The sequence below is a fragment of the Psychrobacter sp. 1044 genome (assembly GCF_904846525.1).
In the GTDB taxonomy this organism is placed as follows: Bacteria; Pseudomonadota; Gammaproteobacteria; order Pseudomonadales; family Moraxellaceae; genus Psychrobacter.
The window spans coordinates 1-57,671 of the sequence record NZ_CAJHAZ010000011.1 but is presented as its reverse complement, the minus strand read 5'-3'; the positions used below and the strand labels follow the sequence as shown (position 1 = coordinate 57,671).

Below are 57,671 nucleotides of genomic sequence, written 5' to 3'. Positions count from 1 at the left end.
TGCAAAGGTGCAAAATTATACGGGTTATAAAGATTAGTATCGGTCATTGGGGACGGCCTTTTTATTTGGGTATGCTGTGTTAAATGTTAACGCTACCAATTGATGAGTGATGTATCACATCCTACTCACACTACGGCAGATCATATTCGATGCTACCAACCACCTCATGACGCTGTCCAATGATAAGTTGATAACCGTTAATCACGCCATTATACGGCAAGTGACCGTTATATTCTGCATAATGCGCAGCCAGACATTGTTGAATCACCAACTCACGCTTTGCAACATTCATTTTGGCAATATTTCGCGGTAAATACGCAACAGCTTTACTGCTAGCCACGCCGCGCGACATCCAGTTAGCGCCCTCACTCCATGTAAAGTCGATGACAGCTCGCAAGTGATATTGCGGTAGCGGATAAGGATAATGCGCCAAGTCATATTGGATTTGCGCAATATCCTCTGCAAAGGTGTCATACTTTATATCGAGCACGGATAATAGTGCTTTTAAGAATTCATGAGCAGTAAAGTAACTATCAATATCTGTCGCATTAAGTCCTAGTATGTCGCTAGACAATACATGACGCAGACGATTACAGGCAGATATGATGTGTTTTGGCGGATAACCCATGGCTTGGACAATATCTTGCGAACGTCGTTCACATTTCTCTATTTGGCTAACCGCCTCTTTTGCCAAAGGATGCCGCGGCGTATAACGATGAGTATATTTGAAAGGCGTGAGATTTTGGCTATTGATATTAGACATCAGTGACTCCTGAACTCCGACAACAATAAATAAAATAAGCCCAAATAGGCAAGTCAAATCAGGCATGGGTAGCCTTGTCGGAGTACAGGCTCATGCGCTTTACCAGAATGGTTTTATATCGTGCTGGAAGTTGCAATGTTTGCTAAGTGATTATTGAAAAACTTGGCAAACCGTTAAACCCACGATAGTTTTTTAGTTCTTTATAATAGTAATTAATAAGGCCTTACTGCAAGGCTGATGGTATTTAATCTTCACCATGATATGTCGCGTCATCCATCCAGACAATGGGGTCTTCGCACAGATGAACCAAGTGATACCAAATATCTTCGCTACGGGCGATACGGTGATGACCACGCTCAAAATACTCTACTTCCCAGCTCTCAGGTAAGTTGACCAACGTACGTCTGGCGACGGCGACATCTAAGCATTCATCATCAACCTCAACCATGACTCTTACCATCTCAGTATTCGAGGTCGGAAATGACAGTTTCATATCAGCCACGTCTGGTATGCGATCGGCTAAAACCTCACTGGGATAAATGCTAGGTGCTATTAATAGCGCACGCAAATTGTATTTGTGGGCAAAATGATTGGCAAACCAGCCACCCAGTGAATGCCCTGCCAAGACCACTCGCGGATACTGCTTCATTTTTTCTAAAATTAACGCCTCATAAATATCGAAAATCTCGTTGAAATTATCTCGATAATTGACGGTTTGGCAGGTTTTGGGCTCACGGCTAATACAGGTATATTTAGTGGTTTCATTGCTTGAATCAAGACCGTGAAAGAATAGTAAAAACGTGTCGTTATTTTCAATAGGAAACATCATGGCTTTTTCCTTTTATCATTGTGTCTTTTATTTATTAGCATTACTTTTATAATTCAACCATAGACCATAAATGCGCTCAGCGACATCCATAGGAATCCTCGTATATCCAGCACCAAATGACACGTCATAGACAGCTGTCATCATCGCGAGAACCTCATCTACGCTATCGGCATCACCTTGAATCAGACGATTAGCGATTTGCTCTGCCTCACTGCTGTACTCATCCCAAGTATCATTGTAATAACATCCCACAATACCAAAGTCATAGCGATAGATCATATCGGTGATAGACCTCATCAAGCTTGCACGCGCCTTATCATAATGATTGATCCACTCTTGGTATAACTGCTGACGTATGGGCAATACGCAAGGTAAAATAGGACGATCTTTGGGATCATTCAATTTATCGGCACTCACAACAGATAAGGGTTTGGCGCCACCTTCCCATAGCAAGGGACAAGACGAAAACATACCTTTTTCGCACACATTCAAGCGCCATATTCCCCACATCTCCTTGCTAGCACGACTCATGGTATACACAATAATCTGATTGAGATAATCACTATCATAGATGATATGTTGACGATCAATTCTCACGCCTTGCTTGGGCAATACATCAGTATAAGTGAGGGATATGTCACGTTCACTTGGTTCGGCAGCAACCACTACCTCAGGATAATCTAAATCTCTCTTCATCAGCTCATAGGGAGCAACAAAGCTCAATGTCTCATCGCTATTATTCACAAAGTAGATATCATCTTCATAGTTATCGATAGACTCGTTATGCAGATAAAACAACGGTATCTTTGGTTTAGTTTGTACCTTATCTTGAATGGATTTAGGCAGTTTTGATCCACTTGACCAATTTAAATTATCGATACGTTTTTGCTCAAAAGTGTTAGTTGTGTTTGTCATAATATTGTCCTTATTTTTTAATTTATTTTAAATATCAGTAGCTTGTAGTATTTTTAATTTTGGGTGATTCTCAGAGCAAATTTAAGTCAGCCGAGCTTGTCCGCCGCTTTTAGAGCAACGTTAAAAAGTAAAATGAGTGTTTCAATGATGATTTTAGAAGTTATTTAAACTTATTTTTAACAATATGAAATCTGTGCCATCATCGATATGACAGCTATAATTTATGAGTAGATTGGGTTTAGTTGATTAGAAAAATAATGATTAATGCCAGCCAGAGTATTGATAGTTAACAGCAATAGCGAAGTTATAGGGTGAAGCGTTGCGCCTCGAGGGTTAACTCTATGTTGCTGTTTTCCTGACTGAATAACGTCCTAACTCAGTAACTATAATATAAAAATTGAGAAAGATAAAGCGTCTAATTAAAGCGGGCGACAACTGCTGTCGCTCAGCGGTATCGAATACTTAAGTTAAAAACATAATTTGGATTGAAGCAGAGTATAACTTGACCACTAAAGCACTTATATTAAAAACCGTTTAAATTTATAACCTACTCAAACTTATAGGCGAGATTATAAATCTTATAGATAGTACACCCGCAATAAATGGACGACCATTTGAAACTTGCTATTATTGACCGCTTAATATCACTTATTTAGCGCAATCGCAGCCGACTTCAACCAAGCAGCCGCTTTACCTAGAGGACGCTGCTTGTGCCATACAATTTCTAAAGCCACTGGCCAATCATGATCGTTAAAGTCCAATATTGGCTCGACTAAAAAACCATTATCCAATGCACTGGCTACCACATGTTCAGGCACGAATGCCCAGCCTAAATTGCGCTGTACCAGCTCAACGATAACCCACTGGCTCTCGACCCACCAGACATCAGATGCTATTCGCAACCGTGCTTTTTCTTCGCTATGATTGCGTGTTGCCACCATCAATTGCCGATAGCGTTTCAACTCCTCCCACCCTACTGGCTGACGAGCTAGCTCATGGTTGGGCGCGCACACCATTTTCATCGACACCCAACCAAGCCCATGAAAATTCAGCGCTGAAGGTAGTATCTCTTGACGCCACATAATGCCTAAATCGGCGCGATCTTCTAGCACCAAGCGGCTGACATCTTCCATCAACGGAAACAATAGCTCCAGCTCCACACTAGGAAATCGGCGCGAGAACTCTTCCATCAAGCCGCCTAGCGTTGCTTCGGGATACAGCTCATCAACCGCCAGTACCAATCGACTCTCTACTCCTTCGCCCAGACTTTTGGCCACCCCGCGAAAATGCTCACAACGCTCTAATATCACTCGCGCCTCTACCAGTAAGCGCTCTCCAGCTGGCGTTAGGACTGGATAGCGTCCACTGCGGACAAATAAGCTGTTGTCCAAATCAATTTCTAAATTTGATACCGCCGTGCTAATAGCAGACTGCGCCTTGCCTAGATAACGGGCGGCGGCTGAGAAAGAACCGGTCTCTACCGTGGCGACAAAGGCTTGCAGTTGCTCTAATGAAAGGCTCATCTATCTAAAAATCCTATAGGTTCTAACTTGGTTATAATAGTTTAACAGATACAATAGGCGCGAAAATAACTGATTCAACTAGGAAGCTTCATGCGCACCGTGAAAGATCGTATTCGTCATACCTTGGGTTTTGAGATAATAGGTTTAATTATATTTGTACCGTTGGCAAGCTGGTTATTTGGCTTTGATATTCAGTCGATAGGTCTTATCGCCCTGGCTGCTTCGATTATCGCGACGTTGTGGAACTATTTTTACAACCTGTTATTTGACCACAGCATGCTGAAGCTACGCGGCAATGTACATAAGACGGTTCCACTACGGATGTTGCATGCGTTTTTATTTGAAGGTGGTCTACTGTTATTATTCCTACCAATAATTGCGTGGCACTTAGGCATCAGCCTTTGGCAAGCCTTTCTCATGGATATTACAATGGCTACTTTCTACTTGGTACATGCTTTTGTTTATAACTGGATTTATGACAATGTGTTTCCTATTCCAGCAAACCATCTGCTATCTCAACGTAATGATGTGATCGCCTAATAGCAATGAGCCGTGCTAAAGATTTATAGTCAATCCTATATAAATCAGATACGGTGTCAGGCTCGCTTAGTCTACTATTTGTAGTACTTTCGCTTGCCTTCCTTGTATCCAAATTATATTGAACCGACTATATCAACATAAAAACAACTTGGTATTTGAATGGTTACTGGCGCTTGTATCGCTATCATTGCTTTGTAATAATGCCTGCATCTGCTAGTGTCTCATGTCAGTTATTGGGGCAGCGAGCACAATAATTTTGAGATAAATGTCTCTATATAATAATTGAAGCAATAAAGGACTTTATATGAAAAATATGACCAAGGTAATGATGGTAAGCGTTTTAGCAGTGGGAACATTGGCAGCAGGTTGTCAAACCACATCTACGCCAAGTGCACCCGTTACCCAGCCTATTACCTCGGATGCCTTGCAAGCCTATCATTGGCAACTCGTGGATGCCAAAAACACCAAGGGCGAGACCATTACTCCATTATTCTTTAATCCAACCGAACCATTAACCCTCGATTTTGTGACGGCGAATGGGAGCAATATCGTTACTTTGATGAATACTTGTAACAATATGAGTGCTGAATATAAGGTAGCAAATGGCGAGGTAACCTTGGGTCCCGTCAGAAGCACAAGAATGGCTTGCCCTGCCCCACAAGCCAGCTTTGATAGTGCCGCACTAGCAACCGTAAATGGTAAATATAGCATGAGCAAAAATGCCAATAACGTGCCTGTCTTGACCATTACCAATGCGAACCAAGTAGCGAATTTTAAAGCGGTTGCTAAATAGTTATTGCCGTATAGAGTGCTAAACTAGCCACTCAATAAAAAAGCCTCACTATTAATAAGTGAGGCTTTTTTTGTCTATATTTATTGTCTGAATACTGAATTTAGGCTTAGCGCAGAACTAAATCCTCAGTAAATAATCCGATTCTTTAGAAAATATAGTGTGCCCATAATAAATACGGAATTAATGAGCATGCGATGAAAAGTCAAAAATACTACTTAAACCTATTTGCTAGCCATATGACCAGCTCACGAGCTGGCGCATTATCCAACGCTTGGGGGATTTGGGCATACGTCATAACACAGTCATTCAGATCCGTCAGCATATGCAACAGTAAGCCCAAACCTATGACTCTGTATGGCTTAGGCAGCACTAACATAGCCGCATATACTGCCATTGCATAATAACTGTGCAGCGGGTGAAAGTTAATACTACAGCGATTGGGCGAGAAAATAGGCGTTGCTAGCAGATGATCCAAATCAACCAGCATAGTGGCGAGCAGTATCAGATAAACTTTTTTATAATCATTGCGGAAAAACACATAAGCCACAATTAAAGGCATGCCGAAGTGAAAAAAATAGTGAATTAAGGTTTGCGTCATTGACCTTTTGCCTGTCTCATCGTGACCGTTCGTTTTTTGAGTTTATTCTATTTGAAAAACAGTGCATTAGATTCAACCGTGTTCGAACAGACCTCATGTGCCAACGCAACAAATGCCTTGGTAGCAGCGCTCTGATACGCACCTTTTCGTTGTAGTAATACCGCTGTACGCTGGAGCAAAGACGGCGCTAAGGTAATCGCCACCAGCTCATCATAATTATGAGCGATGTTGGAAGGTAATAAGGTGGTCAGTTGGGTATGGCGAACCATTTCGATCACTGCGCTTAGCGAGTTTGCCTCCATCAGTACGTTTGGCGCAATGTCATGCTGGCGACAATAATGCTCAATCTGTTCGCGCGTGGCAAATTCGCGGCTCAGCAATACAAGTGACTGCGCGTGTAGCGTTGGCAAGTCAATCGCCATTTGCTTAGCAAGAGGGTTATGTTTACTAACAACCAGTGCGAGCGTCTCTATCAGCAAGGTTTGTGTATCGATATCGGCAGACTGCACATCTTCAAAAGCAATACCCACATCAAACTCATCATCGAGTATTTGCTTTTCCATCTGCTCCTGTGACATCTCCTGCACGCTTAGCGTGAGACTCGGATAACGAGTATGAAACGCTTTGATTAAAGGTCCAAGCAAATACGTGGTAAAAGTAGGCGTAATCGCAATCCGCAACGCACCGCGACTGAGATCCTGCACATCGTGAATGGCGCGCCGTCCTTCCTCCAAATCCTGCAAGGCTCTATGGGCATAGCACGCATAGACGTCACCGGCATCGGTCAATGTGACACGGCGACCAGAGCGATCAAATAAAGTCGCACCTAGACCTTCTTCCAACTGCTTAATCTGCTGCGATAACGCTGGCTGTGAGACGTACAAAGACGCTGCTGCTTGGGTAAAGCTTTGGTACTCTGCCACTGCCAAAAAATACTTAATGTGCCGAAGAATCATGGGTCATCTCGTGTGGATTAGGGATTGATCAAGGTTTGGTCATAAGTAATTATTATCGACATCATAATATACGAGTATTTTACCTTATAACGATAGCGGCGTATCATTCCTTTCATCAACTACACAGAGACCAACGCGATGAAAGATATTATTGAAGGTTTTCTAAAATTTCACAGTGACGCCTATCCTAAGCGCGCCGATTTATTCAAAAATTTGGCGACCAAACAAAACCCGCGCACACTGTTTATTTCTTGTTCAGACAGCCGCTTAGTGCCTGAGCTCGTTACTCAACACGAACCCGGTGGTCTATTCGTAATTCGCAATGCTGGCAACATTGTGCCTTCTTATGGTCCTGAGCCTGGTGGTGTATCGGCGTCAGTTGAGTACGCCGTTACCGCCTTAAAAGTCACGGATGTGGTGATTTGCGGGCACTCAGACTGCGGCGCGATGACTGCAATTGCCAACTGCACCTGCATGGATCATATGCCAGCGGTAGGCAGCTGGCTACGCTACGCTGACTCAGCACGGGTGGTCAATGAAGCCCGTGAACATGACAGTGATAGCGAGCGGGTCGCCTCTATGGTTCGTGAAAATGTCATCGCTCAAATCGAAAATATCAAAACCCATCCTTCGATACGTTTGGCGCTAAGAGAAAATCGTTTGGCACTACATGGCTGGGTTTACGATATCGAGTCCGGTGATATCGATGCCTTAGATGGCGTGACCAATGAATTTGTCTCATTGGCCACGCACACTGAGGTTCGCGCTTATCCGATATCGCCACTGGCAGTCGCCGTTTAGCGTTACATAACTGTCATTATCAATGACTATGCATAATCAGAAAATCAATTAACCCAAATGATTCATAAGCATCATTAACCCAATAACCACCACCAACCTCAAAAGGTATTATTATGATTCAGTCTCAAGTAAGCAACACCGCACGTCAAACATTAACGGACACCATCATTGCTGCCAAAGCGGCAAAGAACCTGTCATTTGAGCAAATCGCTTCAGGAACAGGCTTGAGTGATGTCTTTGTCACTGCCGCTTTGCTAGGTCAGCATCCGCTACCTGCTGATGCCGCCCAAAAAGTTGGTGAAACTTTAGGACTTGATGAGGACGCCATCGCGTTACTACAATGTATTCCATCACGAGGCAGCGTTGGTAGTGAGATTCCTACTGATCCGACAATCTACCGTTTTTATGAGATGATGCAGGTATATGGCACCACGCTAAAAGCCTTGGTTCATGAGCAATTTGGTGATGGTATCATCAGTGCCATTAATTTCAAAATGGATATCAAAAAAGTGGCTGATCCTGAAGGTGGTGACCGCGCAGTGATTACTCTAGATGGTAAGTTCCTACCGTTCAAACCTTTTTAAATGATGCATTAAATAGCAGTTTAATCAGCGGTTTGTAAAAATAGTACTTATTGAAAAAGTCGACGTTCGGCATATAGTGACGTCGGCTTTTTTGGCGACTCAGGCAGTGATTTTTTGGTACTGCCTTTCTTAATACGGATTTTATATTATTCATGAGTACCGATCATATCTCTTCCACGGTGCGTTCGTCGATACTGACCTTGTTATTTCCTATGATGGTGATTGCTGGGTTGGCGATGACGCTGCGCCCAACGATCACTTCTACTGGTCCGTTGCTGACAGAAATTCGCCTAAGCACAGCGATGGGTTTGCAGGCCGCCTCTTTATTGGTGGTGCTGCCGATGCTGTGTATGGGTATATTTCCGCTACTGTTGCCTTGGATTGGGCGACGATTTAGTGAAAGCGCGTGGATCACAGGCGGTCTGTTTGCGATTGCCTTCGCGGGTGTATGGCGCTTGTGGTTAGATACTGGAGGGACGCTGATAGCCAGTGCCTTAGTAGGCGGCACAGGTATCGCCATCGTGCAAGCAATGGCACCTGGTGTGGTCAAGCGTTGGTATCCTGCACGCGTACCACTTGCTATGGGCGTTTACTCTGCTGCACTGATGACTGGTGGCGGGGTTGCCGCTATCTTGAGTCCGGTGGTCGCTCAACATTACGACAGTTGGCAATCCGGTTTGGGTATTTGGCTGGTAGTGCCAGTTTTTGCCCTCGTACTGTGGTGGCGGCGCCCCTCTGAGCAGATGGAAAATCGAGACGACGGGGTAAAAATCAACTTTTTTGGCAATCGCCGTGCTTGGCTGCTAGCAAGTTATTTTGGTCTGGCAAACGCTGGATACGCTTGTATGATTGCATGGTTGCCAAGCTATGCGCAGACTTTGGGCTGGAGCGCGCAAAATAGTGGCGAGCTGATCGGTATCATGACGATTTTTCAGGTCATTGGTGCGCTGGTTATTCCAATGTTGTCCGCCCATCGCCCCGACCGCCGACCTTGGTTGTTTTTTGCCGTAGGTATACAAATCGCTGGATTTATAGGTTTGATTACCATGCCGACAGCTTTGCTCATCTTGTGGATTGCCTTGATTGGCTGTGGTCTTGGTGCCTGCTTTTCATTGACACTGACCGTCGCGTTAGATCATTTGTCCAAACCTAAACTCGCTGGGGCACTGGCAGCATTTGTCCAAGGCATCGGCTTTATTATTACCGCCATCGCGCCTTATATGGCAGGTGTGCTACGCGAGTCGACTGGCAGTTTTCAAGCGGTTTGGTGGATGCTATTGATCAGCCTTATCGGTATGCTGTTTGTCACCATCAAGTTTGCTCCAGCAAGTTATCATCAGGCAATTAACTTGTCTAAGCTTTGATTCAGGCGTATTGAATCACGTCATGCGATATTCAAAACAACCTCAAGGATTAACTATGAAAGGACTGATTATGAAAAAACTCGTTATCTATGCCGCGCTTACAAATTCACTGTTGTCCATCTCCGCGTGTGCCAACACCTCACACTCACAGTATCAAGTACAAGTGATCAAACCAAACGTAATAACCCAAGGAGCAGAGATGGCAACCATTCCATTATTGACTGGCGAGATGGCACAAAACATAGTGAATGCTGCCGCATTAGAAGCCAAAAGCAATAATTTGATGGTGTCTGTCACCGTCGTTGACGCCTCCGGACAAACCTTAGCAGTGCTCAGAGATCACCGCGCAGGCGTGCATACCGTGCGTGCCAGTTATAAAAAAGCCTATACCGCAAACTCACAAAAAAGAGAAACGGCGGTCATCGCCAAAGGCATCAAAGACGGCACGATTCCTGAAGACCTACGCTATCTGGATGAAAACATCCTTATCTTAGATGGCGGCGTACCCATTTATATCGATGGTATCGTAGTTGGTGGTATCGGGGTGGGCGGCGCACATGGCAGCGAAGATGTACACATCGCCAAAGCAGGTCTAAAAGCATTAGAGCAGCATTAGAGTGGGCTAAAATTTCAAGACAAATATTCCACACATTATGCTGTTCGAAAATTGATAAGCCTGTCTGTCCTTATATTTATCGTTACTTCTATGAAAGAAGAAGGAGAGAAATCATGTAATGATTCCTCTCCTTCTAAAATGTGCCATTAAAGTAGCCCATGTCTTAATCTAGCCATTTTTAACCCATATAGATGCCTCAATTAAATTGAGGACATACTCTAGATTAATGACGCCAGATCCGTAAGCTTCTCAAGCACGATATCTGGTGAATATTTCTCCAGTTGCACATGGGTTTGAGCACCAGTGAGCACCCCAATACATAGACCACAATGGGCATTTTTGCCTTCTTCGATATCGATGCCGCTGTCCCCTGCTTTCAATACCTGTTGCGAATGCTCAATCCCAAACTTGTCCATAGCAAGGGTAATCATATCTGGCGCAGGACGACCATTGTGCACATCATCTGCTGTAATCAAAGCATCAATATCACGACCCACTGACCATCCTAAAATGGTTAATATTTTATTGGCAGTCTGAATATCGTAGCCCGTATTTAGCACGACTTTTCTACCTGACTGCTTTAACTGAGTGAAAAAATCTAGCATGCCATCGAAGGTTGCTACCGTGTCCTTGGTATAGGCTGATGCCAACGCTGATTTAAACGTATTAAAGGCAGCATCCGTCCATTTTTCCCTATCAGCGGTCGCGGTATTGTCATTTTTGCATACTTCATTGAGTATATCGCTAATGGCTTGTCGCTTTTCTTTGCCAGCCCCAAACTCTAAACACACCTCTAGATTGACCTGAATGTCTGTTCGACCAACCTGTTGTAAGGTGTGATTGATCGCATCACATACGGTTTTATAAACCAAATTGTTTTCATTGACGGTCGTGCCTGCCATATCAAAGACACACAGTTTGATCGCGTCGAATGGCGCTTTGATACGATGAATATCTGTATTCATTATTTTGACTCCAATACTAAATTAATTAACTCTTCACCAAAGGCAAATCCCGTTGATGCGCCTGTGCCGCTTGTGATGGTACCGATGGCAACGCCTGCTTCTGGTGATGCTTTAAACACGACATTGTCGGCACTTGGGTAGACCCCTAACCAGTGCTGAGTGATGTCTACCTCACCGATATCCATGACCTTTTTGAACTCGTTGATGATTAAGTTATCTTGATAAGTGTCTCTAAAGGGCAGCTCTTTATCACAGTAATTATGACTGTCACCAATGATAAGTGAGCCATCCGCTGATTGAACAACGATTAAATGTACGCCAGCCTTGCGCTCAGCAGCTTGGGTGTCATCTAGTAAGCTGATAAGCGCACGAGCTTCTGGTAGCTGCGCAAACCCATCATAACGAGCAAAACTCAGATCTGACATGACAGCAGCATTTAGTTTGAACGCTTGCCTTGGCATCACGCGCATCATATTGAGGGTACAGAGTTTGGCATCAGACTGCGCTAAAGTATCAGGATATAAGCCATGTAAATCTGCCCCAGGACAGATCACACAATGCGCCGTATGTAATGTCCCTCGACTGGTATGAACAGTGGGCAAGTCAACCACCTGAACCGTGGTTTTGTTATAAAAATCCACGCCATGCACTTGTGCTAACCAGTCCGCCAATTTGCCAATCGCGGTATTTGACTCGACTCTCAGCTCATGCGGGCTATATAAAACGCCCAACCCTGTTCTAAGATAAGGCGTCTGCTCCTGTATTTCTGATTGGCTCAATAAGCGACAGGACTCGCCCATGTCAGTCTTCAAAAACGCATCGGCAACGCTCATCGCTTCAGGGCGCTGAACCAGCATGTGCAGACCGGTATGCTCAACCTTGATACCGGCTTTTGGCGCGATATCCGCCCAGATATTGCGTGAGTGCATGGCACGTTGCCAATGTTCACCGCTACGCTGACCACTAACCGTCACAAAGCCAAAGTTACGAATCGAGGCATCTTTATTCTGTGCTTCACGCTCTACCAGCGCCACTTTCAGCCCTTTTTTTACGGCAGCATAAGCGCTGGCAAGACCAACGATACCGCCCCCGACGACGACCACATCATACTGTTTACCTGATAATTTACTTGTCCCTGTCATAGCTTTTTTCTTCTTTATGATTGATTACAAATGATACTCAATTTATGTTTTAGCGGCTCAATCCATGTTTTAAGGATTTCACTAGCCAATGAAATAGTGCATTTGAACAATGACTACTCATCACGGTTTTTATGGATTCATTTACGATTCAGTTTGTCCATGGAAAAACGCTCTGTGCTTGTCTAGCAGCTCAGCCGTCAATGGCTCGCCGTACGTTTTACTGTTTTTGATTTGATTGTCAGGAGCGACTGTTTCACCGTCATAAATCACATTTGGGTATATCGTCAATAATTTTGGACGTGCATTTTTAACAATGATTTCAGCCATTTTTATCGCATTTGGATTGGTGTTCTCGCCTTTATCAATAACGGCTACCGATTCCGTTAGCGTATAATTTCCTTCACTTGGGTCAACATAATCAATGGGCAAGCCTTGTGCTTTGTTTGCGATTGCTTGATGACGCAAGCCAAAACCAATCGGCACCTCACCTGCCATCACTTTTTTGATCGGACCTGAGCCTGACAACTCTAGATTGGGACCCGCATTGGTGCGGATATCGTTCATAATTTTCTGCCCTTCAGCGCCCATTCCATAAGTAGCGGTGACGTCTTGAATAAAGAGCCAACCTGTCGATGAGCCATTAGGATCCACCATCGCGATTTTATTTTTGTAGATCGGGTTTGCCAAATCCTTGGCACTGGTTGGTCTGGGCAGATTTTGCGCCGCCATCTCTTTTGTGTTTAAAATAATAGCGCCCGTAAAGCCCAGTATTGGTGCATAGTAATTTGGGACCGCCACTTGTGGGTCAACGTCAAAGGTCAATTCTTTAAACATAGGATGCTTGGCTTGGGCACTTTCTAGGTAGAACGAGCTCATCGTCACCATATCAGCCTCGGTATTATCGCCTTCTGCCAGCAAACGCCCACCCAACTCCCCTGTCCCAAAAGACTGAAAGACATACTGACCCTCATAGCCTGCTTCGTCTAAAACCTCTTGGATGACCTCGACCGCTTCTTCGTCGGCATTGCTATAAATGACGACTTCTTCGATATTGCTAGAAGCACCTCCTTCCGACTCAGGTGAACTACAACCTACCAAGACAATCCCGCACGCGAAACTTGCCACTAACGTTTTGAATAAAAACATTATTTGTCCTATTATTTGTTGATGTTTTAATAATGAAAAAATTGTTGCTTAAAATATAAAAAGAAAATAAGTCTTATCAGTGCACTTGACCGATGGGTAAGACTAAGAAGACGTTGGTACCACCATTGACTTAGGTTTTTTCTTGGTTTTTATTGCCGTTGTACCAGAGAGCCTTTTGCTATAAATATGACGGACAATAGCAAACAACATCAGTGCGCCAATATTGGTCAGCAATATCATCAGCGACAAGATAAAAATCTCATCGAAGCGCGCAAAGTGCTGTAGCTCGACTATCTTGGTGGTGAGTACCATGGTTTTGGCACCTGAAATAAAGATAACCGCGCTAATCGTCACCATAGCGCTGATAAAATAGAATGAAGCGACTTCAATTAGCGTAAAAAACGAATTGGGCACGACGATGCGGCGTAACGATGCAAACCATGAGTCACCCAACAGACCAGCCGTCGTCTCCCAGCCCAAATTCATTTTGGACAGTGCGTTTTTACTCATCAAATAAGGCGTGGCAAAGTAATGAATGATGTTGCTAATCACGATGATAAAAATAGTATTGGCGACCGCCGACCCCGAAAACACCATCAAATAGGCAATACCGACGACCATTCCAGGCACCGTATTGGTCACTAATGCCGAGCTTTCAATACTGAATTTTCCCAGTTTAAAAAGGCTTGAGCGCTCGTATAACAGGGCTGAAAAATACGTAATCAAGGTGCCAAACACCGCCGTTAATACCGCCACAAGTAATGAGTTTTTATAGACCCGCATCAGATTGGCAGACTCTAAAGCCTCGCTGACAATCTCGGTGGTGAAGACCATCTGATAAGGCCATGATTTAATCCATGGGATGATGAATATCACGGCGAATACCAGTAACAGTGAGGCTAAAATCACACTCGATAACACCGCCAAAACACGCTCTTTGATTTTTGAGGTGGGCAGATCAATCATTTCAACTGAGTCATAGCGCACATTGAAGCGTGCCACGTACCATAGTATGGCGATGCTTAGGATGGATGGCACCAGCATAAATAACGCAACCACTGCCCCCTTTTCGAATGACGGTGACGCGCCTAAGATTTGGGTATAAAGCTCAGTGGCGATGACGCTATATTGCCCCCCAATCGACGCTGGAATACCAAAGTCTGTAAAGGCTAAAAAGAAACATTGAATCATCGCTGCTGCAAAGGTGCCGATTAGAGGGCGCACCACAGTCATGTCAAACTGGCGATAAGGAGAGTCTCCCATCAACTCTGATACAACGACAAACTTTTTGTCCAAATATTGGAACGTATTGTTCAATAATAAAAAAGCAATGGGCAAGGTATAAATGGTATAACCAAGCCACATGCCATAAAAGCCATATATGTCCTCAAACAGTTGAAAGCCAAGAATCTGAGTCAGCAAGCCTTGTTTGCCAAAGGTATAAATAATGGCAAAGCCATAGGTGACGGTTGGCAACAACATAGGAAATAATGCCGCCAGCTTAATAAATTGTTTAAAACCTTTGGGCAAATTGCTCCAATGCACCGTATAAGCCAAAATAAAGCCCAAAAACGTCGCGCTAAGCGCACTCATCGTCGCCACAAAAAAGCTGTTCTGCATGGTCTGCAAAAAGCCATCACTGCTCAAAATACTGGTGTAGTTTTCTAGCCCTAATGCATCACCGACATTCAAAGACAGTGCCAGCAGCTTGACTAATGGCACAAACATAAACATGACGAATAAAACAGCAACGAATAGCCAAATTGCTTTTACGAGGGGTGAATTGCTCAATTTCATAAATATCCAAGACGATCAAATGGTCAAATAAGTTCATTCACAACATTTTTATTGTTAATCAATATTAGTTGATGGTGGCATCTTTTCGTTTTTGCTGATGACTGTCTTTAATAACATTAAGATCGTCAGTATTGTCGATAGTGTCAATACCATCGATATCGTCATAACGATGAGTCACCACACTGTCATCCTGACCGTAATGTTGGCGCTGGGTATATTTGCTTAAGGGGTCGATGTTTGCGCCATCATCTGCAAATAAACTTAAGATATTGCGACGCTTGATATTGAGCTGATTGAGAATGAAGTTTTTGACAAAATCATTGGCTGGGTTGCGAATGATTTCCGTTGGTGTCGCGAACTGTGCCACTTTGCCGTCTGAGAGCAGTAAAATACGATCAGATAACGTCATGGCTTCTTCTGGATCATGAGTGACTATTAACGTCGTCAACTGATAGCGAACGGAAATCTCACGGATACGCGCTTTGATGGTTTCTTTGATGACACCATCTAGCGCAGATAAAGGCTCATCTAATAGCAGTATTTTAGGCTTCATCACCAAAGTGCGTGCGAGTGCCACGCGTTGCTTTTGACCACCAGACAGTTGGCTGATGCGTTTATTTAGGTGGGCTTCGATATCGAGTAAGTCGACCAGTTCATCGACTTCTGCTTGCGTGCTAATATGGGGATTATTGCGTAAACCGTATTCGATATTTTGTTTGACATTTAGATTGGGAAACAATGCATAGTCTTGAAAGACAATATTGAAGCCTCTTTTTTTCATCGGCACTCGTGTAATGTCTTCGCCATTATAAGCAAGACGACCGCCATTGATACCCGTCAAACCCAAGATAATATGCAATAAAGTCGTTTTACCACATCCAGAAGGCCCTAAGATTGAGACAATTTCGCCCTTATTAATTTTGAGGGAAATATCTTCAAAGATGACTTTATTCTCATACTTTTTCGTCACACCTCTAAGCTCTAACATATCAACCAACCTGATCATTTATTATTTGTGTTGCCTAGGTCAGCAGTGTAGCCAGTAGTTGTGACATTTTGGTTAAAGAGCCATGACAATACGATGACATCAAACAACATTAGGGCGTGTCCTCAATTCAATCAATTACTCTCTAAATGGGCTAAAACTGGCTAAATTTTGTTAAACATCGTCAAACAGCTTATCAATATCTCGATATTAACGGCGCTATCTTCCTTGTTTGACGGCAATTTATCTCATTTTTATCACCATTTTTAAAATGAGGACACGCCCTAGATAAAGTATCGAAAACAATCCCATGAGCATTTTCCAAAATAGAAGACCTCATTTAATACCATTAAATGAGGCCTTCTAAAAACAGAAAGCCTGCCAATAGATGACAGACAAAATGCGTTAAACGTAGATGTTATTGATGAGAGTCTGTTGAGTAGTCGTTAGGCTTCATGAGCCAATTTTCTCAGCTTGTGACGCAGTATTTTACCAACAGTTGATTTGGGTAATTCGTCTATAAATTCTATATGACGCGGACATTTATAGGCGGCCAAATTTGCTTGGCACAGCGCTTTAATATCATCCTCATTTAAGCTGTCATCAGATTTTACAACGTAGGCTTTGACCGACTGACCCTGCAACTTATCATCGATACCAACCACTGAACATTCGGCAACCTTAGGGTGCTCCTCAATGATGTTTTCTACTTCGTTAGGATAAACGTTGAAGCCACTGACGATAATCATGTCTTTTTTACGGTCATATATCTTAATAGCACCCTGCTCGTTCATAGACGCAATATCACCTGTTTTTAAGTAACCATCAGCGGTAAAAAACGTCGTATTGTCAATATTATGATAATGAGTAATGACGTTGTCACCTTTGATGCACATCTCACCAACTTCATTTATGGCGAGAATATTTCCATCGTCATCACGGATATTGATATCGACACTAGGCAGTGGAAACCCTACATTGCCACTATATTCAGTGCCATTAAATGGATTGGCGGTACCCACGCCTAGCGTCTCAGACATACCCCAGCCTTCGAGGATAGGCAGACCTGTGACTTCACGCCAGCGCTTAGCGGTTTCAGGAGTCGCTGCCATACCACCGACTACAGTTAACTTGCATGCAGAAAAATCTAGCTCCTTAAATTTGGGATTCATCAGCAGGGCTTGGAACAAAGTATTGACACCAGGCAATAGATGAAAAGGACGCTTGCGCAATATCCTGATAAACCCTTCAATATCACGTGGATTGGTAACCAGTGTGAGATGCTGACCCACACTCAACCCAACTATTGAGCAGATAAACGCATAAATATGATACAGCGGTAAAGCGACAATGGTATTTATTTGAATACTATCAGACATGGCGTCATAGACTGGCTTGAACCATTCAACAAACTGATAAGTGGCGGTCACAACATTTTGATTGGTAATCAAAATACCTTTGGCAACGCCTGTAGTGCCGCCAGTATATTGCAGCATTAATAAGTCGTCCGCTTGAATGGTAGGACGAGAATAACTTAATTTTTTGGCGCGTTTTAAAACCGCTTTATAGCGAGTCACGGTATAATGAGAATTGGATTTCAACTGATAACGGGGAATGGCTTTTTTGACATATTTGGCAGCGATATTAACAAGCGCACCTTTCACTACTCCTAACATATCGCCAATCTTGCTGATGACCACGGTTTTGACAGGCGTGTCTTTGATAATTTTCTCTAACGTTTTGCAAAATGGTTCTAATATAAATAATACAGCAGTATCTGAGTCAGCCAATTGATGTCTCAATTCACGAGGACTATACAGCGGATTGATGAGCGTTGTGACCATACCAGCGCGAATTACCCCTATGACAATAGGCAGGTACTGGTTGACATTGGGCATCATGATGCCTATGACCGAACCCTTTGCTAGACCCAGACTTTGAACCCAAGCCGCAATAGCCAATGACATGCTATCCACTTGCCCATAAGAATAAGTAATACCCATGTTGGTGATAAATTCATGGCTGGCATATTCTGTTAATTTGTCATCAAACATGTCAATCAATGTATTATGTGGCGGCGCTATCTGTGCATTTATCCCTTTAGGATAATGCTGCGTCCAAAACTGATCCATAACTTACCTTCCTTGGTAATCAACTTATGAAAAACTCAATGGCTTTGAAGCGTTTCTTATAAAAAACCTAACTACTGAACCTGCTGCCATCCTGACGTTGCATCATACGCATCTTGATGGGCAAATAAGGGATGTGCTTTTGCTTCACTGAGGCTAAGCACAGGGGTGACGCAGACATCAGCGAGCGCAAAAACTTGCTGCCAATGCTCAAGTGTTTGACTGGAAAATTTATCGCTTATCGCCTTAGCCACCGCTTGGCTTTCAGAGGTATTTGGCATAACCCCATGTTGCCAATGGCTATTTTTAAGCGCAGACAAATCCAATACTTCACACAAGCCCTGCCAAAATTTCAGCTCTAGCGAACCAACGGCCATATAGCGTGCATCTGAGGTTTTGTATAGGCGATAACAAGGTAATAATCCACCCAAAAAATCATAATGCGGTGCTGGTTGTTGTCCTGAGAAACTTTTTACTAGCGCTCCCGTTGCCTTTGGCATGACCATATGCTGGTACAAGCTGTGCGTCATACTAACCGCAACATGACGACCTTTGCCCGTACGCTGAGCCGCGAATACAGCAGCAAGCAGTGCAATCACAGCGGTATCACTGCCGCCTGCCAAATCTGCAAACTGAACGTTAGGCATCGCCTGCTCGCCATCTGCCGTTTTTAGTTGGTCTAAAACACCGCTCATCGCCATAAAGTTAATATCATGACCGGCTTTAGCAGCCCAGTCATGATTAACATCAATTTTCGAATCGCTATTTGCCAAACCGTAACCAGTAATCGATACCATAACCAGCTTTGGATTAATCGCATGCAATGTTTTGGCATCTAGTCCCATACCTTCTAGGACGCCAGGGCGAAAGCTGTCTAACATCACATCAGCATCTTTGAGGTGCGCTTTGATAGCAGCAATACCTTGAGGATCACGAAAGTCGTGTTTTTCGGTGGTTTTACCATGATTCAATGCTTTAAACAATTCGCCAAAGGCTCTGGCAGGATCACCATTTTTAGGTTCAATCTTAATGATTTCTGCGCCCAAATCTGCAAGCAAACGCGTCGCAAATGGTCCCGGTAAATTACGAGTCAAATCAACGACGCGCAGCCCTTGTAAGCAATCTCCCATTAAATCTATCATTGAACCAGTGCTCGTATTGATTGCAGAATGAATCGTAGAATTAACCATCAGCTCAGTCATCAGAAAACACCTCACCTTTATCTGCCATGTCTAGCACAATCTGTGCTGGCTCAAAACGCTCACCGTATTGAGCCGCGAGTTCACGGCTACGGGTGATGAACGCCTCTAATCCCATCGAATTGATAAACTGTAGCGTACCACCTTGATGTGGCGCAAAACCCCAACCAAAAATGGAGCCTATATTGGTATCAGCGACAGAGCGGACGACGTTTTCTTGATAACATTTAGCAGATTCGTTGGCTTGGATAAACATCAAACGATCGATTAAATCTTGCTGAGCAAGCTGCTCTGATTTTGCTGGGTATAAATTCATCAGCTCAGGCCACAAGTATTTGTCGCCCTTATCGGTATACTCATAAAAGCCTTTACCATTCTTTTTGCCCTCGCGATTGTATTCTTTGACCAGTGTTTTTAGTATCTTGTACGAGGGACGCACAGCAGCCGTTTTCCCTTCGGCATCCATATCTAGCTGCTGCTGTTCACTCACGTGCAGCGCCAGACTTAATGATACCTCATCTTGCAATGCTAGCGGCGGCATAGGCATGCCCGTTTTCATGCCAGCAACTTCGATGCTGCGCGGATGGACGCCTTCACCTAACATTGCCACGCCTTCTGATACGTAAGTGCTAAATACCCGTGAGGTATAAAAACCGCGACTGTCATTGACGACGATAGGTGTTTTACCGATTTGTAGCACATAATCAAAGGCTTTTGCTAAAGTAGTGTCATCTGTTTGCTCGCCCATGATAATCTCAACCAACGGCATTTTGTCAACTGGGGAGAAAAAATGTAATCCAATAAATTGATTGGGACGCGTACTGGCTTTAGCCAATCCAGTAATGGGCAGTGTTGAGGTATTAGATGCATAGACAGCAGTATTAGGAATCACTGCTTCACTCTGCTTAGTACATTTAGCTTTAACGTCGCGATTTTCAAACACCGCTTCGATAATCAGGTCACAGTCTGCCAAATCCTCATAAGACACGGTTGGCTTAATGCGATCTAATAACCCTTGTTTTTTATCTTCCGTGGAGCGCCTACGGCTAATATCTTTATCTAAAATAGTGGCAGAATATGCTTTGCCTTTTTCAGCATCTGCTATTTCAGTGTCAATGAGTACAACATCGATTCCCGCCTTTGCAGTGACATAAGCAATGCCCGCGCCCATCATGCCAGCACCGAGAATACCAACCTTTTTAGTTTGATAATGCTCAAAACCATTCGGACGAGATTGACCTTTTTTAATACTATTTAACTGCGTCCAAAGTGTATTAATCATATTTCTAGATTCAGCAGACAGCACACAAGCCGCAAAATAACGCGACTCAAGCTCAAGTCCCGTATCAATATCCACTAAGCAGCCCTCGAACACGCAAGACATGATGTGAGTAATGGCTGGATAATTGCCGTGTGACTTTTGATTGGCCATGGCAGGCGCGACAGAAAATATTGGCACGACATTGGGATGTTGACTATCACCGCCCGGGATTTTAAAGCCTTTTTTGTCCCATGGTTGCTGCGCCTCAGGATTGGCGTTAATCCAGTCTGTCGCCTGCTTGAGCATATCTGCTTTATCAGTGGCAACGGCATCAATTAAACCCATATATTTAGCAGCCGTTGGACGCAGCTCTTTACCTTGCGTCATAAGCTCTAAAGCTGATTGAATACCAACCAATCGCGGTAAACGCTGAGTACCTCCGCCGCCCGGCAGCAAGCCCAATTTGACCTCAGGTAGACCCAATTTAGTTTTAGGAGCATCAATCGCGATACGATAATGACAAGCCAATGCCAACTCCAAACCACCGCCAAGCGCCGTTCCAGTCATGGCAGCGACGACAGGTTTACCTGATTTCTCTAGTTTGCGTAAACTAGCTTTCAGGTCTTCGACCAGCTCAAACGCTTGTTCAGCAGTTTTAATATTAGCCAACTGATCAATATCAGCACCGACCACAAAGGTTTCTTTGCCAGAGGTTAAAATCAAACCTTTGGCGGATGCGTCGTTAATAAAGCTGTCAGTCATCACTGCAAAACTATCGGTGAAGCCATCGCCGATGACATTCATCTTACGATCTGCTTGATCAATAGTAACTGTAATAATTCCATTATCAGATTCGGCAGAAAAGTGGTTCAATGCATTGATGGCGTCTACGCTGTTTGTGCTCATATTAAGTCCTTTTTATATTATTCTATGTCGATATCAGTCACTAGAAACTAATGACAATCACTAAAATCTATTAGCGCTATCAGCACTATACGCGCTCAATGATAGTAGCGATGCCCATACCACCACCGACACAGAGCGTAATCATCGCGGTTTTTAGATCGCGACGTTCTAATTCATCAAGAACAGTCGTCATGAGCATCGCGCCCGTTGCGCCAAGTGGATGACCCATAGCGATAGCGCCGCCATTGACATTGACGATATCAAGCGAGAGTCCGAAGTCATCGGCAGTATTCAGCGGAACGGCAGCAAAGGCTTCATTGATTTCCCATAAGTCTATATCTGAAGCTTGCATACCTGCTTTTTTGAGCGCTTTTTGGCAGGCAGGCGTTGGCCCTGTCAGCATAATGGCGGGTTCTGAGCCAATGACTGCAGCCATCGTAATTTTGGCACGTGGTTTTAAACCCGCCTTTTGACCTGCAGCAGCACTACCCACTAAGCAAATAGCAGCACCATCGACGATGCCTGACGAATTGCCCGCATGATGCACGTGATTTACTTTTTCAATGGTGGTATATCTGTCCAAGATAACGCTATCAAAGCCCATCTTACCCGGCATAATAAAAGAAGGGTTAAGACCTGCTAAGGTTTCGATATTGGTATTAGGACGAATGGTTTCGTCTTTATCCAATAACGTCATGCCATTGATATCCGTGACGGGAACGACCGATTTATCATAATAGCCCTGCTCCCAAGCATGCGCGGCGCGGCGATGTGACTCGGTAGCAAACGCATCAACATCGGTGCGGCTAAAGCCTTTTAACGTCGCTATGGTATCCGCGCCAACGCCTTGCGGGACAAAATGCGTCGCTTCATTAACCCGTGGATCCATATACCATGCCCCGCCGTCAGAGCCCATCGGCACGCGGCTCATCGATTCTACGCCGCCTGCAACCACCATGTCCTCCATACCTGACATAATTTTGGCAGCGGCCAGATTGATAGACTCCAGACCTGAGGCACAGAACCGAGATAAAGTGACACCTGCCACACTTTGCGCCCAGCCAGCATCAATAACGGCTATACGGGCGATATCAGAACCCTGCTCGCCAATGGGCGTCACGCAACCAAACACCACATCATCAACCAAACTGGTATCCAAATGGTGGCGCTGTTGCATTTCCTTTAACAAGGTACGGGCAAGCCAAATCGGTGATGCCTGATACAAAGAGCCATCCTTTTTGCCTTTGCCGCGCGGGGTACGGATGGCGTCATAAATGTAAGCAGTCTCAGTCATAAAAATTCCCTTTTTATTTTTTAAATAAATAACCATGATGGATGATGGCAAAATAATCTATTTCTTAGAATCAGAAGTAGAACCAAAAAGCAAATCAGCCGCTTACATAAAGCGTGACGCCAGCTCTTTCATGATTTCATTGGTGCCGCCGTAGATTTTTTGTACTCGTGCATCAGCATATAGGCGAGCGATTGGGTATTCCGTCATATAACCATAACCGCCAAACAGCTGGACGCATTCGTCTATCACATCACATTGCTTTTGCGTCACCCAATATTTAATCAAAGACGCCTGCGGTACGGTTAATTTGCCCTCTAACATGGCATCGACAGCGGCATCACACATCGTGCTAGCAGCGAGATAATCAGCGTAGCATTCTGCCATTTTAAAGCGTGTATTTTGAAACTTCCAAATAGGCTTACCAAAGGCTTCACGACCTTTGACATACTCTAGGGTCAAATTAATCGCCAGCTTCATCGCACCAACGCCCGTTAAAGCAATAATTAGACGCTCGCGTGGCAGCTCTTGCATCATTTGAATAAAACCCATGCCTTCGACAGTGCCCAATAGATTTGTTTGCGGCACACGTACATTGCTGAAAAATAACTCCGAAGTATCTTGTGAGGTCAGACCAATTTTATCGAGATTACGACCACGCTCAAACCCTTCTACTTTGTCCGTTTCTACCACGATAAGGGAGACACCTTGCGCACCTTTTTCACGATCGGTTTTGCAGGCGAGCAAAATTAGGTTGGCATGCTGACCATTGGTAATAAAGGTTTTTGAGCCATTGATAACGTAATCATCACCGTCTTTTACGGCGTAGGTTTTGATGTTCTGCAAATCTGAGCCAGTACCCGGTTCGGTCATAGCAATCGCAGCCACATACTCACCGGTCGCCATCTTAGGTAGCCATTCTTTTTTCTGCGCTTCCGTACCATGACTCAAGATATAAGGCGCGACAATACCTGAATGCACCATGCCGCCGAATCCGGATTGATTAGCCTCAGCCTGCGCATAAAGAAGCGCCGCTTCATGACCAAAGTCACCACCGCCGCCGCCATATTCCTCTGGAATCGATGCACATAAGAAACCCATCGCGCCCGCCTCTTCCCACGCGGCACGGTCAATCATGCCGTTTTTGCGCCACTGCTCGTCCTTTGGCTCCCACGATTGAAACATTTTAAGCGCGCTATCATGCACCATCTGGTGCTCTTCAGTCATCCAGTTCGGGGTGAATTTTTCAATACTCATATTGTCTGTCCTTGACGAGGGGAAGTTGATAATGGCTAGGGCGTGTCCTCAATTCAAACGAGGACACGCCCTAATATAAAATACTATTGAGTGTAAACATATTACTTATGGTAATTTTAATTACCGTTATATACAATCTAAGCATTCTTTATCTTTAATATCATACAAAACTTATACTAGGACAGTAAAAGACAATGCGCAACCAATTAAATAATAATAGTAATTAAAATTACCCAACTTACTTTTATCTTATTAATCCTTAAATGATGTACTATTTCAAGCATGAGCTATCTAAAAATACCTACCGTAAAGGAGCTACGAAACCAACGATGAAAACCACGAGCCAGATACCTAGCACGATTGAAACCCGCGCCTTGGCACCCTTATCCGATATGCGCCCTGCTACTTTAGAAAAAATTGAAAAAGCCGTTCGTAAAGTGTTTGCAGGTTTTGACTCTAATGAGGTGACCATGGCGCAGATTGCAAAGTCTGCCAATGTCTCACTACAGACGCTGTATAAATATTTTGGTGATAAGCAAACACTGTTTTATACCATCATGGATATTGTATTAGGCAGGTTGGCGGCGCGCATCATGGATCATTTGCAAGGCATTGATAGCGTGCAAGATCGGCTGCGCAAGACATTATGGGTCTGTTTTGACTTTGTAGATTCGCATCCTGATGCCGTGATGGTGCTGTCTTCGGTATCGGCATCGCGTATACGTAATATTGCAATTTATGAAAATAAGGAGCTGATTGGCGCATTTTTGAATGTATTAGAAGATGGTCAAAACCGCGGAGTACTAAATGACACCGTGCCCCTTTATATACTTTTTGATGTGTTTATGGGTTTTATCAGTCGTCTTGGCTTGATGCATATCATCCGCCAGACCGATACACCCATTAATGCAGAGTTTGATGCGTTATTCGTGATTTTATGGCGAGCCATATCCAAGCCTGATGTATAGTCAGTTCGATATACAATAACTTGTACGATATTATGAAGTATTCATACCAGCCAATTTTTCAATTTCACCATAAAAGATCACAACGAAAAAAGCCTCACTTTGCAGTGAGGCTTTACTTAATGCTTAAAAACTAATGCTTAAAAATTAACATTCCTTAGATTTTTTTAGCTTATATTTTTCTAATCTATCAACCATTTCATAATCTTGTTCACTCATCTGTTGATAGGCATTGCTTACACTGCCATAGGATGAATTTTTATTATCATGCTGAGCGTGCACAGCAGCATCTTTGATCTGGGCAATGTCTTCTGCAAACGGCGTATGAGGGATATCCAGCACAGAAAATAGCACGGCTAAAAATTCTTCAGCGGTAAAATATTTATCCATATAGCTGCCATCAAGCCCAAGGTATTTATTCGATAATACATGACGTAGGCGCTCACAAGCAGGGATGGTATGCTTGATAGGATAGCCCATGGCTTTGACAATATCTTGCGAACGCAGCTCAAGTGTCGCTATCTGATTGATCGCATACTGGGCAAGAAGATGGCGTGGATGATAATGACGGGTATATTTGGATTGGTTAGCAATGTGGCTCATGATATTGAACACCTTAGACTCCTGTAACTCCGACGAAAAAGGGTGAAATACGCCCAAATAGGCAAATAAAATCAGGCACAAATGAGGATGTCGGAGTACAGGCTCATGCGCTTTACCAGAATTGTTTTATATCGTGCTGGAAGTTGCAAGGTTTGTACGCCACCATTTATAACGATAATGGCTGGCAATGACAAAACTGTTAAACCCACGATAATGACTTAAAGATGATAGCATATCAGATAATAGAAAATAAATACTGATATTAATACGCTTTGGTAATCATACGATTGTTACGGTCTCTCTATCGCCGTCAAAGTCTGAATACCTTTATATTTAAAAACGGTAGAAAAAATCAGACGATGACTCAACAAAGCTACCTAATTATTTTTAGACATTGTCCTGCATGATATAAGGTCAATCCCAACTCAGTAAAGCCAGATTTCATCCCGCCAAAAGAAACTTTTGCCTCTTCTAAGGTCTTAAATGGTAAGGGAATACTGTCTCTATTACCCGTCATTATATAATCAGCAAAGCACTTACCCATTAGTGTGCCTGTGGTAATGCCGCGACCATTATAGGCCGTTGCTGTCAGCAAGCCCTCGTCGGGCTCCATGACTCGAAAAATATGATCTTGCGTGAAGCCAAAGCTACCAGTCCACTCGTACTGCCACTTAAATGCTGGCAAATCTGGATAATAGCTTTTTTGCACCGCATTGGCCCATGATTGATAAAAGGATTTTGGTTTAAGCTGTGTACCACCCACCGTTCCCAATAATAGGCGATCGTCGTCATCACGGCGAAAGCTAGACAAGGCCAAGCGTGTATCCCATGCTCCTGTTTTGTATGGCAAAATGCGGTCTGCCGCTTCTCCGCTGAGCGGCTCAGATGCAATCTGATAGTAATACACCAGATAAAACGTCTTTTTAATTTCTGTCCACTCGCCTTCGGTATAGGCGTTAGTCGCAATAATGACGCGCTCAGATTTCACGCGCGCTTTAGAAGTCCTTGCATACCAATAGCCATCTACCTTTTCTAAGGCTTCAACAGCGGAATGCTCATAAATAGTGACACCAAGACTGGTTGCTACTTTTGCGAGTCCTCTGACATAAGCCAGTGGGTTTATGGTACCAGCCCGATGATCGAGTAGTGCTTTATTGATACTTTTGGTACCGCAATATTCATGGCATTTGCTGCCGGTTAGTACTTCAACGTTCGCGCCGCGGCGGCTCAACTGCTCGTATCTAATGTCGACATCGACTTCACCTTTAGCGTTATGTGCCATGTGGATATTACCGGCTTGAGTGGCTTGGGCATCGATATTATAACGTTTGATTAAGTCAAATACTAAGGTTGGCGCTTGTCCGAGGGCTTCAGTTAGACGCTCACCTGCCGCTTCACCTAGCGCAATATTCAAATCATCAGGGCGCGCCCAAGTACCTGCATTGACGAGCCCTACGCTTTTACCGGAGCCGCCACTGCCTATCGTATGACTCTCTAAAAGGATAACTTTGACGCCTTTTTCTGCTAAATGAATCGCCGCCGATAACCCTGTATAACCGCCGCCTATGATACAAATAGTCGCTTCGGTGTCGCTATTCATCTGGCTGTAAGTATCAATAATAGGTGCGGTCATATTCCACAAACATTGCTCTTGCAACATCTTATATTCCTTCTAAATTACACGTTATCTACAGTGGAGAGCGCGCTTGAGTCGTTATTAACAATAGGTTCTTCACGGGGGATAAATTTGTCTAAGAACACCCATAGCAAACCAAATAGCGGTGATAACCAACAAGCAAAGGCAAATGGTGCATAAGTGAGTGTCGCAATACCTAGTGTTGCCGCGACGAAACTACCGCCCATGTTCCAAGGAATAAGCGGAGATAACAGAGTTCCGGAATCTTCAATAGAGCGAGTAAGCGTGGTACGCTTGTAGCCCATTTCTTGATATTTGTCTTTTAATAAACGGCCTGGCAATACCAGTGTGGTATAGACGTCACCGATGAGCGTACCAACACCAAGCGTGCTGGCATAAGTGGTCATTACTAAACCAAATCTCGATTTCACCATTTTATTAATTTTTGCCATGATGGCTTTGAGCGTACCGTAATGCTCAATTGAGCCGACGAATGCTAAAGCAAAAATGGTCAAAGTCACGACCCACGTCATCGACATAATGCCGCCTTTAGACAGCAGTTGATCCACGACAGCAAAGCCCGTTTCACTGACAAAGCCATTTTGTAGGACCGTAAAAATGTCATGCACACCCACGCCTTGCATAAAAAACGCGACCAATCCTGCGACCACCACACCAGACAGTACCGTTGGAATAGCAGGCATTTTCATCACCGCTGCGATGACAACGACAACAGCAGGTAATAACGTAATTATGCTCAAGTTATAATTGGCCGCTAGTGAGGTTTGAATTTCTTTAATTGAGGTTAAATCGACATTTTCTGCGCCGTAACCCATACCAATCCAAGCATAGATAATCAATGCAGTCACCATGGCGGGTACAGTCGTTGGCAACATACCGCGGATATGATCCCAAAGCTCAACACCAGCCGCTGCTGGCGTTAAATTGGTGGTGTCCGATAAAGGAGACATCTTGTCACCGAAAAAAGCACCAGAAACGATAGCACCGCCCGTTAGTGACGGCGGAATACCCAATCCTAGCCCAATACCCATCATGGCAAGACCGACTGTACCAACCGTGCCCCACGAGGTACCGGTTGCGACAGAAATAATGGCACAGATGATACAGACAGAAACTAGGAATGATGAAGGAGAGAAAACGCTAAAACCATAGTATAAAATCGTGGGAACGGTACCAGCGATAATCCAAGCGCCGATAAGCATACCAACGCCCATCAAGATAATCATGGCCGGTAGACCAATTTTAACAACCTTTAAAAAGCGTTGTTCCATGCCATCCCAGTCACGGCCACGCAGCTTCATAAACAAGCCGGTGATTAAAATACCGCAAGCTAAAGGAATATGAGGGGTAAAATCTTTGAATACAAAAAACTGCACCATTAGAATAATGGCAGTCAACACCAGAGGTGCAATATCTAATAAAAAACTAGAAGACGGACCGTAGCCCTCTTTAGCTTCGTCATAAGGTTTATCATCCATCATAAGATACCTACCTTCCTTAGTAGTGGATACTGCTTTCATAGATATAACAGTATTGGAAACAACCAATCCATGGCTGCTGATAATGCTAAAAAAGCGCTGAAAAGAGTACTGCAAAGGGAGTAAAAAAGCCTGTTTTTGAAATCATGAATAGTTATTCATCACTTCCGCAGGCTTTCATACTAAAACAATAAATACTTAATAATTGGCGACCAAAATAGCGAATGATTGGCTTGCTAAATAAGCGCTGAGCCTACTTAACAAGCATCACATCACATCACATCACGTCACGTCACATTGTTATTAGCCAAAGTTGATGCCTTGCGCTAGTGGTAGCTCGGTTGAATAGTTGACTGTATTGGTCTGACGGCGCATATAAGCTTTCCATGCGTCTGAACCTGATTCACGACCACCGCCGGTTTCTTTTTCGCCGCCGAATGCGCCGCCAATCTCAGCGCCACTGGTGCCGATGTTGACGTTGGCGATACCGCAATCACTACCGCGGTCGCTGAGGAAAGTTTCAGCTTCACGTAAGTCATTGGTAAAGATACAAGATGACAGCCCTTGTGGCACATCGTTTTGCATCGCTAGCGCATCGTCAAATTCTTTATAAGGCATGACATATAAAATCGGCGCAAACGTCTCACTACGTGCTACGTCATTTTGCTCATCAAGCTCAACAATCGCCGGGGTCACATAATAAGCATCGGGGAATTTATCCATTAGCACCCGTTCGCCGCCCGTGACTTTACCGCCAGTATTGCGAGCCTTTTCTAACGCCGCTTGCATGTTATTAAAGCTGTCTTCATCAATCAGTGGACCGACCAAATTGCTTTCAAGCGGATGACCGATGCTCACCGTCTCGTATGCAGACTTAACGCGCGGTAAGATATCGCCTTTGACCGACTCATGAACGAACAGACGGCGTAAGGTGGTGCAACGCTGGCCTGCCGTTCCTACTGCTGAGAATAGAATGCCTCGTAGCGCCAAATCCAAATCGGCAGTGGGTGCCAAAATCATGGCGTTATTACCACCAAGCTCAAGCAAGCATTTACCAAAACGCTCAGCGACTTTTGGCCCGACTTCTCGGCCCATACGTGTACTGCCGGTGGCACTGACTAAAGCGATGTCTTTGTTTTCAACCAACGCATTACCGATATCGGTTTTACCCAATATAATTTGTGATAAATGTGCTGGTGCTTCACCAAATTTTGCCAAGGCTTTTTCAAATAACGCTTGGCAAGCTAAGGCGACAAGGGGGGTTTTTTCTGAAGGTTTCCAGATGACAGGGTTGCCACAAACGATGGCCAATGCCGTATTCCAAGACCAAACGGCAACGGGGAAGTTAAAGGCAGAGATGACGCCGATGACACCCAGTGGATGCCATGTCTCGCGCATGTGGTGACCCGGGCGTTCTGAGGCGATGGTTAGACCATAAAGCTGACGCGATACGCCCACGGCAAAGTCACAAATATCAATCATTTCTTGTACTTCGCCAAGACCTTCTTCTTTAATTTTTCCGGCTTCTAATGATACTAAGATACCTAGGTCTTCTTTGTGCTCACGCAGGACTTCACCCAACAGACGAATCAACTCACCACGTTTAGGGGCAGGAACGACACGCCATTCTTGAAAGGCTTGTTTGGCATTTTGGATTTTAGTATCGACGTCAGCCACTGTATCTAACGTGACTTTACCGATGACTGAGCCATCAATTGGGGTGGTGACTTCAAAGTCGCCATTTTGATAGTGTGCTTCTTCTACGCCCATTGCAGACATATATTGCTTAATCATAATCAATCCCTTGCATATTGGTATAATGGTTTACTACGTCCTTGACTGACTTATAAAATTACCCTGCTACCTACTAAGTTGCAAAATAATAAATTTCTTGCAGCCATTCCTTTTTGGAATGACGTGCTAATAAGTCGGCTATACGCTAGATATTTCTAGGCTAAATTTTACTAAACACTGACACTAGACAGGCACTGCTCAAGACTTTTCGCTTGCATCGCTTCATACAATGCCATCTCATCATAAATGGCGGAACCTAAATCACGCTCAAACTCTTGTTGGCTTGAGTAACCGTCATATTGGCTTGGCTGCGCCTCCTGCAGATTTGATTGAAAGATACCAGCGGCACTGACGGGCAAAAAGTCTTCATAAACGATAGGTTCAATGCGAAGCACTTCATCATTAATCAGAGCAGTCAACTTAGCATTAGGCACTTTATTCAGGTCATCATTGGTTAAGGTGACGGCTAACAACGCTTGACCGTCCTCAGAATCAAGGGTGCTATCCGTCAACTGGTAATAAAAATACGCCAGCCCCTCATCGTGTAGAGTTTGATAATCATCAGGAAAAGCGGTAAATACCTTGGTTAAAATTTGATTGTATTGAGCCGCATTGTCCTCATTTGGGGTAGCACCAAGCTGGCGGCGAGCTTCGGCCAATAATTCATCATAAAGCGCGCGGCCCTTTTGTGTTAACGCCACACCGCGTTGTTCAATCTCTCCAAAGCGCGCGGTATGGTGCCCTTGCTCGTACTCTTCATGACTAGCGTCTGAATTATTAGCAACTTTAAAGCCAACCGCTTCTTGTAGTGCTTTAAAACTGGTTTGCCTTAATAAGATTGGACACGCTCTACGCGGTGGCCCTTCGATAATGGCTTTTGAAGGTATGCCGCGGGCTTGCATGCCTTGTTGTACAGCATCAATATCCAAGGTTCGAGGCGTTAAATGATTGATATGCGGACCTTTAAAGCCGACCACATCAGCGACAAGTGGATGCTGATCTAGTAGACGCTGATAGAGCGCTTTTGCCACCGGCGTTTTATCATGCCAACGAAATGTCTCTAGCGCTTCTTGGACAAATTGCTCTGCTTGCTCAGTGGTCAAGCCACCTTGCGCCTCAAAAATCTCAATGAGCTCAATAACGCCAGCAGTGAATATCTGACGCTGCGCCAGTGTGGCCGTAGCTTCTTGTTGTAAATTTTCATCGACAATCAAATCTAAACGCAATAACGAGGTAAAAAGGCGAAAGGGACTTTTATGCAAAGAATGCGAGTCAAGTGCGCGAAAAGCTGTTGAGTGGACTGGCACACCAGCAGGCGCTAAATCGTAGTAGCCGACAGGGTGCATACCCATCACGGCAAAAAGACGGCGCATCATGCTCAGCTCTGCTGCGGTACCCAGCCGAATCGCCCCGTGGCGCTCCATACTCAGACGTTCAATCTCGCCTGTATGCAGCAGCTGTGATTTAATATCGGGATGTGAGGTTAATACTTCGGTATTGACCTCACTGACCAAATCAACCAAGTCACCGTATAGCGGCACCTCGTTCTGATACATAGCTGACATGGCCATAGAAAAATCATGGCGGATATCATCGCTGCAGATAAAATCCTTATCTGGACTGACGCTACTATTTTTCACAAATAAACATCCTTGTAATAGAGTTAATAAATTTTTAGCTTAATAATAAGTATTTGATTTCGAGCATTTGGTTATGACGATGCACTATCAATCCTAAGCACGCCTAAACATTCTTAAACGTTCCTAAGCATTAAGCGGCAGGCAATCCATCAGGAAGCGCGATGAGTACCTCTTTTAGAATATCCAACCCTTCTTTTAGGGTGTCAGGTTCTATGGTGAGTGGCGGTAATAAGCGAATGATATGTCGATATTGCCCACTTGGCATCAGCAGTAGACCACGCTCACGCGCTTTGGTTAATACCTGCGCCATGACACTTGGATGCACATCATGCTCAGGATGGCGCAGCTCGATACCGCGCATCGCACCGATACCGGTAAGACCAAACAACCAAGGCGAGACACCTTCTTGCTGCCATTGGCTGATGGTCGTCTCAATTGTCTGGGCATAATGGTTGGCTGACTGCCAAACGTCATTGGCTTGCATGATATCAAGCGTGGCATTGGCAGCGGCGCAAGCAACTGGATTGCCCGAATAAGTGCCGCCCAAACTGCCTTTGGGTAGACCATTGACCACACTAGCCTTGCCTATAACTGCACCTAAGGGCAAGCCGCCCGCAATACTCTTGCCAAGTAAAATAAGATCAGGCTCAACTTCTAAATGGGTAAAAGCAAACGGCGTACCCGTACGACCATAACCAGATTGGATTTCGTCCATGATGAGTAACATGCCGTGTTCATCGCAAAACTTACGTAGATACTGCGCAAAGGTGGGCGACAACAATTGAAAACCGCCTTCCCCTTGTACAGGTTCGACGATAATGGCACCGATATTGTCGATATCAGTTTCTACCATAAATAAACGCTGGAGCGCGTCAATCGCTTGCTCGTCGCTGATATTGTTATCGGGACTGGGAAAAGGAATGTGATAAACGCCACTGGCCAATGCACCAAGCCCGCGCTTATAAGGCGCGACCTTACCATTGAGATTAACGGCAGCCAGTGTGCGCCCATGAAAGCCGCCATCAAAGGCAATGACACCCGTGCGACCCGTTTTAAGGCGTGCTATCTTGATGGCGTTTTCGGTGGCTTCTGCGCCGCAGTTGGTGAGCATGCCTGCCAGTTCGCCGTTGATAGGCACCAGCTCAGACAATCGAGGCATAAAGGTTTGATACGGCTGATGCGCTGCCGCATTGTAGGCATAGTGAATCAGCGACTGGGCTTGCTGGATGATGGCCTCAACGATGTGAGGGTGGCAATGACCAAAGTTTAAAACACCAATACCGCCAACAAAATCGATATAGCTGCGGTCATTGTCGTCCCAAACTCTGGCATTTTTGCCTTTGACGAGCGTGAGCGGATGCACCATCGTAAAGGCATCGGTCACGTTATAAAGCTTGTCCATGATGAATCTCTATCTCTTCCTTGAGTTAGACTCATTTCAACAAAACATCACTTAGGCAGCAAACGAATAATAGTTGTGGTGGCATTCCTTTTTGTCATTACCAGTAAATTAGCTCCCTAAACGAATCCTTTAAAAACGAAAAAACTGCGTATCAAGGCAGTTTTTTTGTTTAGCGTGTTAAATTCTCACAGCAGATAACTTTGTAGAATAAAATAATAAGATATAAATTATAAAGCAAGCCCTAACGCCTTTTCACGCTGATCTGAGATTGTTAAATAAGCCGTAATCCATTCTAAAACTGCTTTGACCTTATGCGATGGTCCCGAAGATATAGGATAAGTCACATAATAGCTGCCGCGACCCTTTGCCGCATAATCCCATGCCAGCACCAAAGCGCCTGATTGCAGTTCAGGTTCAACCAAACGCAACGGCACCAAGGCTATACCATAGCCAAGTAAGGCGGCAGAGATGCAAGCATGAAAAGTCTCAAAACGTGGACCTACAAAAGTGCCATCGACGCTGATATCTTGTTGCTTAAAGTACTCATACCACGCACTTAAGCGTGAACTTATTTGCAATAGGACATAGTCATCTAGACACTCGGTGCTCAGTGTTTTATCTCGCAAATACTGCGGCTGACAGACCGCAACGCAATATTCATCGAACAATTTTATGGCCTCCATGTTACCCCACATGCCATCACCATATAAAAAAGCAATATCGACATTTTGGTCTTCAGAAAAAAATGGACCTACTAATTCTTTGATATCTAGGTTGATAAGGGGGTGTTCTTGACTAAAGCCGCTGAGTGCTGGAATCAACCAACGGGCACAAAATGTCGGATGTGAGACGATTTTTAGCAGCTCGGTATTACTGCTATGCGACATCAAATTGGTGGTTGCCACCTCGATATGTTTTAAAATCTCTAACACTTCAAGATAATATGACTTGCCAGCAGGGGTCAATGAAATCCGGTGCGGCGTCCGATAAAACAAAGACAGGTTTAGCATCTCCTCCAACTGCGCCACTTGCTTACTGATGGCGCTTTGGGTCATGTGCATCTCTTGCGCGGCATTGGTAAAACTCAAATGACGAGCAGCGGTCTCAAAACATTGCAGCGCCGTTGTTGAAGGGTATCTTCTAAAGGCTAATGGTTTATTGGTGTCTGTTTTCATAGATTGTTTTTCTTTTATCCCATATTAGGGCGTGTCCTCAATGCACTCGATAGTCATCTAAATGGGCTAAAAATGGCTAAATCTTGCCAAACATCGTCAAATAGCTGGTTAATATCCCGATATTATCTACGCTATTTTTCTTGTTTGACGGCAATTTATCTCATTTTTATCGCCATTTTTGAAATGAAGACACGCCCTAGTAAAATATCAATGATTATTTAAAATCACGTTATCAGGCATTCCTAGCCTATGGCGTCATCATACCTATATTCAAGCGTAAATAGCGATACCTCACTATAAGCACTATGTAACTGACACTGATGTCAGCATCGAATTTACTTAAGCATTCAACCAATTATTCGGTCACTAATTTTAAAGACTTTCCTACAAAAAACACCGTCGATTCCTGATAAAATAGTAGGGTCTGATGATAGGCTCTCACATACCGCAACTGATTTGCTATCTTGCCCTCCTCTTTTTCATCATTACGACCTATGCCGCCGTTATTCTTAAACTCATGAATTATTTTTCAGCTAATTTGCACTATTAGCGCCTTCTTTATTTGTATTGGATCATATGAAACATAACCTTGAGGTGAGCGCAAATGCTCGCCGAACTCAGTATTTCCAAGTATTCTTAATGGGCGTCAGCGCCTTTATTATGAATACCACCGAATTTGTCCCCGTTGCCCTATTAAGTGACATTGCCCAAGATTTTTCCATCACTACAGCAGAAACTGGCTGGATGTTGACGCTGTATGCGTGGATTGTCGCGGCGATGTCATTGCCATTGATGCTGCTCACCAGCCGCTTTGAGCGCAAAAGCTTACTTTTGGGCTTGTTTGTAGTTTTTATTGCCAGCCATGTGTTGTCAGTATTTGCTTGGAGCTTTAATGTATTGCTGATTAGCCGCGTTGGTATTGCGCTATCGCATGCGATATTTTGGTCAATTACCGCCGCGATTGCTATCCGCGTAGCACCAGAAGGTAAAAAAGCACTGGCACTTAGTGTACTTGCAACCGGTACTTCATTGGCGATGGTGCTTGGCGTGCCACTAGGACGCTTGGTCGGTCAATGGTTTGGCTGGCGGGCAACCTTTGGCGGTATTGGGGTGATTGCTTTTATCGTCTTTATCTTGCAAGCAAGGCTATTGCCCACGCTACCAAGTATGTTTGAAGGCTCCTTTAGAAAGATTCCAGAATTGCTCAAAAACTCTTTATTGGTTTGTTTGTATCTGCTTATTTTACTGGTCTTTACCGCTCACTATACCGCTTACTCGTATATCGAGCCTTTTATGCGGCAGGTTGGTGCTATTAGTGAAAACGCCGCGACTGTTGTCTTGCTATTATTTGGAGTAGCTGGGATTGCGGGCAGTGTGATTTTTAGTCGCTGGGGTGATCGTTTTAATACCAGATTGATGCTGATATCGATCATATTAATGCTGCTATCTATGCTGGTGCTATTGTTTGCCGTGACCTCAATCTGGGCACTGAGTTTCATTGCATTACTGTGGGGCGCCGCGCTGATGCTGCTGATTATCTCTATGCAAGCCAAAGTCATCATGGTTGATGTCACGGCGCAAGACATGCTGATGTCAATGTTCTCAGGGATTATTAACTTAGGCATTGGCGCCGGTGCGCTGTTTGGTGGTTATGCAGTAACGCATATTTCCATATCGAGTGTGGGCTATGTCGGCGCCGCTATCGCCAGTGTGGCACTGCTATTGATGTTATTTATGATAAAGCGCTTTCCCGAGTTAAGTAGAAGACTTGGTTAAGCAAAAGACTGAGATAGCTAAAGACCTGATAATAAATAAGACTATAAAAAATGCCAGCCTCTTAAATGGGCTGGCATTTTGCTTTCTCGTTCATTTAAAAATAGGAAATAAGCCACCCATTTAAAAATCCACTTTACCGCGCAAGGCTTTTGTTTTGCCGCGCTGGGTTTTTTGATCCACCCGTTTGCGCTTAGCATTTCTGCTAGGTTTAGTTGGCTTTCTGGTTTGATTGACATGAGTGGCTTTTATAATAAAGCTTTGCAGCCGCTCAAAGGCATCTATTTTATTGCGCTCTTGGGTACGAAACTGCTGCGCTTTAAGCACAAACACGCCTTCTTTGGTGATTCGGCTGTCTTTACTGTCTAATAAACGCTGCTTATGCACATCACTCAGGCTTGAGGCATGGATATCAAAACGCAGATGAATCGCAGATGAGACTTTATTGACATTCTGTCCACCAGCGCCTTGTGCCCGTATGGCACTAATCTCGACATCACTGTCATTCAGGCTAATACTGTTACTGATAAAAATCATAGAGCTCTTTTTAAATCATAAATAAGTATGGTGAATAATAAACCATTATTTGCTTCCCTGCTACTTTGCCAGTAGTTGATTCAATAATTGATGGCTGCGCTCAATCACTGGCGCATCTACCATTTGACCATCTATTTTGAAGACTGCCTGTCCACTGCGCTCATACTCTTCGACCACACGCTTAGCAAATGACAATGCGTTGTTAGTCGGCTTTAATGCCTGCTGGACGACAGCTACTTGTTTGGGATGAATACACAGCATTCCTGACATACCCATCTGTGACCATAAACTTACTCGGGCGCTTAGTCCTATCTCATCATTAAAATCAGGATAAACAGTATCAATCGGTGGGGACAATTGGTGCACTTTTGAAGTCAGTATTAATTGATAGCGAATCTGGTTAGCAATAATATCGGCCGCCGCCGTACCTACTTGCACTTGTAAATCATTGCATAAATCTAAAAAACCATAGCTGAATCCGACCAAGCCTGACACTTTAGCCATCGCATCAATGTTATACAACCCAACCGCACTTTCTATGAGTGCAATAATAGGTAAGCCAGTACCTTGATAGGCTTGCTCAATATCTGATACTTGCTCCGCCTTGGCCAGTATAATTCCTACAAGATTAGGCATCTGCTGACACAGCGCGATATCTTTTATAAATGCCTCACTGCCTGCTTTATTAATACGTACCCAAATCGGCTGATAATCTGCACTGTCATGATATTGTTGCAATGCTTTGCGGGCGTCTGCTTTATCTTCTGGCGCAACGGCATCTTCTAAATCGACAATAACCGCATCTGCGCTACTAGCAAAAGCCTTGGCTACTCTGTCGATGCGAGGCGCTGGCACGAATAGCCATGTTTTATTTTGATAAGTTATATTTATTTTATGATTGGTCACTGAGTTCATGCTTAATTCCTATATTGTTCAAGTAGCGGTTAGCAGCTTTATTATGCCATTACACAGCCTATTTTTACTTTAAATTGATCATTTATCGATGCAATGACACTAAGCGTATTTAAACACTTGATCAAAAATAAAATCAAAAAAACCGCATGAAAATTAATCTCATGCAGTTCTTAATAGTAAACTGTTCTTGAACTTATATGCTGTAGCTTTACTGATTAAGCTAACATACCGCCATCGACAACGATAGTCGCGCCTGTGGTATAGCTCGAAGCGTCCGATACTAGATACAATACTGTACCAGCCATCTCGTCAGGATTTGCAACACGTCCTAATGGAATAGCATGTAGCGCCATTTTTAAGACTTTATCATTGGTCGTCAAGGCAGAGGCAAACTTGGTATCTGTTAAACCTGGCAACAACGCATTGACGCGGATATTGAGTGGGCCACATTCTTTGGCAAAAGCTTTAGTCATGCTAATGACCGCTGCTTTGGTGATTGAGTAGATGCCTTGCTTGTCGCCTGCCACCAAGCCATTGACCGATGCAGTATTCAAGATGACGCCGCCACCTTGCTCTTTCATCATTTTGCCAGCGGCTGTCGACATAAAGAAGTAACCGCGAATATTTACCTCAACCGTCTTATCAAAAGCGGCTAAATCCGTATCTAAGATATGACCATAATATGGGTTGGCTGCAGCGTTATTAACTAAGATATCGATTTGGCCAAACTCGCTTTTGATATGCTCAAAAATCGCATCAATCTGTGCCATCTCGCCCACGTGGCAAGCAAAGGCACTCGCTTTGTGACCATCTGCGATGATGCTATCCGCGACTGCTTGGCAAGCATCAATCTTACGGCTAGAGACGATAACGTGCGCGCCTCTTGATGCCAATAAACGAGCAATAGATTCGCCAATACCGCGGCTAGCGCCAGTAACCAAAGCGACCTTACCGGTTAAATCAAATAAATCTTTCATCATTGTTCCTTATATTTTTATCAACTTTATATTTTCAAACATTCTTGAGCGCTGAATTCATCTATCCAAAACATGTATCTAAAATTGGATAACTAAACGCAGATAATCGCTGTCATATCTAACAGCGATTATCGAGCACTAACGAATTAAATAATGAGCGCTCAACAGTCGCAGTTACGCTAGCATACCACCATCTAAGGTAAAGGCATGACCGTTCATAAAGGTACTCTCATCACTGGCAAGCCACGCAATCGCGGCAGACACTTCATTAACATCTCCCAGACGGCGCATTGGACTGGCCTTAACGGTTGCTTGCTGCGTACGCTCATCCATCATTGCCATGGTATTGCGTACCATTGGCGTATCGATGAAGCTTGGGCATACCGCGTTAAAACGAATATTGGCGCGCGCGTACTCGTGAGCAGCGGACTTGGTCAGACCCATAACGCCGTGTTTAGCCGCACTATAGGCTGAGATCATCGGTGCTGAACGCAAGCCAGCAATAGATGCTACGTTGATCACATGACCACCACCATTAGGTAGCATACAGTTGACGGCGGCGCGCATACAGTGCCAAACGCCTTTTAAGTTAACAGCGATATTGCGATCAAAGTCATCATCGCTTAGCTCATGCATGGGCGAAGGCTTATGGTCGATACCAGCATTGTTTACCACCACATCTAGACCGCCAAGCGTTTCCACTGCGAAGTCGAACAACGCACGTACTTCGTCACCACTGGTCACGTCTACTTTTTTGAAGACGACACTGTTACCAGCGTCTTGAGCTTGCTTGGCAACCGCAGCACCCATCTCTTCTGCCATATCCCCAATCACAACTTTTGCGCCGCGACTGGCTAGTAATAGCGCGCTTGCTGCACCGATACCAGAGGCACCGCCAGTGATCAAAATTCTTTTGCCCGTTACATCTGATGCAATTCCGTTTGTATTCAGTGTCATGATCTATCCCTCTACCTTAAGTACCAGTTTGCCGAAGTTTTCACCGTTAAAGAGCATCATCAAGGTATCTGGGAACGTCTCGATACCTTCAACGATATGGTCTTTTACTTTCATATCACCTGACTGAATCCAGCCAGCGATGTCTTTCATGGCGACTGGATATTCTTTGATATTATCGAATACTACGATGCCTTCCATGCGGGCACGATTGACCAATAATGATAAATAGTTCGATGGGCCTTTGACTTCTGTAGTGTTGTTATACTGACTAATCGCACCGCAAATAACGATACGCGCATGCAGGTTTATTTGTGTGAGCACGTCATTCAAGATATCACCGCCTACGTTGTCAAAGTACACATCGACGCCATCTGGGCAGGTTTTCTTCAGGGCTTTTTTCACATCTTCGTTTTTGTAATCAATCGTCGCATCAAACCCAAGCTCATCAACTAAGAATTTGCATTTCTCAGCGCCGCCCGCGATACCAACAACGCGGCAGCCTTTTATTTTGGCAATTTGACCAACTAAGCTACCAACGGCACCAGCAGCGCCAGAGACAACGACAGTCTCGCCTGCTTTTGGCTGACCTGTTTTTAGCAAACCAAAATACCCTGTCATGCCCGGCATACCAAGTACGCCCAAGTAATAAGACAATGGCGCCAGTTTTGGATCAACTTTATACAGATTAGCACCATCACTGACGGCATAGGACTGCACGCCATCGTGACCTGCAACATAGTCACCAACGGCAAATTTTTCATGCTTACTTTCAATCACTTCGCCTACCGTACCAGCGCGCATGACTTCACCAATCTGTACTGGTGCGATATAAGATTTGGCATCGTTGAGCCAGCCACGCATCGCCGGATCGATAGAGATGTATTCAACTTTAATCAGTAGCTGACCATCGGTGATAGTCGGGATTTCTGTCTCGGTATAATCCCAAGTCTCGGCACTAGGTTCGCCTACTGGTCTTGCTTTTAATCGCCATTGTTTATTCATTTTTGTCATGTCTCTGTCCTTAGAGTTGTCCTTAGAACCAGTCTGTTTGCATATCAGTGCAAACCGAGTTGGTATTGGTTAATAATTCGATGTCGCGTTTAACTAATGGTAGTTCCCAATCGATAAAATACTTTGCCGCTTGTATCTTGCCTTTATAAAAATTCTGTTGCTCAGCATCTTGCGTGGTACTTAATAGCTGCTCAGCTTTACTCGCTTGACGAATCCAAATCCAGCTCAGCACAATCGAGGCAAAGATATTCATGAGTGCTTGCGCGTTGCCCGTCAATGTTACTGCTTCTTCGGTTTGTAGAACTTTGCTGAGATGCACCAATACTTCATGCAAGTGACCCATGTAAGGCATCAATTTACCTGCCAATTTAGCGCTCTCAGGTGTAGTGATATTTTCTAGATCTTTTGTAATTTCACGTTTGAGGATTTGAATACCCAGACCACCTTTTTGCCATAACTTACGAAATGACAAATCCAATGCCTGCACGCCATTCGTGCCTTCATGAATAGGATTTAGGCGATTGTCACGCCAAAACTGCTCAGCCTGATACTCACGCGTATAGCCTGCACCGCCCAATACTTGGATACCTAAATCATTGGCTTTTGGCCCATACTCAGATGGCCATGCTTTTAGTACTGGCGTGAGCAGGTCTAATAACTCTGTTAGCTCATTTTTTAGGGTTTCGTCTTCACAGGTATTAATACGGTCAATCAGGTTTGAGCCATATAGACATAATGAAATGCCGCCTTCAGAGTACGCTTTTTGCGCCAATAGCATGCGCTTTACATCACCATGATTGATGATAGCAGTTGCCGCATCTTCAGGTTTATTATTCGGGGCGATTCTGCCTTGCGTTCTGTCTTTGGCATAATCAAGTGAATACTGATAACCACGATAGCCCACCATTGACGCGCCAAAACCGACAGCGATACGCGCTTCATTCATCATTTTGAACATATAGCGCAGGCCGAAATGCTCTTCACCGATCAGATAACCATAACACTCGCCTTCGTCACCGAAGCTCAATGCCGTCGACGTCGTGCCTCTATAGCCCAGTTTATGAATGAGTCCCGTTAAATGCACATCGTTGCGCTCGCCGACCGATGCATCATCGTTTAAACGATACTTGGGGACAGCAAATAAAGAGATACCCTTCACGCCACCTGGACCACCTGGCACTTTGGCCAACACTAAATGGACGATATTATCAGACAGTTCGTGATCGCCGCCTGAGATATAAATCTTGCTGCCTTTAACGCGATAAGAACCATCGTTTTGTTTTACCGCCGTGGTTTTTATATCAGCAAGTGACGAACCTGCATGTGGCTCTGTTAATGCCATGGTTCCAGTAAACTCACCTGTCAGCATGCGCGGCATAAAGGCGGCTTTAATCTCGTCACTGGCAAAGTGTGAAATCACATTAATCGCAGCAGTGGTCAAAAATGGATAAGCAGTGGTTGAAGGGTTGGCGGCCATAAAATAACCTGCCACGGCTGTCATTACCGTTTCAGGCAGCTGCATACCGCCGTCTTCAAAACTATAACGACCAGCGATGAACCCTGACTCGCGGAATGCATCAAAAGCGACTTTTACATCACTTATCATGCTGACTTTTTTGCCATCAAACTGTGGCTCGTTCTTGTCTGCTACATGGTTATGTGGCAAAAATAACTGGGTCGCAATTTTATTGGCCGTATCCAGTACTGCGTCAAACGTTTCGCGGCTATGCTCTGCAAACTTAGCATGCTTGGTTAAATTTTCAGTGCCCAATACATCATATAATTGGAACGGTAACTCAAAGTCATTGATAAGCGTATCTGCTGCCATAGTATTCTCGTTAACTGATTAAATTTGGTTATCAATCGATATTAAGCTAATTTAACGTCTTACCGTATTGTCATTTATGACATAATTATGGTCAAATATGACATAAATAGCGTTTATATTTCGAGAGTTCAGATAAAAATTTGATATTTTCGGTTTTAGAATTAAAAGAAGGATAGACACCTATGCCCTATTTCAAACCGTTTAAAGTCATCATTATCGGATTCGATGGTGTGCTCGGTAGCGCATTGACAGGCGCATTAGATTTATTTTCATTTACGGGTGTCAGTTGGCAGCGATTTTTAGATGAGCCAGTAGAACCACGGTTCAATGTGCAGATAGCAAGCGTTGGTGGCATAGATATCAGATGTAGCAACCGCTTAATCATGCAAGCACATTGCGATATTCAGGACGTGGCGGAATGCGACTTGCTATTGATTCCGACGATTGGTGATTCAATCGATAAGGCACTGAGCCAAAATGCAGATTTGATACCCCATCTAACGCGGTTGGCAGACACCAAATCAGATATGGCCAGCAACTGTAGTGGTGCTTTTTTTTTGGCAAAGGCAGGATTATTAGATCATAAAATCGCCACCACGCACTGGGGTTACGCCAGTAAATTCAAGGCAGATTTTCCACTCGTTGACTTACAGGAAAACCAGTTTGTCACTCATTCAAAGAACAAGTCAGAGAGCCAATCGGGTAATATATTTTGTGCGGCGGGTGGTAGTGCATTTTTTGACTTAGGACTGTTATTGATAGAGCGCTATTGTGGACATGAGATTTCTACACAAGTGGCCAAAACCCAAATTATCGATAGCAAGAGAGGCAGTCAGAACAGCTATACCAATGTGACCTTGCACAAACCCCATTCAGACCAACTGATCAAGCAGGTACAAGAATTCATTGAGGAAAATTTTTATCAGACTATTCAGGTGAGCGGATTGGCTGCCATGGTCAATATCACGCCGCGTACTTTAAACAGACGCTTTCAGTCTGCTGTTGCTATGCGCCCGATTGAGTATATTCAGGCCGTCAGAATTGAGCAGGCAAAACGCCTGCTAGAGTTAGGAGATGTGACCATAAAATCGCTTGCCGAGCAAGTTGGCTATGATGACATCTCTTCGTTCACACGCCTATTCAAACGCGCGACAGAGCTAACCCCCAAAGAATATCAAGATAAGTTTTCGCGGTTAGCGATTTAGTCATGGCAATGCATAGTAGTTAGAGATTAGTGCTTAATGTTTAGCGTTTAAGCAGTTTGCCATAACCCTTCTACTTGGATAGCATCAGCCTTGATGGTTGGGTAATCTGTAAATGCTAGCTGGTAGCCGCCATCGGTATTAGGCGTCAGCTGACAAGTCGCTCCGAGTGGAAAGCTGTGTTTTTGTCCAATATGACCAAAACGCATGCCGCTATAAATCGGTAATCCTGTCAGCTGATGCAATTGACGAATCACCGTAGCCACATCATAACGCTTGTCATAACTGTCCTCTCCTGCAGCAGACAGTGCCCCAAATACAATCGCTTGCTGATTTTTAAAGACACCTGCGAGATATAAGTCATATAACATGCGCTCAATACGATAAGGTTGCTCGCCCACATCTTCTAAGAATACAATACCGCCATCAATGCGCGGCAAGTACTCACTACCTGCCAGCGCCGATACCACGCTTAGATTGCCGCCCCACATCGTGCCAGTGATGGTTTTTGGCTCACTACTTGTCAAAATGCTTGGGAGTTTCTGACTGGTTAGTGCCGCGTCTGATATATTAATAACCAGATTAGGATTGGTGAGCGCTTCAACAAACTGTCGACAGCTGACTTCATCAGGTTTGGTCTTGCCAAATTCACTATAAAGCATCGGCGCCGCAAGCGAGCTCATATCACCCTTTGCCAGTAGCGCGCACTGAATAGCGGTCACATCACTGAAACCTGCGAGTATCGTGCCTCGCCCCTGCATAATACGACCTAGCGTCGACCAATCAACCATCGGCAATATGCGCATGGCACCGTAGCCACCGCGCACACCCAGCAGCAATTTGGGCGCTGCGATAGCACCCGTCGCGATGTTTTGCAGGTCACTCGCTCGCTGCGAATCCGTACCAGCAAAACGCAGATACTGCCGATTGGTAATCGTAGGATTATTGACTTTAAAACCTGCACAGGCCACACGATCTAATGCCAATTGGGTGCGGTCACCACTACCACCAACGTTGGAGCTAGCGAACAGTCGTGTCTCAATCGTAGGTGTGATACAAGTGGTCTGTATGAATGGCGTCTGCTCGTTTAATGATTCTGTTGGTAAATCGTCCTTAGTAAGCTGGGTGCTGCCATTAGGCTCGATAGAACTGGTGGCCCAAACCTGAGAGATACTTTGGCTTGCTAATGCAGCAGTACCCGCACTGACACCTACTCGACGCAAAAACTGCCTACGGCTTAGCCCAGATGTTGTTTTAATCGCTGTATGCTCATTTTTGTTTCTATCATCTGTTAATAACTGACTCTTGAAAACCATCTCTCTCTGCCACCTTATCATTTTTATTTTAATATACTTTTGCATCATCTTTATTTTTGCAGTCTACTTGCTTAAACCGCACAGCAGCATATTGTAAACGCTTTTTTGGCGATGATAGTTGCCCAACCCTTGCCACTATTTAATTTTTCGCGATGCTAGCCATGATACATACCAAAAACCTAGCCGTATTGGCACATTCCGCGACTTTGTTGTAGTATGAGAATACCGATTTCGGTTAAATAAGGATAATAATAATGGCTGAGAAAGCGACTGATAAACAGAAAAAAGAGGACATATTGGATACTGATTTAGAGTACCTCATCAACGAAGAAGAAAAACTGCAAGAAAAGCTAAAAGACAGTAGCCATCTTGAGCGTTTTGCCAAAGATTTGATGCTATTCATGAGCTTGATTAAAGACTACTATCAAGGAAACTATCGCGATATTCCCTACAAGACCATTTCAGCAGGTGTGGTTGGACTGCTATATACTCTCAACCCAATCGATATCATTCCAGATTTCATACCTTTTATCGGTCATATTGACGATGCGCTAGTCCTCACCTTTTGCTTGAAGTTGGTCGAAAAAGATTTGCAAAAATATCAAACTTGGAAGAAAAAACAAACCGCTACTGACTTAAAGAAAAACAAGTAACTTTGTACAAGCTAGCATCCTGAAATGATCGTTATAAAAAATGATCGTTATAAAAAGCCACGACTGACAATCAATGTATCAGCCGTGGCTTTTTTATTCATTAATAGCAATTATTTATGTGAGTTAATCTGGAACATCATAACGCGCTTTTTCTGGATTGAGACCGAACGAATAGACAAAGGTTGCAACGAGGCTATTGATAATAATAAACGGCAAATCGATAGCAGCATGCCCAAGCGCATAGCGACCAATCAGCCACGAAACAATCAGCATAATAATAAAGAAACCGCCTAAGTACGCCAAAATTGCAGGATGCTTTAGATTATAAGGTTGCTCAGGTTCAGGCTTCTTATCAAGTACATAGGTTCTGATTGCCCAACCAGCCGCATAAGAAAATCCGCCCAATACCACGTAACTAAAAAAATTCATATTGCTTAACTCTAATGACATATGGTTTATAGCAAAACACTGTTTAAAACAAAACTATCGATCATAAATTCTGTTTATGAGCCGTGCTTGTTTAGAGGCTCTCATTAACATTATCAATCACAATATTGGCATGTGGATTGGCTAAAATATCGGTATTAACATCATCACACTCGACACGATAGATGGTATTGGCACCGCGATAAATATAGGATAAGTATTCACTATCTAAGAGTGGATCGATATTGGCATAGGCAGGCTTCACATGAGCCAGTACTAGCACTCGATCAGGACGCCCAATGACCGCATCGACATTGTCAGGGTCAATAGAGAAAAACTGCGGAATTTCGCTATTTTCAATCACTTCTAGCGGCTCAGCGTCATCCCAAACGCGCTTCGCACTTGCCGGCTCTTTCATCTGCATCACCCACGAGCCATCCTGTTGACTCACTTTTATTTGGGCAGGCTCGTCATGACTAACCGTGTAACAACCTTCAAAAATCGATAAGTCTGTCGCCGCTTCGACCATTCCAGTATCAGCTTGAATGTTGCTATCGTTGCAAGCACTTAAAAATAGTGCGCTGCTCACCGCTATGCCGACTGGTAAGCGCATCAGCCTTTTATAAAAAATGTTTGAGCGTAAGGACATAATAGGGTTATCCTGCATTCATGCATTAAACTTTTATGAAAATTGTCTTTAAAAAAACTATCTTTAAACAGTGATGACGACAATCTTAATGTTAACGTGATTTTCTAGGGCATGTTTTCATCAACTATTGGCACTGTCGAATGATTTGCGCTACTAATTGACGCCAGCAAACTGCTGTTTTTTCTGCTGCGTAGTCAATACCGTTTGATATTGTGTCGCAACACAAGTCATTTTAACAGAAAATAGCAAGGTTACTATTATGATCTGTGCTTTTGGCGACTTTGTGCATTACGATTGCCCACATCAACGATAGATTTGTTATACTCATTCCCAAAATATAATGGAAGCGCTGGTGTAAAAACAACGCTGGCAAAATCCCTCCAACCCTCCCTATGTTTATCAATTTTTAGGTCAATAATTTTTTATGTCAGACAATCGCACCTCAGCGCAGCCATTCAACACCAGTAACGCGATGAATCCGTTGGCCGCCAAATCAAACACCACCGTGGCCTATACGGACGGTGCCTGTAAAGGCAATCCGGGCGCTGGTGGCTGGGGCGCACATCTCATTTTTAGTGATGGACGTACACAAGATTTGTACGGCGGTGATAAAGAGACCACCAATAATCGCATGGAGTTGATGGGCGCAATACAAGCACTAACCCATAGCCCGCATGAGCACAACCTCGAGATTTGGACAGACTCAAGCTATGTCAAAAAAGGCATCACCGAATGGATAGAGGGTTGGAAAAAAAGAGGCTGGAAAACGGCAAGTAAAAAACCCGTCGCCAATCAAGACCTTTGGCAGCAATTAGACAAGCTATGCCAGCAGCGCGATGTTGACTGGCATTGGGTCAAAGGTCACGCAGGACATGCAGGCAATGAAAAAGCGGACGAGCTGGCAAACTTGGGCGTGACGTCCAGCAGTGAAGAATTATCGAGCATAGAGCCGCAAGACACAGCTAAAAAAAAAGGGCAAATAATGCCTAATACAGCGCAAAATGCTGCTCACGATGACTGGCTAAGTTTCGATCCACTGGGTCTGGATATGACAGATGATGAGCTTGACGAAGATGTCATAGACACTGATAACGATACAAACTCTGCCGATGATATGATGAGTAAAGATGCTGTAATAGAAGCCGATCGCTATCAGCATAATGCTAGCAAACCAATGAGTAAAATAGAGATGCCGGAAACCCAAACGTCTATGACTGATGCGACGATAAATGATCATGTGCCTGCTACCGTTACTGGCATAGAAGAAGCTAATACACCAAAATTCGACGGCGACACCAGCCGTGCCAATCCGTATTTCATACCGCTGCTGCCCAAACCTATCCATCGTCATGAGTCTGATCGCCAGCTCATTATGGATACTGAAACCACAGGTCTTGATCCGTTAAAAGGCGACCGTATTATCGAAGTCGGTATCGTGGAGATGATCGGGCGTAAATTTACGGGTGAAAAGCTCCACGTTTATATCAATCCACAGCGCGGCATGGATGATGAAGTCATTCGTATCCATGGTATTTCTGAGGCATTTTTGACCGACAAGCCTACCTTCGATCAAGTTGCTCAGTCGCTCTATGATTTTATGGACGGCGCAGAAATCATCGCTCATAACGCCACCTTTGATATGAACTTCTTAAACATGGAGTTTGCCAAAGTTGGTATGAACGACTTTGCCGAGCGCGTACAAGTAACTGATTCGCTGGTCATGGCAAAGCAGCAATATCCTGGGCAAAAAAACACCCTAGACGCTTTAGTGCGTCGCCTAAACGTGGGAAAGCAAGATCGTACTTTTCACGGCGCCTTACTTGATTCAGAGATTTTAGCAGAAGTTTATCTGGCGATGACAGGTGGGCAGGTTACACTCGCCATCGAAGAAGACACGCAAACAGATGGTGGGCAGACAGCACACGCCAGTTTTGCCAATTTAGCGTCTTTGTTGCTAGAGTCATCTACGGATGAAAATACCAATCAAGAGTGGTATGCCGCGCTCGCTGAAGCGTATCCTGAGTTAAAAGCCAATATGTAGTCGCCGTATAAGCTGATGATATCAATCTTTGAGCAATAACATTTGTATAATATAGGCTTGATTATTGTTATATTAAGCGTTAAAACGTTACCAGCAAGTGCTTTTTCGATCATCATTTAAACCATCGCCATTCTCATCAGTACATTATGGAAAAACACCTATGAACCAGTCTGCGCAAATGAAGTTAACGGCCCCAACGCTTAGTGTTACTGATTTCAATCTACCATCGCTACATTTGTTGCATGATGAGATCATCGTAACCTTAAAAGATACTGAGATTCATCTGAGTGAATTTAATGATGATAATAGTCAAGCCCCTTTATTATTAGATTCTATCACTGTGCTAAAGCAGCTGTCTTGCATCTTTGAGCTGATATCTTTGGTTGGTGCCGAGGCTTTGAACACCGCTATTGTCAATGGTTTACAGCGCCTCTATGATAATGGTGATAATAACGATACCAGCTTGATTATGGACTTATCAGAAGCCATTATGACACTGGATCGCTATATCGAGTTTGTGCTTTTGACAGAGTCGGTAGAGCCAACCTTGTTACTACCTGTTATCAATAAACTCAACGCTCACGGGCAAGAAACCCCTATCACAGCAGACTATTTTGCAGCCTTTGGTAGCAGTAGTGTCATCATTGCCAACCCTGAACAAAACTTCCAACCACTTGACGAGCTTAACCTAGACACTGAACTACTAACTTATGCTTATCGTAGTGGTCTTGGAGTCGCTCTGCTCAATCAAGATGGCAACGTTAGCCCAGACGATCAGCAGAAACTTGACGCCATGAGTGCAGCGTGTGCTTTGATAGCGTCAAACACCAGCAGTCTATTTTGGAAAGCGGCCACCGCAGCTGTCACTGACATTGCCACGATATTACCGCTAAATCTGAGTCAAAAACACACACTGATTTATTTAGAGCAGCAATTCCAAAGCTACTTGCCTGTGATGGACAAACGTTTTGCTGATTTGGTCAGTTTTGCTTGCCAGCGTGACAGTGATGCTGCGCAACGACTCCGTGAGCAATACGCCAGTAACCACTTGGACAACGCTCAACTTGAGCAAATGAAACGTTTCTTATTCGGTCCTAATCGCGCGCTGACCGATACGCTGAACACCATCATTCAGACCCAAATTAATACCATCAAAGAAAATGTGGATAGCTACGCACGCGGTGATTCATTGAACCCTGTCGATCTGCAAACCGCACAGATTATCGAAGAGCTAACAGAATTGAGCTCAGCATTACGCTTGCTTGGTTTATCAAATGCAGCCAATAGTCTCAGCGTAGCAGCAGAAGCTGTTAGTCATTGGCAAACGCCCTCGCCTGATGATTTCGATCACTTGCTGCTGGCATTAATGCATGCGGAAAACGCCACCATTGCAATGGCAGAAATGCACACACCAGGGGCCATCTATTTGCCACTGAATAACCCGCATATCTCTTTACATCAGCTCAATACGGCTAATGATACTTTAATACAAGAAAGTCGTTCCGCTATTGCCAGTGCAGAACAAGCCATTAACGATTATTTGGCTGAGCCAGAGCGCGATATGCTCAATATTCAGAACATACCTGAGATGATGCGCCAAGTGGCAGGGGCTGTGCGCTTCTTACAGCTACCAACACCTGCCAGTATGCTCAGTCAATTGGCCAATTATCTTCAGCAACGTATCGAAGGTGGACAACGTATTGAAGACAATACGCTTGCCTGTATCGCTGATGTCATTATGGCCGTCGATCATCATCTAGATGGTTTTGAACACAATCGTCCGGTCAGCAAACAAGCATTAGATGTGGGACAGCAGAGCTTGAGTCATCTACTCGCAGCCTAATTTTTATCATACTTAAGCACTAAAATGATATTTAAATGGCGGCTTTGCTGCCATAGCCCTTCATTTATATATAGTCGATCCCATATAAGCTAGATACAAGCAAGGTGATTGAAAGCACTACGAATACTAGTGCTGAGCGAGCCTGACTGACACCGTATCCGAATGATATAGGATTGACTTTACTTCAATTAAAAAAAGTCTGTATCAACACTGATGCGTACTGACCGTAACCGGTTTGGAATTTTACCTATGACCAGCGCTTTTATATTTAGTGATGATACTGTTTTATGCCGCCAGCTACCTAATGGATGGTGGCCAGTGCAGCTTGAATTACCCCCATCCGCTACACATTCAGACGAGGAGACCCAGCTTGCTTATCAAGTTGGTCATGTCACGCTACTCGAAAGCCTAGCACCGCGTCACTGGTCGCCTGATGTCAAGCATACTAACGCGAGTGTAGATACTCTGAAGTATGCCGATATTTTAGAAAGTTCCGATACTCTAGAAGGTATCGATACTCTAGAAAGTACCGATCGTTCGATTAATACTCTCCACACCTTTACTGCGCAAGCGGCTAGCGCTATTACTTATGACTATGCAATTGCACATCATATTGCATTGCCTATCATCGCTGAGGGCAGTGGCAATGCGTTTGTTCCTTACCGCCAGCTGATTACTCAGTTGCCCGTGGCTTTGTCCGATCAGCTTAGCCAAGCGATACAGTTATTGCGCTGGCAAACAGATACACAGTTTTGTAGTCGCTGTGCTGCCCCAACCATTCATGCCAAACGAGATGAGCGTGCGATGGTCTGTCCAGTGTGCCGATTGCGCCAATACCCACGTGTACAACCCTGTGTCATCACGGCTATCACTCGCCCGAATCCGCAAACTGATGAAATGCAGATTTTGCTAGCCCATCATCATCGTTATGGACAGCAAAAAACAGCGCCTCATTTATTACAGTCGCCACAACCGTTACTATACGGTTTGATTGCAGGCTTTGTAGAAGTGGGTGAAAGCCTAGAACACGCGGTGGTGCGCGAAGTGGCAGAAGAGGTAAATATCAGCCTATCAGATATTCGTTACGTCAGCAGTCAGCCATGGCCATTTCCGTCTAATTTAATGCTAGGCTTTCGTGCTTCTTACGCAGCTGGCGAAATTGTTATCCAAGAAGATGAGCTGTCGCACGCCGATTTTTTTGATCTATCAAATTTGCCAAAAATACCCTCAAAAGGTAGCATTGCTTACGAGCTGATCGCACAAATTGCCAATGAGCAAGGTATTTTACTTTAATCTATAATATCAATGCAGCATTTATCAATATCGTTATTATCCTATTATTCTAATGTCAGCGCTCAGAGCACACTTAGCACTTAGCACTTAGCACTTAGCACTTAGCACTGATATTAAGGTTTTAAAGCATATGCAAAGCACCACTAGTAAAAATAGCACCCATATCCGTCTCACCAATTTGCCAATCTTGTTCGACACTTTGGATATAGAGCGCTTACCTGCGGACATACAAGCGAAAATCTCATATATTGATGCTTGTCTACCGCAAACACAATGTGGACTTTGCGAGCACCCAGACGGCTGCTTACCTTATGCCGCCGCTATTGTGCTTGACAATGAGCCATACAATAAATGTGTACCCGGTGGTCAACCCGTTACCAATGCTATCGCTCAAATCATTAATATAGATAGTCATGAAGCGATACTTAGCACTGCGCCTTCTCAGTGGCCAATAGATGCGACCTCTGAACGTCCGACTGAGGTACGTGCGGTGATCCGTGAAGATGACTGTATCGGCTGCACCAAATGTATACCTGCCTGCCCAGTCGATGCTATTGTCGGTACTGGTAAGCACATGCATACTATCTTTACGGATTTATGCACTGGCTGCGAGCTTTGCATCGCTCCTTGTCCAGTCGACTGCATCGACTTGGTCACTGTTGAACGGGAGCTGTCTAGCTCTGAACGTACCACAGAGCAAGAAGATTTAAGACAGCGCTATCATACTCATTTAAGACGCGTCACCGAACAGCTGGCTGATAGTAGCAATAGTAGACCTGTAGTCAGCATGGTTGAAGCAAAACTGAATAATGCCGCTAGTCAATCGTTGAATATCAGCGAAGCGCAGGCAAAAAACACCATTGCCGCAGCGAAGCTTCGTAGTAAAATTAAAAAGCTAGAAAAGCAGCTAAGTGTCCGTCCAAATGAGAGCAAACAAGTAGAGCTTGATGCATTGCAAGTGGAGTTAAGTCAGCTTTAATAGCGTAATTATCATTTGTTAGACAGTCTACCCAACATCGCTAAAATGCATTTATCCCGATATCTTGTATCAGTTATTAACTATCAATAGCCAAAAAATAGTAAGAATACTATGAGTAAAACCGTCAAACATAAAACTGCCGATACCCCGCAATCGAGACGAATGCCCAATCGTGACGTGCGTCCATTTTTTGAAAAGCTGGCAGCGACGATTGATGAGCCAGTTACGGAATTGAATTATAAGAGTAATTTTGAGCTGCTGATCGCGGTCATCTTGTCTGCGCAGGCGACTGATGTGAGCGTTAATATTGCTACCAAGCAATTATATCCCGTAGCAAATACACCTGAAGCAATCTTGGCATTGGGTGAAGACGGTCTAAAATCTTATATCAAAAATATTGGCCTATACAATGCCAAAGCCAAAAACGTCATCAAAACTTGCCATGATTTAATTGAGAAATTTAATAGCACCGTCCCTGATAACCGCAAAGACTTAGAATCTCTTGCTGGCGTTGGACGCAAAACCGCCAATGTGGTCTTAAATACCGCCTTTGGTCAGCCAACCATGGCGGTTGATACTCATATCTTTCGGGTAGGTAATCGTACAGGACTTGCCACGGGCAAGAATGTCTTGATCGTTGAAAATAAGTTGGTCGAGCGTATCCCAGATGACTTCATCGTGGATGCGCATCATTATCTTATTTTGCACGGGCGCTATACCTGCCAAGCCCGTACACCCAAATGCGGGGCGTGTCCTGTTTATGACGAATGTATGTTTAAAGACAAAGCCAAGTTTTTGGAGCTATAATTTTTAGAACGATCGCTTTTAGAACGATAACGGCTCTAGGGCGTGTCCTCAATTCAATCGATTACTTTCTAAATGGGCTAAAAATAGCTAAATTTTGCCAAACATCGTCAAATAGCTTCTTAATATCTCGATATTATGTGCGCTATTTTCCTTGTTTGACGGCAATTTATCTCATTTTTATCACCATTTTTAAAATGAGGACACGCCCTAGTTATAAAAGGTTTAATTTATCTACTTTATATAAATAAAACATGAATAGCGTGGTTAAAAAAGCAGTAGACGCCCACTTACTTGTGTAAACATTATTTAAAAATTAGGAAGCCAGATGCAGACACTGACCGCGCTATTATTCGATGATTTTGAGACTTTGGATCTATTTGGACCTATCGAGATGTTTGGCTGCTTATCTGAGCATTATCGTCTGCAATTTGCCTCCTTAAACGGCGGCATTATCCATAGTAAGCATGGCGTTGCGATGCAGACAGTCGCTGTCAGCGAGTTAGCGCATCAGACTGATATCTTGTTGATGGTTGGCGGCATGGGTACTCGCCAGCAAATCAATCACCAACCATTTTTGCAGACGTTAACAATCTTGGTTGACCATGCTGATTGGGTACTTAGCGTTTGTACAGGTAGCGCATTGTTGGCTAAGGCTGGCGTCTTAGATGACAAGCGCGCAACGTCTAATAAACTGTCATGGCAATGGGTGATAGCGCAATCTGACAAAGTCCATTGGGCAGAGCAAGCACGCTGGGTTATTGATGGCAAATTTTATACGTCCTCAGGTGTCAGTGCAGGTATGGACATGGCGCTTGGCTTTATCGCCGATAGACATGACATCGATACAGCGCGCCAGATCGCTCACTATACTGAATATCGCTGGCAAGAAAATAGCGAGATTGATGACTTTTACCATGGTTAATCCATGCCTAGTTACTTCTTAGTATTATCCATCGCTAGAGTTTTACCTCGATACACGGTAAAATGTGCTAATTTTTTATTCGTTTTCGCCTTTTATTTTTATATACATTTAATAATGACTGAGTTCGTAGAATACAGTCCCTGCAATTAAGCGATCCCATTATGCGTGAATACAACTTATTTACCTCAGAATCTGTGAGCGAAGGTCATCCTGATAAAATGGCTGACCAAATATCAGATGCCATCCTTGACGCCATCTTACGTGAAGATTTGCATGCACGCGTGGCATGCGAAACCTTGGTTAAAACAGGTGCTGTGATACTAGCAGGTGAAGTCACCACGACGGCAAATATCGATGTTGAGCGTATCGTGCGTGATACCGTAAACGGTATTGGTTATCACCACTCAGATTTGGGCTTTGATGGCGAAACATGCGCGGTCATCAACATGCTCGGCAAACAATCTCCTGAAATCGCTCAAGGTGTCGATCGTAGCGACCCTGAAGAGCAAGGCGCAGGTGACCAAGGTCTTATGTTTGGCTATGCCAGCAATGAAACTGACGTATTAATGCCAGCCCCTATCGAATTTGCTCATCGCTTGATGGAACGCCAATCTGAGCTGCGCCGCGCAGGCGAGTTGCCGTGGTTACGTCCAGATGCCAAAGCACAAGTGACGTTAAGATATGACGGTAGCAAGCCTGTTGCCATTGATGCCGTGGTGCTATCAACGCAACACGATCCAAGTATCTCGCAAAAAGACCTGCAAGAAGCGATCATGGAATCTATCATCAAACAAGTATTGCCTGCTGAATTATTGCATGCTGGCACGCGCTATCATATCAATCCAACGGGTAAGTTTGTGATTGGCGGTCCTGTTGGTGATGCTGGATTGACAGGTCGTAAAATCATTGTTGATACGTATGGCGGTATGGCGCGTCATGGCGGCGGTGCATTCAGTGGTAAAGATCCATCAAAAGTAGATCGCAGTGCTGCATATGCCGTACGTTATGTGGCTAAGAATATCGTTGCGGCAGGACTTGCTGAGCGCTGTGAAATACAGGTTAGCTATGCCATTGGTGTCGCTGAACCAACCTCTATCTCGGTCAATACTTTTGGTACGAATAAAATCAGCAATGATGAAATCATCCGTCTGATTCGCACCCATTTTGATCTGCGCCCTTATGGCATTACCCGTATGCTAAACTTATTACAACCAATGTATCAGCAAACGGCGACTTTTGGTCATTTTGGTCGTCCTGGCTCTGAAACTGCCTTTACATGGGAAAAAATAGACAAAGCTGAAATCTTGAAAGCAGACGCTGGTTTGTAAAAATATCACGTTACATCCCTTAAAAACCCTCTTTATAAATTTAAAATTACCGACACTTATTAGGAGTCGCTTATGTCTCAAGACAATATGCAAGACAGCAACATTCAAGAAAGCAATGTTGATGCTAACATTGAGATTACCCCTGAAATGCAAGCATTTTATCAACGTGCTGATGCCATTATTGGTATCGCAAATAGTCAGTTGGGTTCTGAAGCGCATTCAGGACAAGTAGGTGCATCACTACTTTATGCAGCCGCACGTTATAGCGCATCTGTCGCCTCTATCGGCTTTGTCAAAGGCGATGACTTTGCCAAAGAAAAAGATGATATCGTTGAATTTTATGTCAAACAATATCGCCAAATGCTGAGCGACAACCTGACTGATTATGCGCAGAACTTTGATAAATATGTTCAGCTTAATCAAGATGACAAAGCTGCCAAATAGTTCTATCGCCTTTAGCTGGCATTTATAAAACGGCTAGCATTTATAAAATTGATAGTAATAATTCTTAAACCCAAGCTTAATCATAAGCTTGGGTTTTTTTATTAATCATGATTTGGTAGATGACTGCTGATAAATAGGCTACTATCAATTAAAACCACCTTGTTCATCACATGGTTGCAACCAGCTATCGATAACAGGGACTTACCGAACACTATTTATAAGGACATATGATTATGAACCACTTATTCAAATCATGGCGATCATGCCTGTCATTATTAGGGTTATCAGTCACTATTGCCTTAGCTGGCTGTAATAACATCCAAAGCATCGATACGCCTGACACCGCCCCTATTCATAGCACTGGGCACAGCCAACAGAACAGCGATAACCCTTTTATCAAGTGCCCACCTTACAACCCTGAGCAAACGATGTGCACCGCGCAATATGATCCTGTGTGTGTCAAAGTAAAAACCAGCTCAGGATTTAGTTATCGCACTGCGGGCAACTCATGTTCGGCATGTGGCACAACGGCGGCAGTAGGTTATGTCAAAGGACAGTGCTCATAACCTTGCTTTATAACTTTGGCTTCATAACTTTGTGTAAATACTTTATATCAAACCCTAGATTAACACACCAAGTGCAACGCTAAGTAATGAAATAAAACACCTGGCTTGGCGTTTTAAACCCCAAACGCTT

The 57,671-nt window shown here is 44.1% G+C and carries 52 protein-coding genes (1 of these 52 running past the window's edge); 19 read left to right on the top strand and 33 right to left on the bottom strand.

Annotated elements, in window-relative coordinates:
- The 5 genes from JMX82_RS09240 to JMX82_RS09220 all read right to left on the bottom strand — a co-directional run.
- On the bottom strand, positions 1–47 hold the 5' portion of the coding sequence (locus JMX82_RS09240; protein ID WP_201540325.1) for a hypothetical protein. Its footprint begins 694 nt before the window's first position; 47 of the gene's 741 nt are visible here — the first part of the coding sequence; its start codon is at positions 45–47; its stop codon lies beyond the left edge, outside the window.
- 83 nt (positions 48–130) lie between these two features.
- On the bottom strand, positions 131–763 hold the full coding sequence (locus JMX82_RS09235; RefSeq protein WP_201540324.1) for a hypothetical protein: 633 nt from the start codon (positions 761–763) through the stop codon (positions 131–133).
- A 244-nt stretch (positions 764–1,007) separates the two neighbouring features.
- Complete coding sequence (locus tag JMX82_RS09230) at positions 1,008–1,592, bottom strand: alpha/beta hydrolase (protein ID WP_201540323.1); 585 nt, start codon at positions 1,590–1,592, stop codon at positions 1,008–1,010.
- A 27-nt stretch (positions 1,593–1,619) separates the two neighbouring features.
- The gene (locus JMX82_RS09225; protein ID WP_201540322.1) at positions 1,620–2,507 is read right to left on the bottom strand and encodes a hypothetical protein; all 888 of its coding nucleotides are present in this window, start codon (positions 2,505–2,507) and stop codon (positions 1,620–1,622) included.
- 644 nt (positions 2,508–3,151) lie between these two features.
- Positions 3,152–4,030: a LysR family transcriptional regulator gene (locus JMX82_RS09220; protein ID WP_087816195.1), complete on the bottom strand. Its 879-nt coding sequence runs from the start codon at positions 4,028–4,030 to the stop codon at positions 3,152–3,154.
- 90 nt (positions 4,031–4,120) lie between these two features.
- Here JMX82_RS09220 and JMX82_RS09215 point away from each other — a divergent pair, with 90 nt between their 5' ends.
- On the top strand, positions 4,121–4,570 hold the full coding sequence (locus JMX82_RS09215; protein ID WP_201540321.1) for a PACE efflux transporter: 450 nt from the start codon (positions 4,121–4,123) through the stop codon (positions 4,568–4,570).
- 304 nt (positions 4,571–4,874) lie between these two features.
- Complete coding sequence (locus JMX82_RS09210) at positions 4,875–5,363, top strand: META domain-containing protein (protein WP_201540320.1); 489 nt, start codon at positions 4,875–4,877, stop codon at positions 5,361–5,363.
- 211 nt (positions 5,364–5,574) lie between these two features.
- On the opposite strand, the gene JMX82_RS09205 is transcribed toward JMX82_RS09210, so the two are convergent.
- Together JMX82_RS09205 and cynR are read right to left on the bottom strand one after the other, a co-directional pair.
- Positions 5,575–5,961 carry a DUF6122 family protein gene (locus JMX82_RS09205; protein ID WP_201540319.1) on the bottom strand — a complete coding sequence of 129 codons (387 nt, stop codon included), beginning with the start codon at positions 5,959–5,961 and terminating at the stop codon, positions 5,575–5,577.
- A gap of 47 nt (positions 5,962–6,008) precedes the next feature.
- Positions 6,009–6,917 carry a transcriptional regulator CynR gene (cynR, locus tag JMX82_RS09200; RefSeq protein WP_201540318.1) on the bottom strand — a complete coding sequence of 303 codons (909 nt, stop codon included), beginning with the start codon at positions 6,915–6,917 and terminating at the stop codon, positions 6,009–6,011.
- Positions 6,918–7,055: 138 nt separating this feature from the next.
- Between cynR and JMX82_RS09195 the strand changes: the two genes are divergently transcribed.
- The 4 genes from JMX82_RS09195 (at position 7,056) to JMX82_RS09180 (ending at position 10,282) form a co-directional block, all read left to right on the top strand.
- Positions 7,056–7,718 carry a carbonic anhydrase gene (locus tag JMX82_RS09195; RefSeq protein WP_060491358.1) on the top strand — a complete coding sequence of 221 codons (663 nt, stop codon included), beginning with the start codon at positions 7,056–7,058 and terminating at the stop codon, positions 7,716–7,718.
- A gap of 113 nt (positions 7,719–7,831) precedes the next feature.
- Complete coding sequence (gene cynS / locus JMX82_RS09190) at positions 7,832–8,302, top strand: cyanase (protein ID WP_060491359.1); 471 nt, start codon at positions 7,832–7,834, stop codon at positions 8,300–8,302.
- Between the two features lie 152 nt (positions 8,303–8,454).
- The gene (locus JMX82_RS09185) at positions 8,455–9,666 is read left to right on the top strand and encodes a CynX/NimT family MFS transporter (protein ID WP_201540317.1); all 1,212 of its coding nucleotides are present in this window, start codon (positions 8,455–8,457) and stop codon (positions 9,664–9,666) included.
- 55 nt (positions 9,667–9,721) lie between these two features.
- Positions 9,722–10,282 (top strand): GlcG/HbpS family heme-binding protein, encoded by a 561-nt coding sequence (locus tag JMX82_RS09180; protein WP_265089315.1) that lies wholly within the window; start codon positions 9,722–9,724, stop codon positions 10,280–10,282.
- A gap of 218 nt (positions 10,283–10,500) precedes the next feature.
- Here JMX82_RS09180 and JMX82_RS09175 read toward each other — a convergent pair whose 3' ends face one another.
- The 10 genes from JMX82_RS09175 to JMX82_RS09130 form a co-directional block, all read right to left on the bottom strand.
- Entirely contained in the window at positions 10,501–11,247 is a 747-nt protein-coding gene (locus JMX82_RS09175) for an HAD family hydrolase (RefSeq protein ID WP_201540316.1), read from the bottom strand.
- A complete protein-coding gene (locus tag JMX82_RS09170; RefSeq protein ID WP_201540315.1) occupies positions 11,247–12,389 on the bottom strand; it encodes a TIGR03364 family FAD-dependent oxidoreductase in 1,143 nt (380 codons plus the stop codon). Before JMX82_RS09170 ends, JMX82_RS09175 begins: the two co-directional genes overlap by 1 nt.
- Before the next feature lie 141 nt (positions 12,390–12,530).
- The gene (locus JMX82_RS09165; protein WP_201540314.1) at positions 12,531–13,535 is read right to left on the bottom strand and encodes an ABC transporter substrate-binding protein; all 1,005 of its coding nucleotides are present in this window, start codon (positions 13,533–13,535) and stop codon (positions 12,531–12,533) included.
- 102 nt (positions 13,536–13,637) lie between these two features.
- Positions 13,638–15,332 carry an iron ABC transporter permease gene (locus JMX82_RS09160; RefSeq protein ID WP_201540313.1) on the bottom strand — a complete coding sequence of 565 codons (1,695 nt, stop codon included), beginning with the start codon at positions 15,330–15,332 and terminating at the stop codon, positions 13,638–13,640.
- Between the two features lie 64 nt (positions 15,333–15,396).
- Positions 15,397–16,320 (bottom strand): ABC transporter ATP-binding protein, encoded by a 924-nt coding sequence (locus JMX82_RS09155; protein WP_201540312.1) that lies wholly within the window; start codon positions 16,318–16,320, stop codon positions 15,397–15,399.
- A gap of 443 nt (positions 16,321–16,763) precedes the next feature.
- Positions 16,764–18,449: an AMP-binding protein gene (locus JMX82_RS09150; protein WP_201540311.1), complete on the bottom strand. Its 1,686-nt coding sequence runs from the start codon at positions 18,447–18,449 to the stop codon at positions 16,764–16,766.
- Positions 18,450–18,520: 71 nt separating this feature from the next.
- The gene (locus JMX82_RS09145) at positions 18,521–19,588 is read right to left on the bottom strand and encodes a CaiB/BaiF CoA transferase family protein (RefSeq protein WP_201540371.1); all 1,068 of its coding nucleotides are present in this window, start codon (positions 19,586–19,588) and stop codon (positions 18,521–18,523) included.
- A 52-nt stretch (positions 19,589–19,640) separates the two neighbouring features.
- Positions 19,641–21,812, bottom strand: coding sequence for a 3-hydroxyacyl-CoA dehydrogenase NAD-binding domain-containing protein (locus tag JMX82_RS09140; RefSeq protein ID WP_201540310.1), 2,172 nt, complete (start codon positions 21,810–21,812; stop codon positions 19,641–19,643).
- Positions 21,813–21,897: 85 nt separating this feature from the next.
- Positions 21,898–23,106: an acetyl-CoA C-acetyltransferase gene (locus JMX82_RS09135; RefSeq protein ID WP_201540309.1), complete on the bottom strand. Its 1,209-nt coding sequence runs from the start codon at positions 23,104–23,106 to the stop codon at positions 21,898–21,900.
- 102 nt (positions 23,107–23,208) lie between these two features.
- The gene (locus JMX82_RS09130) at positions 23,209–24,360 is read right to left on the bottom strand and encodes an acyl-CoA dehydrogenase family protein (RefSeq protein WP_201540308.1); all 1,152 of its coding nucleotides are present in this window, start codon (positions 24,358–24,360) and stop codon (positions 23,209–23,211) included.
- 329 nt (positions 24,361–24,689) lie between these two features.
- On the opposite strand from JMX82_RS09130, the gene JMX82_RS09125 reads away from it, so the two are divergent.
- Positions 24,690–25,328, top strand: coding sequence for a TetR/AcrR family transcriptional regulator (locus JMX82_RS09125; RefSeq protein ID WP_201540307.1), 639 nt, complete (start codon positions 24,690–24,692; stop codon positions 25,326–25,328).
- A gap of 144 nt (positions 25,329–25,472) precedes the next feature.
- On the opposite strand, the gene JMX82_RS09120 is transcribed toward JMX82_RS09125, so the two are convergent.
- From JMX82_RS09120 to JMX82_RS09090, 7 genes are all read right to left on the bottom strand, one after another.
- A complete protein-coding gene (locus JMX82_RS09120; RefSeq protein WP_201540306.1) occupies positions 25,473–25,928 on the bottom strand; it encodes a hypothetical protein in 456 nt (151 codons plus the stop codon).
- Positions 25,929–26,301: 373 nt separating this feature from the next.
- Positions 26,302–27,588, bottom strand: a complete 1,287-nt coding sequence (locus JMX82_RS09115) for an NAD(P)/FAD-dependent oxidoreductase (RefSeq protein WP_201540305.1) — start codon at positions 27,586–27,588, stop codon at positions 26,302–26,304.
- Between the two features lie 17 nt (positions 27,589–27,605).
- Positions 27,606–29,066 carry a Na+/H+ antiporter NhaC gene (gene nhaC, locus JMX82_RS09110; protein WP_201540304.1) on the bottom strand — a complete coding sequence of 487 codons (1,461 nt, stop codon included), beginning with the start codon at positions 29,064–29,066 and terminating at the stop codon, positions 27,606–27,608.
- Positions 29,067–29,366: 300 nt separating this feature from the next.
- Entirely contained in the window at positions 29,367–30,857 is a 1,491-nt protein-coding gene (locus tag JMX82_RS09105) for an aldehyde dehydrogenase family protein (protein WP_201540303.1), read from the bottom strand.
- A 170-nt stretch (positions 30,858–31,027) separates the two neighbouring features.
- Entirely contained in the window at positions 31,028–32,428 is a 1,401-nt protein-coding gene (locus JMX82_RS09100) for a VOC family protein (RefSeq protein WP_413786767.1), read from the bottom strand.
- A gap of 199 nt (positions 32,429–32,627) precedes the next feature.
- Positions 32,628–33,899, bottom strand: coding sequence for an aspartate aminotransferase family protein (locus JMX82_RS09095; protein ID WP_201540301.1), 1,272 nt, complete (start codon positions 33,897–33,899; stop codon positions 32,628–32,630).
- 227 nt (positions 33,900–34,126) lie between these two features.
- Positions 34,127–35,074 carry a LysR substrate-binding domain-containing protein gene (locus JMX82_RS09090; protein ID WP_201540300.1) on the bottom strand — a complete coding sequence of 316 codons (948 nt, stop codon included), beginning with the start codon at positions 35,072–35,074 and terminating at the stop codon, positions 34,127–34,129.
- 576 nt (positions 35,075–35,650) lie between these two features.
- Here JMX82_RS09090 and JMX82_RS09085 point away from each other — a divergent pair.
- Positions 35,651–36,850, top strand: a complete 1,200-nt coding sequence (locus tag JMX82_RS09085; protein ID WP_201540299.1) for a sugar transporter — start codon at positions 35,651–35,653, stop codon at positions 36,848–36,850.
- A gap of 120 nt (positions 36,851–36,970) precedes the next feature.
- Here the strand turns inward: JMX82_RS09085 and arfB are convergent, their stop codons facing one another.
- The 6 genes from arfB to JMX82_RS09055 form a co-directional block, all read right to left on the bottom strand.
- The gene (gene arfB / locus JMX82_RS09080) at positions 36,971–37,384 is read right to left on the bottom strand and encodes an alternative ribosome rescue aminoacyl-tRNA hydrolase ArfB (protein ID WP_201540298.1); all 414 of its coding nucleotides are present in this window, start codon (positions 37,382–37,384) and stop codon (positions 36,971–36,973) included.
- A 60-nt stretch (positions 37,385–37,444) separates the two neighbouring features.
- Complete coding sequence (locus JMX82_RS09075; protein WP_201540297.1) at positions 37,445–38,299, bottom strand: HpcH/HpaI aldolase/citrate lyase family protein; 855 nt, start codon at positions 38,297–38,299, stop codon at positions 37,445–37,447.
- Between the two features lie 215 nt (positions 38,300–38,514).
- On the bottom strand, positions 38,515–39,279 hold the full coding sequence (locus JMX82_RS09070) for an SDR family oxidoreductase (RefSeq protein WP_265089046.1): 765 nt from the start codon (positions 39,277–39,279) through the stop codon (positions 38,515–38,517).
- Positions 39,280–39,450: 171 nt separating this feature from the next.
- Positions 39,451–40,233, bottom strand: coding sequence for an SDR family NAD(P)-dependent oxidoreductase (locus JMX82_RS09065; protein WP_201540296.1), 783 nt, complete (start codon positions 40,231–40,233; stop codon positions 39,451–39,453).
- Positions 40,234–40,236: 3 nt separating this feature from the next.
- The gene (locus JMX82_RS09060) at positions 40,237–41,244 is read right to left on the bottom strand and encodes an NADP-dependent oxidoreductase (RefSeq protein ID WP_201540295.1); all 1,008 of its coding nucleotides are present in this window, start codon (positions 41,242–41,244) and stop codon (positions 40,237–40,239) included.
- 22 nt (positions 41,245–41,266) lie between these two features.
- Positions 41,267–43,072: an acyl-CoA dehydrogenase gene (locus JMX82_RS09055; protein WP_201540294.1), complete on the bottom strand. Its 1,806-nt coding sequence runs from the start codon at positions 43,070–43,072 to the stop codon at positions 41,267–41,269.
- A gap of 182 nt (positions 43,073–43,254) precedes the next feature.
- Here JMX82_RS09055 and JMX82_RS09050 point away from each other — a divergent pair, with 182 nt between their 5' ends.
- Positions 43,255–44,277: a GlxA family transcriptional regulator gene (locus JMX82_RS09050; RefSeq protein WP_201540293.1), complete on the top strand. Its 1,023-nt coding sequence runs from the start codon at positions 43,255–43,257 to the stop codon at positions 44,275–44,277.
- A gap of 47 nt (positions 44,278–44,324) precedes the next feature.
- On the opposite strand, the gene JMX82_RS09045 is transcribed toward JMX82_RS09050, so the two are convergent.
- The gene (locus JMX82_RS09045; protein WP_201540292.1) at positions 44,325–45,590 is read right to left on the bottom strand and encodes an LD-carboxypeptidase; all 1,266 of its coding nucleotides are present in this window, start codon (positions 45,588–45,590) and stop codon (positions 44,325–44,327) included.
- A 254-nt stretch (positions 45,591–45,844) separates the two neighbouring features.
- Here JMX82_RS09045 and JMX82_RS09040 point away from each other — a divergent pair, with 254 nt between their 5' ends.
- Positions 45,845–46,243: a YkvA family protein gene (locus JMX82_RS09040; RefSeq protein ID WP_201540291.1), complete on the top strand. Its 399-nt coding sequence runs from the start codon at positions 45,845–45,847 to the stop codon at positions 46,241–46,243.
- A 123-nt stretch (positions 46,244–46,366) separates the two neighbouring features.
- Here JMX82_RS09040 and JMX82_RS09035 read toward each other — a convergent pair whose 3' ends face one another.
- Both JMX82_RS09035 and JMX82_RS09030 read right to left on the bottom strand, forming a co-directional pair.
- Entirely contained in the window at positions 46,367–46,672 is a 306-nt protein-coding gene (locus tag JMX82_RS09035; RefSeq protein WP_045445540.1) for a hypothetical protein, read from the bottom strand.
- 91 nt (positions 46,673–46,763) lie between these two features.
- On the bottom strand, positions 46,764–47,318 hold the full coding sequence (locus tag JMX82_RS09030) for a hypothetical protein (protein ID WP_095849322.1): 555 nt from the start codon (positions 47,316–47,318) through the stop codon (positions 46,764–46,766).
- A 424-nt stretch (positions 47,319–47,742) separates the two neighbouring features.
- On the opposite strand from JMX82_RS09030, the gene dnaQ reads away from it, so the two are divergent.
- The 9 genes from dnaQ to JMX82_RS08985 all read left to right on the top strand — a co-directional run bounded on the left by dnaQ (position 47,743) and on the right by JMX82_RS08985 (position 57,541).
- Positions 47,743–49,359: a DNA polymerase III subunit epsilon gene (dnaQ, locus tag JMX82_RS09025; protein WP_201540290.1), complete on the top strand. Its 1,617-nt coding sequence runs from the start codon at positions 47,743–47,745 to the stop codon at positions 49,357–49,359.
- 160 nt (positions 49,360–49,519) lie between these two features.
- Complete coding sequence (locus tag JMX82_RS09020) at positions 49,520–51,202, top strand: hypothetical protein (protein WP_201540289.1); 1,683 nt, start codon at positions 49,520–49,522, stop codon at positions 51,200–51,202.
- Positions 51,203–51,451: 249 nt separating this feature from the next.
- Positions 51,452–52,495, top strand: coding sequence for an NAD(+) diphosphatase (nudC, locus tag JMX82_RS09015; RefSeq protein WP_201540288.1), 1,044 nt, complete (start codon positions 51,452–51,454; stop codon positions 52,493–52,495).
- Positions 52,496–52,625: 130 nt separating this feature from the next.
- Positions 52,626–53,474, top strand: a complete 849-nt coding sequence (locus JMX82_RS09010) for an RnfABCDGE type electron transport complex subunit B (protein WP_201540287.1) — start codon at positions 52,626–52,628, stop codon at positions 53,472–53,474.
- A 111-nt stretch (positions 53,475–53,585) separates the two neighbouring features.
- The gene (gene nth, locus JMX82_RS09005; RefSeq protein ID WP_201540286.1) at positions 53,586–54,281 is read left to right on the top strand and encodes an endonuclease III; all 696 of its coding nucleotides are present in this window, start codon (positions 53,586–53,588) and stop codon (positions 54,279–54,281) included.
- A gap of 325 nt (positions 54,282–54,606) precedes the next feature.
- Positions 54,607–55,203: a DJ-1/PfpI family protein gene (locus JMX82_RS09000; RefSeq protein WP_201540285.1), complete on the top strand. Its 597-nt coding sequence runs from the start codon at positions 54,607–54,609 to the stop codon at positions 55,201–55,203.
- A 161-nt stretch (positions 55,204–55,364) separates the two neighbouring features.
- Positions 55,365–56,531 carry a methionine adenosyltransferase gene (gene metK / locus JMX82_RS08995; protein ID WP_201540284.1) on the top strand — a complete coding sequence of 389 codons (1,167 nt, stop codon included), beginning with the start codon at positions 55,365–55,367 and terminating at the stop codon, positions 56,529–56,531.
- Between the two features lie 72 nt (positions 56,532–56,603).
- Positions 56,604–56,975: a DUF3144 domain-containing protein gene (locus JMX82_RS08990; RefSeq protein ID WP_372815298.1), complete on the top strand. Its 372-nt coding sequence runs from the start codon at positions 56,604–56,606 to the stop codon at positions 56,973–56,975.
- A gap of 233 nt (positions 56,976–57,208) precedes the next feature.
- The gene (locus JMX82_RS08985) at positions 57,209–57,541 is read left to right on the top strand and encodes a hypothetical protein (RefSeq protein WP_201540283.1); all 333 of its coding nucleotides are present in this window, start codon (positions 57,209–57,211) and stop codon (positions 57,539–57,541) included.
- Positions 57,542–57,671: the final 130 nt, after the last annotated feature.

Excerpts from the sequence above, each read along its gene's own strand:
- JMX82_RS09235 (WP_201540324.1), bottom strand. The coding sequence starts at position 763 with ATGTCTAATATCAATAGCCAAAATCTCACGCCTTTCAAATATACTCAT.
- JMX82_RS09230 (WP_201540323.1), bottom strand. The coding sequence starts at position 1,592 with ATGATGTTTCCTATTGAAAATAACGACACGTTTTTACTATTCTTTCAC.
- JMX82_RS09225 (WP_201540322.1), bottom strand. The coding sequence starts at position 2,507 with ATGACAAACACAACTAACACTTTTGAGCAAAAACGTATCGATAATTTA.
- JMX82_RS09220 (WP_087816195.1), bottom strand. The coding sequence starts at position 4,030 with ATGAGCCTTTCATTAGAGCAACTGCAAGCCTTTGTCGCCACGGTAGAG.
- JMX82_RS09215 (WP_201540321.1), top strand. The coding sequence starts at position 4,121 with ATGCGCACCGTGAAAGATCGTATTCGTCATACCTTGGGTTTTGAGATA.
- JMX82_RS09210 (WP_201540320.1), top strand. The coding sequence starts at position 4,875 with ATGAAAAATATGACCAAGGTAATGATGGTAAGCGTTTTAGCAGTGGGA.
- JMX82_RS09205 (WP_201540319.1), bottom strand. The coding sequence starts at position 5,961 with ATGACGCAAACCTTAATTCACTATTTTTTTCACTTCGGCATGCCTTTA.
- cynR (WP_201540318.1), bottom strand. The coding sequence starts at position 6,917 with ATGATTCTTCGGCACATTAAGTATTTTTTGGCAGTGGCAGAGTACCAA.
- JMX82_RS09195 (WP_060491358.1), top strand. The coding sequence starts at position 7,056 with ATGAAAGATATTATTGAAGGTTTTCTAAAATTTCACAGTGACGCCTAT.
- cynS (WP_060491359.1), top strand. The coding sequence starts at position 7,832 with ATGATTCAGTCTCAAGTAAGCAACACCGCACGTCAAACATTAACGGAC.
- JMX82_RS09185 (WP_201540317.1), top strand. The coding sequence starts at position 8,455 with ATGAGTACCGATCATATCTCTTCCACGGTGCGTTCGTCGATACTGACC.
- JMX82_RS09180 (WP_265089315.1), top strand. The coding sequence starts at position 9,722 with ATGAAAGGACTGATTATGAAAAAACTCGTTATCTATGCCGCGCTTACA.
- JMX82_RS09175 (WP_201540316.1), bottom strand. The coding sequence starts at position 11,247 with ATGAATACAGATATTCATCGTATCAAAGCGCCATTCGACGCGATCAAA.
- JMX82_RS09170 (WP_201540315.1), bottom strand. The coding sequence starts at position 12,389 with ATGACAGGGACAAGTAAATTATCAGGTAAACAGTATGATGTGGTCGTC.
- JMX82_RS09165 (WP_201540314.1), bottom strand. The coding sequence starts at position 13,535 with ATGTTTTTATTCAAAACGTTAGTGGCAAGTTTCGCGTGCGGGATTGTC.
- JMX82_RS09160 (WP_201540313.1), bottom strand. The coding sequence starts at position 15,332 with ATGAAATTGAGCAATTCACCCCTCGTAAAAGCAATTTGGCTATTCGTT.
- JMX82_RS09155 (WP_201540312.1), bottom strand. The coding sequence starts at position 16,320 with ATGTTAGAGCTTAGAGGTGTGACGAAAAAGTATGAGAATAAAGTCATC.
- JMX82_RS09150 (WP_201540311.1), bottom strand. The coding sequence starts at position 18,449 with ATGGATCAGTTTTGGACGCAGCATTATCCTAAAGGGATAAATGCACAG.
- JMX82_RS09145 (WP_201540371.1), bottom strand. The coding sequence starts at position 19,588 with ATGATAGATTTAATGGGAGATTGCTTACAAGGGCTGCGCGTCGTTGAT.
- JMX82_RS09140 (WP_201540310.1), bottom strand. The coding sequence starts at position 21,812 with ATGAGCACAAACAGCGTAGACGCCATCAATGCATTGAACCACTTTTCT.
- JMX82_RS09135 (WP_201540309.1), bottom strand. The coding sequence starts at position 23,106 with ATGACTGAGACTGCTTACATTTATGACGCCATCCGTACCCCGCGCGGC.
- JMX82_RS09130 (WP_201540308.1), bottom strand. The coding sequence starts at position 24,360 with ATGAGTATTGAAAAATTCACCCCGAACTGGATGACTGAAGAGCACCAG.
- JMX82_RS09125 (WP_201540307.1), top strand. The coding sequence starts at position 24,690 with ATGAAAACCACGAGCCAGATACCTAGCACGATTGAAACCCGCGCCTTG.
- JMX82_RS09120 (WP_201540306.1), bottom strand. The coding sequence starts at position 25,928 with ATGAGCCACATTGCTAACCAATCCAAATATACCCGTCATTATCATCCA.
- JMX82_RS09115 (WP_201540305.1), bottom strand. The coding sequence starts at position 27,588 with ATGTTGCAAGAGCAATGTTTGTGGAATATGACCGCACCTATTATTGAT.
- nhaC (WP_201540304.1), bottom strand. The coding sequence starts at position 29,066 with ATGATGGATGATAAACCTTATGACGAAGCTAAAGAGGGCTACGGTCCG.
- JMX82_RS09105 (WP_201540303.1), bottom strand. The coding sequence starts at position 30,857 with ATGATTAAGCAATATATGTCTGCAATGGGCGTAGAAGAAGCACACTAT.
- JMX82_RS09100 (WP_413786767.1), bottom strand. The coding sequence starts at position 32,428 with ATGGCCATGTCAGCTATGTATCAGAACGAGGTGCCGCTATACGGTGAC.
- JMX82_RS09095 (WP_201540301.1), bottom strand. The coding sequence starts at position 33,899 with ATGGACAAGCTTTATAACGTGACCGATGCCTTTACGATGGTGCATCCG.
- JMX82_RS09090 (WP_201540300.1), bottom strand. The coding sequence starts at position 35,074 with ATGAAAACAGACACCAATAAACCATTAGCCTTTAGAAGATACCCTTCA.
- JMX82_RS09085 (WP_201540299.1), top strand. The coding sequence starts at position 35,651 with ATGAAACATAACCTTGAGGTGAGCGCAAATGCTCGCCGAACTCAGTAT.
- arfB (WP_201540298.1), bottom strand. The coding sequence starts at position 37,384 with ATGATTTTTATCAGTAACAGTATTAGCCTGAATGACAGTGATGTCGAG.
- JMX82_RS09075 (WP_201540297.1), bottom strand. The coding sequence starts at position 38,299 with ATGAACTCAGTGACCAATCATAAAATAAATATAACTTATCAAAATAAA.
- JMX82_RS09070 (WP_265089046.1), bottom strand. The coding sequence starts at position 39,279 with ATGATGAAAGATTTATTTGATTTAACCGGTAAGGTCGCTTTGGTTACT.
- JMX82_RS09065 (WP_201540296.1), bottom strand. The coding sequence starts at position 40,233 with ATGACACTGAATACAAACGGAATTGCATCAGATGTAACGGGCAAAAGA.
- JMX82_RS09060 (WP_201540295.1), bottom strand. The coding sequence starts at position 41,244 with ATGACAAAAATGAATAAACAATGGCGATTAAAAGCAAGACCAGTAGGC.
- JMX82_RS09055 (WP_201540294.1), bottom strand. The coding sequence starts at position 43,072 with ATGGCAGCAGATACGCTTATCAATGACTTTGAGTTACCGTTCCAATTA.
- JMX82_RS09050 (WP_201540293.1), top strand. The coding sequence starts at position 43,255 with ATGCCCTATTTCAAACCGTTTAAAGTCATCATTATCGGATTCGATGGT.
- JMX82_RS09045 (WP_201540292.1), bottom strand. The coding sequence starts at position 45,590 with ATGGTTTTCAAGAGTCAGTTATTAACAGATGATAGAAACAAAAATGAG.
- JMX82_RS09040 (WP_201540291.1), top strand. The coding sequence starts at position 45,845 with ATGGCTGAGAAAGCGACTGATAAACAGAAAAAAGAGGACATATTGGAT.
- JMX82_RS09035 (WP_045445540.1), bottom strand. The coding sequence starts at position 46,672 with ATGAATTTTTTTAGTTACGTGGTATTGGGCGGATTTTCTTATGCGGCT.
- JMX82_RS09030 (WP_095849322.1), bottom strand. The coding sequence starts at position 47,318 with ATGTCCTTACGCTCAAACATTTTTTATAAAAGGCTGATGCGCTTACCA.
- dnaQ (WP_201540290.1), top strand. The coding sequence starts at position 47,743 with ATGTCAGACAATCGCACCTCAGCGCAGCCATTCAACACCAGTAACGCG.
- JMX82_RS09020 (WP_201540289.1), top strand. The coding sequence starts at position 49,520 with ATGAACCAGTCTGCGCAAATGAAGTTAACGGCCCCAACGCTTAGTGTT.
- nudC (WP_201540288.1), top strand. The coding sequence starts at position 51,452 with ATGACCAGCGCTTTTATATTTAGTGATGATACTGTTTTATGCCGCCAG.
- JMX82_RS09010 (WP_201540287.1), top strand. The coding sequence starts at position 52,626 with ATGCAAAGCACCACTAGTAAAAATAGCACCCATATCCGTCTCACCAAT.
- nth (WP_201540286.1), top strand. The coding sequence starts at position 53,586 with ATGAGTAAAACCGTCAAACATAAAACTGCCGATACCCCGCAATCGAGA.
- JMX82_RS09000 (WP_201540285.1), top strand. The coding sequence starts at position 54,607 with ATGCAGACACTGACCGCGCTATTATTCGATGATTTTGAGACTTTGGAT.
- metK (WP_201540284.1), top strand. The coding sequence starts at position 55,365 with ATGCGTGAATACAACTTATTTACCTCAGAATCTGTGAGCGAAGGTCAT.
- JMX82_RS08990 (WP_372815298.1), top strand. The coding sequence starts at position 56,604 with ATGTCTCAAGACAATATGCAAGACAGCAACATTCAAGAAAGCAATGTT.
- JMX82_RS08985 (WP_201540283.1), top strand. The coding sequence starts at position 57,209 with ATGAACCACTTATTCAAATCATGGCGATCATGCCTGTCATTATTAGGG.